General features: G+C 60.5%; 50 protein-coding genes (1 of these 50 running past the window's edge). 45 read left to right on the forward strand and 5 right to left on the reverse strand.

Annotated features, from left to right (window positions below):
- Nucleotides 1–201 precede the first annotated feature (201 nt).
- Nucleotides 202–924 carry a hypothetical protein gene (locus tag HMPREF2879_RS07685; RefSeq protein ID WP_070543577.1) on the reverse strand — a complete coding sequence of 241 codons (723 nt, stop codon included), beginning with the start codon at nt 922–924 and terminating at the stop codon, nt 202–204.
- Between the two features lie 323 nt (nt 925–1,247).
- On the opposite strand from HMPREF2879_RS07685, the gene pyrR reads away from it, so the two are divergent.
- From pyrR to rpsT, 19 genes are all read left to right on the forward strand, one after another.
- Nucleotides 1,248–1,916: a bifunctional pyr operon transcriptional regulator/uracil phosphoribosyltransferase PyrR gene (pyrR, locus tag HMPREF2879_RS07690; RefSeq protein ID WP_070635183.1), complete on the forward strand. Its 669-nt coding sequence runs from the start codon at nt 1,248–1,250 to the stop codon at nt 1,914–1,916.
- Nucleotides 1,913–2,914, forward strand: coding sequence for an aspartate carbamoyltransferase catalytic subunit (locus HMPREF2879_RS07695; protein ID WP_070635184.1), 1,002 nt, complete (start codon nt 1,913–1,915; stop codon nt 2,912–2,914). Before pyrR ends, HMPREF2879_RS07695 begins: the two co-directional genes overlap by 4 nt.
- Nucleotides 2,915–2,944: 30 nt before the next feature.
- Nucleotides 2,945–4,246, forward strand: a complete 1,302-nt coding sequence (locus HMPREF2879_RS07700; RefSeq protein ID WP_070635185.1) for a dihydroorotase — start codon at nt 2,945–2,947, stop codon at nt 4,244–4,246.
- A 144-nt stretch (nt 4,247–4,390) separates the two neighbouring features.
- The gene (locus HMPREF2879_RS07705; RefSeq protein WP_005508722.1) at nt 4,391–4,930 is read left to right on the forward strand and encodes a PH-like domain-containing protein; all 540 of its coding nucleotides are present in this window, start codon (nt 4,391–4,393) and stop codon (nt 4,928–4,930) included.
- 165 nt (nt 4,931–5,095) lie between these two features.
- Nucleotides 5,096–6,283: a glutamine-hydrolyzing carbamoyl-phosphate synthase small subunit gene (gene carA, locus HMPREF2879_RS07710; RefSeq protein ID WP_049327218.1), complete on the forward strand. Its 1,188-nt coding sequence runs from the start codon at nt 5,096–5,098 to the stop codon at nt 6,281–6,283.
- Nucleotides 6,284–9,604, forward strand: a complete 3,321-nt coding sequence (gene carB / locus HMPREF2879_RS07715) for a carbamoyl-phosphate synthase large subunit (protein WP_070635186.1) — start codon at nt 6,284–6,286, stop codon at nt 9,602–9,604.
- The gene (gene pyrF, locus HMPREF2879_RS07720; RefSeq protein ID WP_049350069.1) at nt 9,604–10,479 is read left to right on the forward strand and encodes an orotidine-5'-phosphate decarboxylase; all 876 of its coding nucleotides are present in this window, start codon (nt 9,604–9,606) and stop codon (nt 10,477–10,479) included. The genes carB and pyrF overlap by 1 nt, the downstream gene beginning before the upstream one ends.
- Before the next feature lie 409 nt (nt 10,480–10,888).
- The gene (gene mihF / locus HMPREF2879_RS07725; protein ID WP_005505949.1) at nt 10,889–11,269 is read left to right on the forward strand and encodes an integration host factor, actinobacterial type; all 381 of its coding nucleotides are present in this window, start codon (nt 10,889–10,891) and stop codon (nt 11,267–11,269) included.
- 41 nt (nt 11,270–11,310) lie between these two features.
- Nucleotides 11,311–11,868 carry a guanylate kinase gene (gene gmk, locus HMPREF2879_RS07730; RefSeq protein ID WP_005505951.1) on the forward strand — a complete coding sequence of 186 codons (558 nt, stop codon included), beginning with the start codon at nt 11,311–11,313 and terminating at the stop codon, nt 11,866–11,868.
- A 267-nt stretch (nt 11,869–12,135) separates the two neighbouring features.
- Nucleotides 12,136–12,594 carry a DNA-directed RNA polymerase subunit omega gene (gene rpoZ, locus HMPREF2879_RS07735; protein ID WP_005508713.1) on the forward strand — a complete coding sequence of 153 codons (459 nt, stop codon included), beginning with the start codon at nt 12,136–12,138 and terminating at the stop codon, nt 12,592–12,594.
- A gap of 31 nt (nt 12,595–12,625) precedes the next feature.
- Nucleotides 12,626–14,050, forward strand: a complete 1,425-nt coding sequence (locus HMPREF2879_RS07740; RefSeq protein WP_070635187.1) for a bifunctional phosphopantothenoylcysteine decarboxylase/phosphopantothenate synthase — start codon at nt 12,626–12,628, stop codon at nt 14,048–14,050.
- A 328-nt stretch (nt 14,051–14,378) separates the two neighbouring features.
- Complete coding sequence (gene rapZ, locus HMPREF2879_RS07745; RefSeq protein WP_049341906.1) at nt 14,379–15,293, forward strand: RNase adapter RapZ; 915 nt, start codon at nt 14,379–14,381, stop codon at nt 15,291–15,293.
- A 107-nt stretch (nt 15,294–15,400) separates the two neighbouring features.
- Nucleotides 15,401–16,453: a gluconeogenesis factor YvcK family protein gene (gene yvcK, locus HMPREF2879_RS07750; RefSeq protein ID WP_070635188.1), complete on the forward strand. Its 1,053-nt coding sequence runs from the start codon at nt 15,401–15,403 to the stop codon at nt 16,451–16,453.
- A 108-nt stretch (nt 16,454–16,561) separates the two neighbouring features.
- Nucleotides 16,562–17,527, forward strand: coding sequence for a DNA-binding protein WhiA (gene whiA / locus HMPREF2879_RS07755; protein ID WP_005505961.1), 966 nt, complete (start codon nt 16,562–16,564; stop codon nt 17,525–17,527).
- A gap of 221 nt (nt 17,528–17,748) precedes the next feature.
- Nucleotides 17,749–18,993, forward strand: coding sequence for a ComEA family DNA-binding protein (locus HMPREF2879_RS07760; RefSeq protein WP_070635189.1), 1,245 nt, complete (start codon nt 17,749–17,751; stop codon nt 18,991–18,993).
- A 77-nt stretch (nt 18,994–19,070) separates the two neighbouring features.
- Nucleotides 19,071–21,026, forward strand: a complete 1,956-nt coding sequence (locus HMPREF2879_RS07765) for a ComEC/Rec2 family competence protein (RefSeq protein WP_246822935.1) — start codon at nt 19,071–19,073, stop codon at nt 21,024–21,026.
- Between the two features lie 169 nt (nt 21,027–21,195).
- Nucleotides 21,196–22,230, forward strand: a complete 1,035-nt coding sequence (holA, locus tag HMPREF2879_RS07770) for a DNA polymerase III subunit delta (protein ID WP_070604306.1) — start codon at nt 21,196–21,198, stop codon at nt 22,228–22,230.
- Nucleotides 22,231–22,245: 15 nt separating this feature from the next.
- On the forward strand, nt 22,246–22,887 hold the full coding sequence (locus HMPREF2879_RS07775; protein WP_070635191.1) for a type II toxin-antitoxin system PemK/MazF family toxin: 642 nt from the start codon (nt 22,246–22,248) through the stop codon (nt 22,885–22,887).
- 256 nt (nt 22,888–23,143) lie between these two features.
- Nucleotides 23,144–23,407: a 30S ribosomal protein S20 gene (gene rpsT / locus HMPREF2879_RS07780; protein WP_049349792.1), complete on the forward strand. Its 264-nt coding sequence runs from the start codon at nt 23,144–23,146 to the stop codon at nt 23,405–23,407.
- A gap of 141 nt (nt 23,408–23,548) precedes the next feature.
- Here rpsT and HMPREF2879_RS07785 read toward each other — a convergent pair whose 3' ends face one another.
- Nucleotides 23,549–23,965, reverse strand: a complete 417-nt coding sequence (locus HMPREF2879_RS07785) for a site-specific integrase (RefSeq protein WP_141753033.1) — start codon at nt 23,963–23,965, stop codon at nt 23,549–23,551.
- A gap of 130 nt (nt 23,966–24,095) precedes the next feature.
- The gene (locus tag HMPREF2879_RS07790; RefSeq protein WP_070635193.1) at nt 24,096–24,662 is read right to left on the reverse strand and encodes a phage integrase central domain-containing protein; all 567 of its coding nucleotides are present in this window, start codon (nt 24,660–24,662) and stop codon (nt 24,096–24,098) included.
- A gap of 121 nt (nt 24,663–24,783) precedes the next feature.
- On the opposite strand from HMPREF2879_RS07790, the gene HMPREF2879_RS07795 reads away from it, so the two are divergent.
- The 7 genes from HMPREF2879_RS07795 (at nt 24,784) to hemW (ending at nt 32,308) form a co-directional block, all read left to right on the forward strand.
- Entirely contained in the window at nt 24,784–25,266 is a 483-nt protein-coding gene (locus tag HMPREF2879_RS07795) for a Panacea domain-containing protein (RefSeq protein WP_070635194.1), read from the forward strand.
- Between the two features lie 2 nt (nt 25,267–25,268).
- A complete protein-coding gene (locus tag HMPREF2879_RS07800) occupies nt 25,269–25,769 on the forward strand; it encodes a hypothetical protein (protein ID WP_070635195.1) in 501 nt (166 codons plus the stop codon).
- A gap of 1,150 nt (nt 25,770–26,919) precedes the next feature.
- Nucleotides 26,920–27,192: a hypothetical protein gene (locus HMPREF2879_RS07805; protein WP_070635196.1), complete on the forward strand. Its 273-nt coding sequence runs from the start codon at nt 26,920–26,922 to the stop codon at nt 27,190–27,192.
- Between the two features lie 114 nt (nt 27,193–27,306).
- A complete protein-coding gene (locus HMPREF2879_RS07810; protein ID WP_049353062.1) occupies nt 27,307–27,591 on the forward strand; it encodes a hypothetical protein in 285 nt (94 codons plus the stop codon).
- A 258-nt stretch (nt 27,592–27,849) separates the two neighbouring features.
- Nucleotides 27,850–28,872, forward strand: coding sequence for a PAC2 family protein (locus tag HMPREF2879_RS07815; protein WP_070635197.1), 1,023 nt, complete (start codon nt 27,850–27,852; stop codon nt 28,870–28,872).
- Nucleotides 28,873–28,968: 96 nt separating this feature from the next.
- Entirely contained in the window at nt 28,969–30,810 is a 1,842-nt protein-coding gene (gene lepA / locus HMPREF2879_RS07820; RefSeq protein ID WP_371260001.1) for a translation elongation factor 4, read from the forward strand.
- A 211-nt stretch (nt 30,811–31,021) separates the two neighbouring features.
- A complete protein-coding gene (gene hemW, locus HMPREF2879_RS07825) occupies nt 31,022–32,308 on the forward strand; it encodes a radical SAM family heme chaperone HemW (protein ID WP_070635198.1) in 1,287 nt (428 codons plus the stop codon).
- 786 nt (nt 32,309–33,094) lie between these two features.
- Here hemW and HMPREF2879_RS07830 read toward each other — a convergent pair.
- Nucleotides 33,095–33,514, reverse strand: a complete 420-nt coding sequence (locus HMPREF2879_RS07830; protein ID WP_005508694.1) for a DUF4870 domain-containing protein — start codon at nt 33,512–33,514, stop codon at nt 33,095–33,097.
- A 264-nt stretch (nt 33,515–33,778) separates the two neighbouring features.
- The gene (locus HMPREF2879_RS07835; RefSeq protein ID WP_070635199.1) at nt 33,779–34,648 is read right to left on the reverse strand and encodes a DUF3097 domain-containing protein; all 870 of its coding nucleotides are present in this window, start codon (nt 34,646–34,648) and stop codon (nt 33,779–33,781) included.
- Nucleotides 34,649–34,927: 279 nt separating this feature from the next.
- Here HMPREF2879_RS07835 and dnaJ point away from each other — a divergent pair, with 279 nt between their 5' ends.
- The 19 genes from dnaJ to HMPREF2879_RS07925 all read left to right on the forward strand — a co-directional run.
- Nucleotides 34,928–36,064 (forward strand): molecular chaperone DnaJ, encoded by a 1,137-nt coding sequence (gene dnaJ / locus HMPREF2879_RS07840; RefSeq protein ID WP_070635200.1) that lies wholly within the window; start codon nt 34,928–34,930, stop codon nt 36,062–36,064.
- 174 nt (nt 36,065–36,238) lie between these two features.
- Nucleotides 36,239–37,012 (forward strand): 16S rRNA (uracil(1498)-N(3))-methyltransferase, encoded by a 774-nt coding sequence (locus tag HMPREF2879_RS07845; protein ID WP_070635201.1) that lies wholly within the window; start codon nt 36,239–36,241, stop codon nt 37,010–37,012.
- A 138-nt stretch (nt 37,013–37,150) separates the two neighbouring features.
- Entirely contained in the window at nt 37,151–38,287 is a 1,137-nt protein-coding gene (locus tag HMPREF2879_RS07850) for a PhoH family protein (protein ID WP_070484447.1), read from the forward strand.
- A 3-nt stretch (nt 38,288–38,290) separates the two neighbouring features.
- A complete protein-coding gene (gene ybeY / locus HMPREF2879_RS07855; protein WP_049356917.1) occupies nt 38,291–38,812 on the forward strand; it encodes an rRNA maturation RNase YbeY in 522 nt (173 codons plus the stop codon).
- Nucleotides 38,813–38,821: 9 nt separating this feature from the next.
- Nucleotides 38,822–40,282, forward strand: a complete 1,461-nt coding sequence (locus tag HMPREF2879_RS07860) for a hemolysin family protein (protein ID WP_070635202.1) — start codon at nt 38,822–38,824, stop codon at nt 40,280–40,282.
- 126 nt (nt 40,283–40,408) lie between these two features.
- On the forward strand, nt 40,409–41,566 hold the full coding sequence (locus HMPREF2879_RS07865; RefSeq protein WP_210399486.1) for a GTPase Era: 1,158 nt from the start codon (nt 40,409–40,411) through the stop codon (nt 41,564–41,566).
- 82 nt (nt 41,567–41,648) lie between these two features.
- On the forward strand, nt 41,649–43,088 hold the full coding sequence (locus HMPREF2879_RS07870; protein ID WP_070543527.1) for an LCP family protein: 1,440 nt from the start codon (nt 41,649–41,651) through the stop codon (nt 43,086–43,088).
- 400 nt (nt 43,089–43,488) lie between these two features.
- A complete protein-coding gene (leuA, locus tag HMPREF2879_RS07875) occupies nt 43,489–45,237 on the forward strand; it encodes a 2-isopropylmalate synthase (protein WP_070635203.1) in 1,749 nt (582 codons plus the stop codon).
- A gap of 185 nt (nt 45,238–45,422) precedes the next feature.
- A complete protein-coding gene (locus HMPREF2879_RS07880; protein ID WP_070635204.1) occupies nt 45,423–46,325 on the forward strand; it encodes a hypothetical protein in 903 nt (300 codons plus the stop codon).
- A gap of 221 nt (nt 46,326–46,546) precedes the next feature.
- Nucleotides 46,547–47,395, forward strand: coding sequence for an undecaprenyl-diphosphate phosphatase (locus tag HMPREF2879_RS07885; RefSeq protein WP_044150432.1), 849 nt, complete (start codon nt 46,547–46,549; stop codon nt 47,393–47,395).
- Nucleotides 47,396–47,553: 158 nt separating this feature from the next.
- Nucleotides 47,554–48,870 (forward strand): cysteine--1-D-myo-inosityl 2-amino-2-deoxy-alpha-D-glucopyranoside ligase, encoded by a 1,317-nt coding sequence (gene mshC, locus HMPREF2879_RS07890; protein ID WP_070635205.1) that lies wholly within the window; start codon nt 47,554–47,556, stop codon nt 48,868–48,870.
- A gap of 1 nt (nt 48,871) precedes the next feature.
- A complete protein-coding gene (locus tag HMPREF2879_RS09605; RefSeq protein ID WP_256370828.1) occupies nt 48,872–48,994 on the forward strand; it encodes a hypothetical protein in 123 nt (40 codons plus the stop codon).
- Nucleotides 48,995–49,225: 231 nt separating this feature from the next.
- Nucleotides 49,226–50,323 carry a tRNA (adenine-N1)-methyltransferase gene (locus tag HMPREF2879_RS07895; protein WP_070635206.1) on the forward strand — a complete coding sequence of 366 codons (1,098 nt, stop codon included), beginning with the start codon at nt 49,226–49,228 and terminating at the stop codon, nt 50,321–50,323.
- A 134-nt stretch (nt 50,324–50,457) separates the two neighbouring features.
- Nucleotides 50,458–52,284 (forward strand): proteasome ATPase, encoded by a 1,827-nt coding sequence (arc, locus tag HMPREF2879_RS07900; RefSeq protein WP_070635207.1) that lies wholly within the window; start codon nt 50,458–50,460, stop codon nt 52,282–52,284.
- 116 nt (nt 52,285–52,400) lie between these two features.
- Nucleotides 52,401–54,212 carry a depupylase/deamidase Dop gene (dop, locus tag HMPREF2879_RS07905; protein WP_070635208.1) on the forward strand — a complete coding sequence of 604 codons (1,812 nt, stop codon included), beginning with the start codon at nt 52,401–52,403 and terminating at the stop codon, nt 54,210–54,212.
- 190 nt (nt 54,213–54,402) lie between these two features.
- Complete coding sequence (locus HMPREF2879_RS07910; protein WP_005506016.1) at nt 54,403–54,597, forward strand: ubiquitin-like protein Pup; 195 nt, start codon at nt 54,403–54,405, stop codon at nt 54,595–54,597.
- Nucleotides 54,598–54,626: 29 nt separating this feature from the next.
- Nucleotides 54,627–56,099, forward strand: a complete 1,473-nt coding sequence (gene pafA, locus HMPREF2879_RS07915) for a Pup--protein ligase (protein WP_012903530.1) — start codon at nt 54,627–54,629, stop codon at nt 56,097–56,099.
- Between the two features lie 204 nt (nt 56,100–56,303).
- Entirely contained in the window at nt 56,304–57,347 is a 1,044-nt protein-coding gene (locus HMPREF2879_RS07920; RefSeq protein ID WP_070635211.1) for an FKBP-type peptidyl-prolyl cis-trans isomerase, read from the forward strand.
- Between the two features lie 101 nt (nt 57,348–57,448).
- Nucleotides 57,449–57,671: the 5' portion of an FKBP-type peptidyl-prolyl cis-trans isomerase gene (locus HMPREF2879_RS07925; protein ID WP_005506021.1), read on the forward strand. Its footprint extends 173 nt past the window's final position; the window shows 223 of its 396 coding nt (coding positions 1–223); it begins with the start codon at nt 57,449–57,451; its stop codon lies off the right edge, out of view.

The raw sequence follows: 57,671 nt of genomic DNA on the forward strand, positions 1-57,671 counted from the left end.
CGCGGCAATAGAACTACGGTTAAACATCATTGTTAGTTCTTTTCTGGTGTGTGGTTGTGCCGATAAAGACGGCTATGGAAATGGTGACTGTTGGAAGCACACCGGACAACGCGGGCGGGGGAGTGCCCCCTCTGCGGCGCTGAGCGCCTTGAGGACGGAGCCCCCGCCCTGCGTGTCCGGTATGCGCCTCGTTTAGTATCACTACTCGCTTTGAGCGGATGCGGTCGCCTCGCTCGTAGCGTCTGCTTCGTCTCCGCAACCGTAATGAAGGGTCTCAGATTTGACAACAACAAACGCATTATCTTCAGAACGGCGAAGAACAAAGACCCGTCGCGTTAGTTGAGGGTCCTTAAATTTCTTACCCTCAGCAGAGCGAACGTTACTCCAGTCTTCACAGAACGTGATGGTTGCGCCGGTGTTGTATGAGACAGAACCATCGTCGTGCATGGTTCCATAGGTGACTGGATCGATGTTATTGAAGGCAATTTCGCCCTTGATAGGACCGTGGTTTTCTTCTGTGAACTTTTGAATATTCTCCACTTCCTCCTTTGTGTCTTCCAGGAAGGATTTATCCACGTATCGGAGCAGCTCTTCATCACTCGTGTGCTCCAGGCTCCCATGCATCCATGCATTCCAAACACGTCGGTACTGTTCCAACGCATCGTATGCAGCCTTGAGGGTCGCATCTGCTGCTTCCTTCGACGGGTTATCCAGATCAACGTTCGCACGAATCAGCACGGGCTCATAACCCGTCGGAGTGGGCGAAGGAGTGGGAGTTGCAGAAGCTTCCGCGCTTGCCGACTCAGCGCTCGCGGAGGTGGAAGCGCTCGATTCTGCGCTGACCTGCGCACCACCGGAACAAGCGGACAGGGTGAGCATCATTGCCGCAGAAAGCGCGGCAATAGAACTACGGTTAAACATCATTGTTGGTTCTTTTCTGGTGTGTGGTTGTGTAAACCGCCGAATTATCCACGCAACAACGTGTGGAATTCAGCGGAATGTTATCGGTTGATGCCATTACCCTAACATATATCCACAGAGCACACACCCCGGCTCACTATTTGTCCATATTGTCGAGATCCTGCTTGTTGCAGCGCAGATAAGGGATGCGGTACGTGCCTCATCGCTGTCTCCTCCTCACCGTGAGCGGTCTCTCGCCGAACCTGAACGTAGCCTGTGAACTGTGGTACCCTACTAGAAGCACAAAACCTTTAAATCCGTCCCGTGAGGCGGGGAAGGAGACGGCTATGCCTGGGTCAGCTGTACCCACATCCGGCGCGAATCAGGGGCGAAATCTAACCGCAGCCCCCCATTCGGCAACCCCTCAAAACGCCTCCGAGGACGCGACCACCGTCGGCCGCACCATCCTCAGCGAGGACGAAATCCGCCGCGCCCTCACCCGCATCGCCTACGAAATTATTGAAACCAATAAAGGCGTAGAAAACCTCGTACTCATCGGCATCCGCTCCCGCGGCGTGCCCCTCGCCGTACGACTCGCAGCCCGCATCCAAGCCATCGAGCCGAACTTCAACGCAGAAACACGAATCGGCGCCCTGGACATCACCGCCTACCGCGACGACCAGCGAACCGGCGGCACCACCTCCCCAGACACCGCAGGGGAAAGCATCATGCCCACCATCGGCATTGAAGGCAAAACCGTAGTCCTCGTTGACGACGTCCTCTACTCCGGCCGCACCGTACGCGCCGCCCTCGACGCACTCAACGCCCACGGACGACCCGCCCTCGTACGCCTGGCAGTCCTCGTAGACCGCGGACACCGGCAACTACCCATCCGCGCCGACCACGTGGGCAAAAACCTGCCCACCAGCGCCAGCGAAACCGTGCGCGTCGTACTGACTGAAACCGACAACGCAACAGACCGAGTTGACATTATCCAGCTGGGAGGGCTCTCATGAAGCATCTGCTCGACACCCGCGAACTAACCCGCGAAGAAGCCATCGAAATCCTTGACGTCGCCGACTACATGGCGCAGGTCAAAGCCGAAAACCGCACCCTCAACGTGCTCAACGGCAAGACCGTCGTCAACCTCTTCTTCGAGGACTCCACCCGAACCCGCCTCTCCTTCGAAGCCGCAGAGAAGCGCCTGGGCGCCGCCGTCACCAACTTCTCCGCATCTGGCTCCTCCGTGTCTAAGGGCGAGTCGCTCAAGGATACCGCGCAGACCCTCAAGGCCATCGGCGCGGACGCCTTCGTGATTCGCCACTCCGCATCCGGCGCACCGCAGCGCCTGGCCGAGGCCGGCTGGACCGACATTCCCGTGCTCAACGCGGGCGACGGCACCCACGCGCACCCCACCCAGGCCCTGCTCGACGCCGTGTCCCTGCGCCAGTACAAGGCGGAACGCGACGGCCTCGACAGCCCCCGCGGCACCGACCTGTCCGGCATGCGTGTGCTCATCGTCGGCGACATCCTGCACTCGCGTGTGGCACGCTCCAACCTCTGGTTGCTGACCACCCTCGGCGCGCAGGTCGTCTTCGTCGCACCGCCGACCCTGCTGCCGCTGAACACCGCCTCCTGGGTTGAAGAAGCCGGCCTGGAAATCTTCCACGACTTCGACGAAGCCATCGCCACCAACCCCGACGCCGTCATGCTGCTGCGCATCCAGAAGGAACGCATGAACGCCGCGTACTTCCCCTCCGCAGAGGAGTACACCGACCTGTGGGGCCTGACCGCCGAACGCTTCGCAACCCTGCAGACACAGCCGCAGCCGGTCGCAATCCTGCACCCGGGCCCCATGAACCGCGGCCTGGAAATCTGCACCGAAGCCGCCGACGCCACCAACTCCTGGGTCCTGCGCCAGGTCAGCAACGGCGTGGCGCTGCGCATGGCGGTGCTCTACCTGCTTCTGACCGACGGCTCCAGCGCCAAGCTCTACGCCGGCGACGAATCCTAAACGACCTTCCTAACGAGAGGAACCAACACCATGAGCAAGTACCTGATCAAGGGCGCAAGCCTCTACGGCGAAAAGGTCGCCGACATCCTCATCGAGGACGGCGTGATTAGCCGCATCGCCGAGAACATTGACGCCGCGGATGCACAGGTCGTCGAGGCGGCAGGCCAGGTAGCGCTGCCCGGCCTGGTGGACATCCACACCCACCTGCGTCAGCCCGGCTACGAGGCATCCGAAACCGTCGAGACCGGCACCCGCGCAGCAGCCCTGGGCGGCTACACCGCAGTGTTCGCCATGGCAAACTCCATGCCCGTGGCAGACACCGCCGCAGTGGTTGAGCAGGTTGACCGCCTCGGCAAGGAATCCGCATGGTGCCGCGTGCAGCCCATCGGCGCAGTAACCGTGGGTCTGAAGGGCGAGCGCCTCTCCGACATTGGCGGCATGGCGAACTCCACCGCGAACGTGCGCGTGTTCTCTGACGACGGCATGTGCGTGTACGACCCCGCCGTGATGCGCCGCGCCCTCGAATACGTCAAGACCTTCGACGGCGTTATTGCGCAGCACGCGCAGGAGCCGCGCCTGACCGAAGGCGCCCAGATGAACGAAGGTAAGGTGTCCGCTGACCTCGGCCTGGCCGGTTGGCCCGCCGTCGCTGAAGAGGCAATCATTGCCCGCGACGTGCTGCTGGCTGAGCACCTGGACTCCAAGCTGCACATCTGCCACCTGTCCACCAAGGGCTCCATTGAGGTTGTGCGCTGGGCTAAGTCCCGCGGCGTGAAGGTGACCGCGGAGGCAACCCCGCACCACCTGCTGCTCACCGACGAGACCGCACGCACCTACGACCCGATCTTCAAGGTGAACCCGCCGCTGCGCACCGAAGAGGACGTCATGGCGCTGCGTCAGGCTGTTGCTGACGGCATCATCGACGTGATCGGTACCGACCACGCACCGCACCCGGCAGAGACCAAGGAATGCGAGTGGGCGTGCGCCGCGAACGGTATGACCGGCCTGGAGCAGGCACTGTCCATCATCCAGATGACCCTGGTTGACACCGGCATGATTACCTGGCGCGATGTGGCACGCATCCTCTCCGAGGAGCCCGCGAAGATTGGTCGCCTGGACCACGAGCAGGGCCGCCCGCTTGCCGAAGGTGAACCGGCAAACATTGTGCTGGTCGACCCGAAGGCAACCCGCGTGATTAAGCCGGAGGAGCAGGCTACCAAGGGTAAGAACAACCCCTACCGCGACATGGAGGTGCCCGGCTCGATCCGTGCAACCTTCTACGCTGGCCACCCGACCGTGCTGAACGGCGAGCTGGCAACCCCGCGTCGCTAAACCCGCGAGGCGAATGTACGTGGTGACCGTGCCTGGCGGTGGTAGGTTCACGCCTGCCACCGCCTTGCCGGGAGCACCGCCCCCAACCTCACCAACCCAGGCCGAGATTATCGACCGAGACCCCAACCGAAAGAGAGAACCTTCGTGGGAAAGTTCCTGACCGCCGTCATCTGCATCGCCCTGGTCGCCCTGTGCATCTACGGCATGTGGCACGGATGGCGCTCGCGCCTGGCACGCCAGGCGAACATGTTCGGCTCCCTCAAGGAAGTTCCCGAACGCTACGAGGGCATGACCGCTGACGCCGCTTTCGAGGGCGAGTACGTCAGCACCACGATCTTCGGTAACTGGCTGGACCGCGTGGGTTTCGATTCGCTCGGCTTCAAGAGCAAGTCCACCCTGCTGATTTACCCGGACAGCATCATCTTCACCCGTAACGGCGCGAAGGACCTGTGGATTCCGGCGAAGAAGCTCGCAGTCATCACCACCGACCGTGGTATGGCGGGCAAGGTTGTGGAGAAGAACGGCCTGGTCGTGATTGGTTGGACCCTGGACGGTCACCGTGTGCAGACTGGCTTCCGCACCCGCTACGCCGAGGACAAGCAGGCGGTACTGCGGGAGCTGCGTCGCATCGCCCCGAACGCTGTGGATGCGCCCGAGAAGTGGGCGGCAGAACCGGAAGCCTAAAACCCGGCGCAATATCGCGGTGCAATATCACTGCGCACCCACACCCATAGATTTTGCCTGAGGTCAGGCGAACACCCGCCGAAGGCACCATAGACTACCCCGGAACCTGCACGGTAGAGGCCGTACAGGAAGCGGGGGAGAACACCAGAGAAAAGGAAGAAGAGCATGACTGACATGACACGATCCGGCGCCCTGCGTACGGACCGCGCGCTGCTCGTCCTGGAGGACGGCACCGTCTACCGCGGCTACGGCTACGGCGCAACCGGCGCGTCCCTGGGCGAGGCGGTTTTCTCGACCGGTATGACCGGCTACCAGGAAACCCTGACCGACCCCTCCTACGCGGGTCAGATTGTGGTTCAGACCGCTCCCCATATCGGCAACACCGGCGTGAACACCACCGACGCTGAGTCCCGCAAGATTTGGGTTGCCGGCTACGTGGTTCGCGACGCAGCACGTGTGGCATCCAACTGGCGTTCTGAGCGCACCCTCGACGAAGAGCTCATCGAGCAGGGCATCGTCGGTATTCAGGGCATTGACACTCGCGCCCTGACCCGCCGCCTGCGTTCGAGCGGTTCGATGCGTGCGGGCGTGTTCTCCGGTGAGCACGCAGAACGCCCCGAAGCTGAACTGCTGGAGGAGGTGCGCGCCTCCGAGCCGATGGCAGGCCGTAAGCTCGCTGACTCCGTTTCGGTTGACACCGCCTACACCGTTGAGCCGCACCAGTTCAACTGGTTCGCACCCCCGGTTGCAACCATTGTCGCCCTGGACCTGGGCATTAAGTCGATGACCCCGCAGCGTTTCGCTGAGCGTGGCGTGCGCGTGCACGTGCTACCCGCAAGCGCAACCCTCGAGGACATCTACTCCCACAACCCCGACGGCGTGTTCTTCTCCAACGGCCCCGGTGACCCGGCAACCGCTGACGAGCAGGTTGAGCTGCTGCAGGGCGTGCTGCGTAAGGGCACCCCGTTCTTCGGCATCTGCTTCGGTAACCAGCTGCTCGGCCGCGCCCTGGGCTTCGGCACCTACAAGCTGCCCTTCGGCCACCGCGGCATCAACCAGCCGGTCATGGACAAGACCACCGGCAAGGTTGAAATCACCGCACAGAACCACGGCTTCGCTGTGGACGCGCCGATTGGCGACTACGTGACTGCACCGAACGCCGAGTTCGGTCAGGTCATGGTCTCCCACGTGGGTCTGAACGACAACGTGGTTGAGGGCCTGACCTGTAAGGACATCCCCGCGTTCTCCGTGCAGTACCACCCCGAGGCTGCTGCGGGCCCGCACGATTCCGCCTACCTCTTTGACCGTTTCATCGACCTGATGGTCGCAACCAAGACTGCAAAGGAAGCATAAATGCCTCGTCGTACTGACCTTAATAGCGTCCTCGTCATCGGTTCCGGCCCCATCGTCATCGGTCAGGCAGCGGAATTTGACTACTCCGGCACTCAGGCGCTGCGCGTGCTGAAGGAGGAGGGCGTGCGCGTCATCCTCGTGAACTCGAACCCGGCAACCATCATGACCGACCCCGAGTTCGCGGACGCCACCTACATTGAACCCATCACCCCCGAGGTGATTGAGAAGATTATCGAGAAGGAAAAGCCGGACGCAATCCTGCCGACCCTGGGTGGTCAGACCGCGCTGAACGCGGCTATCTCCCTGGATGAGCGCGGCGTGCTCGCCAAGTACAATGTTGAGCTGATCGGCGCGAACATTGAGGCGATTAACCTCGGTGAGGACCGTGAGGCATTCAAGGGCGTGGTGGAGCGCGCCGGCGGCGAGTCGGCCCGCTCGGTGATTGTTCACTCCATGCCGGAGGCGCTGGAAGCCGCTAAGGAGCTGGGCTACCCGATGGTGGTCCGCCCCTCCTTCACCATGGGTGGTCTCGGCTCTGGTATGGCGTACAACGAGGAAGACCTCTACCGTATTGCCGGTGCCGGTATTCAGTACTCGCCGACCAGCGAGGTCCTGCTGGAGGAGTCCATCCTCGGCTGGAAGGAATACGAGCTGGAGATGATGCGTGACACCAACGACAACGTCGTGGTCGTCTGCTCCATCGAAAACTTCGACCCCGTGGGCGTGCACACCGGTGACTCCATCACCGTGGCACCCGCACTGACTCTGACCGACCGTGAGTTCCAGAAGCTGCGCGACATCGCGATCAACGTGATTCGTGAGGTTGGCGTGGACACCGGTGGTTGTAACATCCAGTTCGCGATTGACCCGAAGACCGGCCGCATCATCGTCATTGAGATGAACCCGCGCGTGTCTCGTTCCTCGGCGCTCGCGTCGAAGGCTACCGGCTTCCCGATTGCGAAGATTGCGACCAAGCTGTCCTTGGGTTACACCCTGGATGAGATTCCGAACGATATCACCCAGAAGACCCCGGCGTCCTTCGAACCGACCCTCGACTACGTGGTTGTGAAGGTTCCGCGCTTCGCGTTTGAGAAGTTCCCGGCTGCTGACCCGACCCTGACCACCACCATGAAGAGTGTTGGCGAGGCTATGGCTCTGGGCCGTAACTTCACTGAGGCTCTGCAGAAGGCGATGCGTTCGCTGGAGCAGAAGGGCGCGTCCTTCTCGTTCAAGCCGCTGTCCCTGTCTGAGGCTGAGCTGGCTGAGCTGATTGAGAAGACTAAGGTTCCGACCACTCAGCGTATTTACCAGGTTCAGCAGGCTCTGCTGGCCGGTGCTACCGTGGAGCAGCTGCACGAGGCTACCAAGATTGACCCGTGGTTCCTGGATCAGCTGGTGCTGCTGAATGAGGTTGCCGGCGTGGTTCACGCTAAGCGTGACAACCTTGACCCGGAGACTTTGAAGCTGGCTAAGCGTCACGGTTTCTCGGACGCTCAGATTGCTGAGATTATCGGCTCTTCTGAGGATGTTGTGCGCGGTGTTCGCCACGCTCTGGGTATCCGCCCGGTCTTCAAGACTGTTGACACCTGTGCAGCCGAGTTTGAGGCGTTCACTCCGTACCACTACTCCTCCTACGACCTGGAGGATGAGGTTGCGCACCACGAGAAGCCCTCGATTATGATTCTGGGTTCGGGCCCGAACCGTATCGGTCAGGGTATTGAGTTTGACTACTCCTGTGTGCACGCTTCGCTGGTGCTGCGCTCGCTCGGTTACGAGACCGTCATGGTCAACTGCAACCCTGAGACTGTTTCGACTGACTACGATATTTCGACTCGCCTGTACTTTGAGCCGCTGACCCTTGAGGACGTGCTCGAGATCGTTGAGTCGGAGCGTCGTACCGGCGGCCTGAAGGGCGTGTTCGTGCAGCTCGGTGGCCAGACCCCGCTGAAGCTGGCTCGTGCCCTGAAGGATGCGGGCGTGCCGATTCTGGGCACCACCCCCGAGGCCATCGACCTGGCCGAGGACCGCGGCGAGTTCTCCCGCGTGCTGGAGGAGGGCGGCCTGATTTCGCCCAAGAACGGCACCGCGTTCACCTTCGAGGGCGCTAAGCGCATCGCCGACGAAATCGGTTACCCGGTTCTGGTTCGCCCCTCGTACGTGCTGGGCGGCCGCGGCATGGAAATCGTCTACGATGAGGCGAACCTGGCCCGCTACCTGGAGAACGCTACCGAGGTTTCGCCTTCGCAGCCTGCTCTGATTGATAAGTTCCTTGAGGACGCTATCGAGATTGACGTTGACGCCCTGTTCGACGGCGAGGAGCTGTACTTGGGCGGCGTCATGGAGCACATTGAGGAAGCCGGTATTCACTCGGGTGACTCCTCCTGTACTCTGCCTCCGATTACTCTCGGCCCGGACATCATCGCGAAGGTGAAGGACGCTACCGAGAAGATTGCTCGCGGCACCGGTGTGCGCGGCCTGATTAACATTCAGTTCGCGTACGTGTCTGAGAACCTGTACGTGATTGAGGCGAACCCGCGTGCGTCCCGTACCGTTCCGTTCGTGTCGAAGGCTACCGGCGTGCAGATGGCTAAGGCTGCTGTGCTGATTGGTCTGGGCAAGAGCATTGCTGAGCTGAAGGCTGAGGGTTACCTGCCGTCGAACATGGATGGCGCATCTCTGCCGGAGGAGACCGCGATTGCTGTGAAGGCTGCGGTTCTGCCGTTCGCTCGTTTCCGCACCCCCGAGGGTGTTGTGGTGGATTCGCTGCTGAGCCCGGAGATGCGTTCGACCGGTGAGGTCATGGGTCTGGATAAGCACTATGACACCGCGTTCGCTAAGGCTCAGGCTGGCGCCGGTTCGCCGCTGCCGACCTCCGGTAAGGTGTTCATTTCGGTGGCTAACCACGATAAGCGTAACGTCATTATTTACGCGAAGATGCTGGAGTCGCTGGGCTTTGAGATTGTTTCGACCGGTGGTACCGCTGAGGTTCTGCGTCGTAACGGCCTGAACTCGGTGATTGTGGCTTCGAAGTTCGCTGAGGCGAATGGCGACCACTCGATTGTGGACATGGTCCGCAACGGTGACATTGACCTGATTCTGAACACCCCTGCCGGTGGTGCTGCTCGTAGCGATGGTTACGAGATTCGTGCTGCTGCTGTTTCGGTGGGCTGCCCGGTCATGACCACCATTTCTGAGTTCGCTGCGGCTGTTCAGGCGATTAATGCTCTGCGTGAGCACAGCTGGGACATCATGAGCCTGCAGGAGCACGGCGTTCAGCTGGCTGCCGCTGTGGATGCTCGTTCTGAGGGTGGCGAGGCGTAATGTCCGCTGCTTTTGGTGATCGTCTGGCGAAGGCGATGGCGGAGCGCGGCCCGCTGTGTGTGGGTATTGACCCGCATCCGAACCTGCTGGAGCAGTGGGGTCTTGAGGATTCTGCTGCCGGTCTGGCTGTTTTTACTGAGGCGGTCTATGAGGGTTGCGCCCCGTTTGCGGCGGCGTTGAAGCCTCAGGTGGCGTTGTTTGAGCGTCACGGTTCGGCTGGTCTTGCTGTGCTGGAGGCGCTGTTTGCCCGCGCTGCCGCTGATGGTGTGCTGATTGTTGCTGACGCTAAGCGCGGCGATATTGGTTCGACCATGAAGGCGTACGCGGATGCGTGGCTCGGCTCGTCTTCGCCGCTGGGTACCGATTCGGTGACTTTGAGCCCGTATCTGGGCTTTGAGTCGCTGCGTCCGGCGCTGGATTTGGCTGATGAGAATGACCGCGGCACGTTCGTGTTGGCGTTGACCTCGAACCCTGAGGGTAAGAGCGTTCAGCACGTGGGCGCGTCGGAGTCTGGTCATTCTGGCGAGTCTGGGGGCGCTGTGGCTAAGCGTATTATCGCTGCGGCTACCGCTGAGAATGCTTCCCGCCAGTGGGAGCAGATGGGCCCGTGCGGTCTGGTGGTTGGCGCGACTGTTGGTCAGGCGCTGGTTGATTTGGGTATTGACCTGAGCGTGTTCAACGGCCCGATTCTGTCGCCGGGTTATGGTGCGCAGGGCGCTTCGGCGGCTGATCTGTACCGCGTGTTTGCGGGCGTTGAGTCGCAGGTGTTGGTGAATTCCAGCCGTGGCGTACTGGCTGCTGGCCCGTCGGTTGAGGGTTTGGCTCAGGCTGCGCAGGCGGCTCGTGATGACCTGTTGGCGGCTCGCGGCGCATAGTTCGCGTGTTGTGTGAGAGGGGCGTGTGCTCCGGGTGGATTCTGTTGAGGATCTGCTCGGGGTGTGCGCCCCTTTTGCGTACCTCCTGTGTGCGCCTGTTTTATCGCAATTTTTGGGTACATCCGCATGCATAATTTTGCCACTGCCCGCTCGCGCCGATGCGAGTTTGCTCACCTCTGTAGTGGGGGAGTGCGCCTGCTCTTTGAGGTGCGTGCGTGGTTCCACTTTTGATAGGGCGAATACTCCGCTATGCTATAGGGGTACTCCCTGATATTTACGTGCTGACGTGCGTAGACGCATTGTTGGTGCGAGGGTGAGTGCCGCGGGTGGAACGAGGATTCTCGTGTCATCCGTGTTACATTAGTTGATAAGTAAAATTCTATAACTCGCAGAAATGGGGGACCCAACCATGCCGCTGACTCCGCTAACTGAGGATGCGCGCGCCTCCGCCCGCGAGAAGGCAGTACTTGCCCGAGCACACCGCCAGGAAATTAAGCGTGCACTGAGTGACCGTGAACTTTCCGTGCGTCAGGTGCTCGATATGGTCGATTCCGACCCTGCACTGGCTAAAATGCCGGTGGGGCAGATGCTGCGCGCACTTCCGGGCATTGGTGCCGTTCGAGCTGAACGCATCATTGAAGAACTTCATATTGCACCGACTCGCCGCCTTGGCGGCCTGGGTGTACACCAGCGTCGCAAGATGGTGGAGTACTTCAACCGTAATTCGCGGTATTTGAACCGTGCACGTCGCAGGACTAATACTCTGCCTCCTGAATCTTCTCAGTCCTAACACATCGTGCCTTCAGCCGATGAAGGCACAGTAAGGAAGCTATGTCTCAGCCGACTCTCACCGTACTGGCTGGCCCCACTGCTGTTGGCAAGGGTACGGTGTGCCAGTACATTCGTGAGAACTACCCGAACGTGTGGTTCTCTGTTTCCGCTACCACTCGTGATCCTCGCCCCGGTGAGGTTGACGGTACTCACTACTATTTCGTTTCGATGGAAGAGTTTGACCAGATGATTGCTGACGGTCAGATGCTTGAGTACGCTGTGGTGCACGGTAAGAACAAGTACGGTACTCCGCGCGCTAAGGTTCAGGAGGCTCTGGACGCTGGCCGCCCGGTGATTCTTGAGATTGACCTGCAGGGTGCTCGCCAGATTCGCGAGACCATGCCTGATGCTCGCCTGATTTTCTTGGCTCCTCCGAGCTGGGATGAGCTGGTGTCGCGTCTGGTGGGTCGAGGTACCGAGAGTGAGCAGGAGCAAGCTCGTCGCCTTGAAACCGCGAAGGTTGAGTTGGCTGCTGAGAAGGAATTTGACGTCACGGTCGTCAACGACTCTGTTGAGCGTGCAGCGAAGGAGATTGCTGAGCTGATTGGCGCCGCCTAATCTGCATGCTTTGCGTTTGCGGTGGGGCTAGAGTTTCTTCCGACCTGTAGTTCTGCCGTGAGGCGTTGTGAAAGGTGGGGGTTTCGAAGAGTTTTCTTCGGGCCCCCACCTTTTTATATAGGCTGGTACGTGCGTTTTAGCCGTTGAGAGGGTAGAATAGTTCTTTAGTTTTGACCGTGCCCTCAGTGTGCCCGGTTTGCGCCATAGCGCGAACGGTGTGCGGGGGCGTTCGGTACGTACATTCCATCAAGCTATTTGGAGTTTTTAGTGGCAAACGAAATCAAGGAACACGAGGACTACAACTTCGTTGACGGTGTCGCTCCCGAGGGCATCGTGAGCCCCAGCGCTGACGCGCTGATTGAGAAGGCGGAGTCCAAGTACGGCCTGGTGATTTTCGGTGCCCGCCGTGCACGCCAGATTAACGCGTACTACGCTAACCTGCAGGACAATACTGCTGCGCACGTTGGCCCGCTGGTTGACGCTGAGTCGAACGAGAAGTCCCTGTCGGTAGCAATGCGTGAAATCATTGCTGACCGTGTTGTGGCGGAGCACCGCCCGGACGCTAAGTTCGATGAGGACGGTTACCCGGTTCCCGAGGATCTGTCCGCTGTGATCGATTTCAGCGCGGCTGAGTTTTCTGGCGCTATCGAGGAGGAGTATATCCCCGCAGGTAGCGAAGAGGTTATTGCTATCGAAGAGGTTATCCTCGACGAGTCCGCTGAGTAATCTGCTTTTTACAAGGATTCTTTGACGTACCATGCGCATTATCGTTGGTATTGGAGGGGGCATTGCCGCGTATAAGGCGGCGATGCTCCTTCGTCTTTTTGCGAAGAACGGCGACGAGGTGATCGCCATGCCCACCCCGAACGCGACGAAGTTCGTGGGTGTTCCCACTCTGGAGGCGCTGAGCGGCAACCCCGTCTCAACGGACGTGTTTGACCGCGTGCCGGAGGTGAACCACGTGCGTCAGGCCGAGCAGGCTGACGCTGTGGTGATTGCACCGGCGACCGCTGATTTGCTGGCTCGTTTGGCGGCTGGTCGTGCGGATGATCTGCTGTCCTCTACGGTGTTGACGACGCATGCCCCGGTGATTTTGGCGCCGGCGATGCACACCCAGATGTGGGAGCATCCGGCGACTCAGGCGAATGTGCAGACGCTGCGTTCGTGGGGTTATCACGTGATTGAGCCTGCGATTGGGCGTTTGACGGGCCCGGATTCTGGTCCGGGTCGCATGCCTGAGCCGGAGGATATTTTCGCGGTGGCGCTGGATGTGATTGCCCGCTTCCCGAAGGGTCAGGTGCACCCGGTGTACACGCCCGGTTACGCGCCGACTGAGCCCCTGTACACGGGCACGGAGCAGGAGCGTATGGCGGCGGCGCGTGCGGCGACGCTGACTTCGGCGCTGCTGGGTCAGGGTGATTCGGGCCAGGATGAACCCAGCCAGGCAACTGGCGCATCCGAATCGCTGCGTGGTCCTCTGGCCGGTCGCCTCGTGGTCATTACCGCTGGCGGCACCCGTGAGGCGCTGGACCCGGTCCGATTCCTCGGCAACCGTTCGACCGGCAAGCAGGGTGTGGCGCTCGCGGAGGCGGCACGCGACCTGGGCGCGACCGTGCACCTGATCGGTGCGAACCTTGAGGTTCCCGCGCCGGAGGGTGTGCAGGTGACCCGCGTAGTGAGCGCCCTGGAGCTGCGTGAGGCAACCCTTGGGGTGAGCGCGGCGGCGGATGTGCTGATCATGTCTGCGGCGGTGGCTGATTTTAGGCCCGCCGAGTTTGCCGAGTTCAAGATTAAGAAGAGCGCCGATTCTGAGGATGCGCCGGTGATTCAGCTGGTACGCAACCCGGATATTCTGCGTGAGGTCGTGGTGCGCCGCCAGCAGGCTCGTGAGGCGGGGGAGAGCCCCCTCGGTCCGAAGCTTATTGTTGGTTTTGCGGCGGAGACCGGTTCGGCGGAGAAGACTCCGTTGGAGCTGGGTCGTGAGAAGCTGCAGCGTAAGGGCACGGATTTCTTGGCGGTCAATACGGTGGGTGTGAATCGTGGTTTCGGCACGGACGATAACACGATTACGTTGCTGTCGACCCTGAATGATGAGGCGCCGGTGTTCTCCGGTTCGAAGAAGGAGCTGTCGGTGCGTCTGCTGGAGCATGTGGCGGCTTTCCTGCCTGAACTTTCTGCCTGAGTTTTCTACATAAGGCAACCTGGCGTATCCGCGTAAAGTATTCGGAGCGTTTATAGTGTGGAGCCCGTGCGGTACTTCCTGTGGGAGGTATCGTGCGGGCTTTGCTGTACCCGCTGGGAGGCTGCCAGCGCCTCCATCTACTCATCCTTTGGAGAGCATTATGCGCAAGCACTTGTGATGCGGGTTTCTTTCTTCTGGGGTTCCGCCGGGGGGAGCGGCGTATATTTCTGTCATGCTGGTGAAATTTCTGACCGTACCCCCGAACCGTCAGATAAAGGTCTTGTATCATGGCATAGAGAGTATTTCGCGTTGAAGGGGAAGAAGCACCATGCCCGAGAACCAGAGCAAGCCCGCCACGGTACAGTCCGCCCAGAGTGAGGCGCGCCCTCAGATTCTGGTGATCACCGGTATTTCCGGTGCAGGCCGCAGCACTGTCGCAAATGTGTTGGAGGATGAGGGCTGGTACGTTATCGATAACATCCCGCCGCAGATGCTCGGTTCCCTGGCTGAGCTGGTGACCCGCGACGGTGCACGAGTTCCGAAGGTGGCGCTCGGCATTGACGTTCGCGCCCGCGCACTGTTCTCCGATCTTCCCGCTGCGATTGAGACTCTGCGCAAGTCCGATATTGACTTCTCCATGCTCTTCCTTGACGCCAAGGACGAAACCATTATTGCCCGCTACGAGGCTCAGCGCCGCCCGCACCCGCTGCAGGGTGAGGGCCGCGTCCTCGACGGTATCCGCGCTGAACGCACTCTCTTTGAAGGTCTGCGCCTCGCTTCTGACCGCACCATTGACACCACCGGCATGAATGTTCACGAGCTGGCTCGTACCGTGCGTGAAATGTTTGCTGAGGGTGCGGATAAGAAGCTGAACCTGACCGTGATGAGCTTCGGCTTCAAGTACGGTGCGCCTTCGGACGCTAACTACATGGCTGATATGCGTTTCATCCCGAACCCGCACTGGGTTCCGGAGCTGCGCCCCCTGACCGGTCAGGACGCCCCGGTGCGCGACTACGTGCTGGAGCACGCAGGCACCGAGGAGTTCATCAGCAACTATCTTGCGGCTCTTCGCCCCGTGCTTGAGGGCTACCGCCGTGAGGGCAAGTACTACGCCACCATCGCAATTGGCTGCACCGGTGGTAAGCACCGTTCCGTGGCTGTGACGGAGGAACTGGCTCGTCGTCTCTCTGCTTTCGGTGAGCTGAACGTGAATGTTCAGCACCGTGACAAGGGCCGCGAGTAAGTTCCACCCGGCGCGTCCCAACCACCGCGTCGTGTTTCATTAGCCGCCGTCCGGCCCCGCACCCGTGGGCCGGCATACCATTCCTTCCGGGTATGTGAGGTATTACTATGTCCACCCATTCGACCAGTTATGACACTCAGGGTATTCCGCGCCTGCCGGCTCTGCCGACTCAGGCGTTGCGCCTGTTGAAGACCACGCACCGTTCGCCGAAGGTCACGGCGATGGGCGGCGGTCACGGGCTGTATGGTTCCCTGTCTGCGTTGCGCCACGTCACGCCTGATTTGACGGCTGTTGTGACGGTTGCTGACGATGGCGGTTCGTCGGGTCGTTTACGTGAGGAGATGGGTATTCTCCCTCCGGGGGACTTGCGTATGGCGCTTTCTGCGCTGTGTGATGACACCGATTGGGGTCGCACGTGGCGTGATGTGATGCAGCATCGTTTTAGCGCGCCGGAGGGTTACGAGGGCGAGTTCCCGCTGGACTATCACGCGCTCGGTAACCTGCTGATTGCTACTCTCTGGCAGCTGCTGGATGATCCGGTTGCCGGTCTGGACTGGGCTGGTGCGCTGCTGAATGCGCGCGGCCGCGTGCTGCCGATGGCGCTGGACCCGATGGTCATTTACGGTACCGTGTTGCGTGAGCATAACGGCGGCGGTATTGAGCGCGTGAAGGTGACCGGTCAGGTGAACCTCTCTAAGGAGGAGCGCGTTCACGATATCGGTCTGACCCCTGAGAATGCTCGCCCCTGCCCGGAGGCGCTCTCCGCTATTGAGGAATCCGACTGGATTGTTTTGGGTCCGGGTTCGTGGCGTACTTCGGTTCTGCCGCATCTGCTGCTGGACGCTCAGCGTGAGGCGATTATTCGCACGGAGGCGCGCCGCTGCGTGGTCATGAACCTCTCCGACGATAAGGAGACGGTCGGCTTCACCCCGGCGACTCACCTGGATTTGCTGCGCCAGTACGCCCCGAAGCTGCACCTCGACGCAGTGATTGCTGACGCCGACATGCAGGCGGACCACCGTTCCGAGCTGGAGCGTGAGGCTTCTGCGATGGGTGCGAAGGTTGTGTGGGCGCATCTGCGTTCGAGCTCCCAGCCGAATGTGCACGACCCGCTGAAGCTTGCGGCTGCGTATAACGAAGCGTTTGAGCTGAGCTCCTAGGTTTACTGGCTTGGGTTTGCTGCTCAAGTGCGTTGCTTGAGCTGGCTGTTATGTGCGCCCTTTTTCCTGATTTTTAGACTTAAACACTACGCCTAGAAGGACCTGTTCATGGCATTAACCACGCTCGTCAAGGACGAACTCGCCAACTACGAGGCAACGAAAGTCTCTGCTCGTAAGGCAGAAATCTCTACGATTCTGCGTTTTACCGGAGGCCTGCACATTGTCTCGGGGCGAATCGTGGTGGAGTCTGAGGTCGACCACGAGGCAACCGCCCACCGCATGCGCCGCACCATCGCGGAGATTTACGGCCACGACTCTGAGCTGACCAGCGTCAGCGGTGGTGGCCTGCGTCGAGGCGGCCGCTACATTGTGCGTGTGGATCACGGCGGTGAGGCGCTGGCTCGCCAGACCGGTCTACTGGATCTGCGTGGCCGCCCGGTGCGTGGCCTGCCGCCGGCTGTGGTGAACGGCTCCCTGCAGGACGCCGAGGCGGTCATGCGCGGTGCGTTCCTGGCGCACGGTTCGCTGACTGAGCCGGGTCGTTCCTCCTCACTGGAGATTACCTGCCCCGGTCCGGAGGCTGCGCTTGCGCTGGTGGGTGCGGCTCGTCGCCTGGACATTATTGCGAAGGCACGCGAGGTGCGCGGCACCGACCGTGTGGTGGTGCGTGACGGCGAGACGATTTCGCAGCTGCTGGAGCGTATGGGCGCGACCGGCACCCTGACCACGTGGCGTGAGGCGCGCACCCGCAAGGAAGTTCGTGCGACTGCGAACCGTCTGGCGAATTTTGATGATGCGAACCTGCGCCGTAGCGCTCAGGCGGCTGTTGCGGCGAGCGCCCGCGTGGAGCGTGCCCTGCAGATTCTGGGCCATGAGGCGCCGGATCATCTGCGCTATGCCGGTGAGCTGCGTGTGCTGCATAAGCATGCGTCGTTGGATGAGCTGGGTCGTCTGGCTGATCCGCCGATGACGAAGGACGCGATTGCGGGCCGTATTCGTCGCCTGCTGGTGATGGCTGATAAGCGTGCTTCGGAGCTGGGTGTTCCGGGTACTGAGCTTCCGCGCGAGGACTAAGCGAGGGCTAGATTCTGCTCTTAAACGGTGCGGGAAGCTCGTGTGGCTGAGGTGTTTGTGACGGTTTTGTGACAAACCATAACCCGCTGTTTTTGAACAAAAACCGCATATTTTTCAAAAATGAGCCTGTGGATGGCCCCTTTCGCGTTGTGCGAGGGGAGTTATCCACAGGTTCTTTGCGTGCGCTCGTGCGTTCGCGCGCGTGAGCCTAGGGTAGGGGTATGACGAGCATGACCCCCAACCACGAGCAGAACCACCTGCAGAACCCGAACACTGCACAAGACAACGCGCCCCAGCAGGGCGGCGCGCAGCGTAGCGCCCGCTCCCTGATGAACAGCCTCTACCGTAGCCCGCGCGCCCGCAAGAACGGTGCGCCAGATGCCGAGGACACCGTGCCGCTGGCTATCGCCGCTGAGATAACGCCCGCGGAGGTAGCTGCCGAAGAAGCTGAGGCACCGCAGCCTGAATTTTCGCTGCCTAATTCTTCTCAGCCCGGCACCGCACAGCCCAGGGCGAGCCAGCCCGTACCTACCGGCGACCCTGTACCTACCAGCAAGCCCACGGCATCCCAGCCGGAGTCGAATGGTTGGGCTGACTGGGATCAGCAGCCCGATTGGAACGAGGTGGACGACTGGGCGGAGTGGGAGCAGGCCGATCAGCCCGGCACCACCCGCAGTGCCCGTTGGGGCTTGTCGCCGCGCGTGCTGCTTCTGGTGGCGGTGTTGGCGTTGGTTGCCGTGGTGTGGGGTGTGACCCAGTTTTCGGCGGCGCCGCGTGCCGAGCAGGTCGCCTCCCCGGGCGCTTCTGCCGAGTCGGTGCAGGCGGTGGGTGCCCAGCAGAGCCCCGGCGCCCAGTCCGCTGCTCAATCTACTGCCCAGCCGGGCGCTCATCCGAGTGAATCCGCGCAGGGTGGCGCCTCCGGTGAGGCTACCGTGCGGGTACACGTGGCGGGTGCCGTGAACAACCCCGGCGTGTACACGCTGCCCGCGCAGGGTCGTGCCGTGGATGCGATTGCCGCCGCCTCCGGTGCCGCAGCGGATGCTGACCTGGACCGCGTGAACCTTGCCGGTGCGCTCAGTGACGGGGTGCAGATTTATGTGCCGCATCGTGGTGAGACGGCTGCTCCGGCGCAGATTCAGCCCAACGGTGGCACGGCGAATGCGGGTCAGGGTAACGCGGCGAATGGTGCATCGCAGAACGGCGCTTCGCAGGGTGGCACTCAGCCTCATCCTGCACGCACGCTAACTCCTGCAGGCAGCGCGCAGAAGGGCTCAACCCCGGTGAACATTAACACCGCCACCGCTGAGGAGCTACAGACCCTGCCGCGTATTGGTCCGGCAATGGCTCAGCGCATTATTGCCTGGCGTGAGGCGCACGGCGGTTTCCATAGCGTGGATGAGTTGGATGCGGTGCCCGGCATTGGTCCGTCGATGCTGGAGAATCTGCGTCCGCTGGTGACGGTCTAATGCACCGGAAGAACCGCCGCCAGAACCGCAGGCCGAACCGCTTGCAGGCAGGGGAGCGGGAACTCTTTCCCGGTTCCTTGTGCCTCACCCGGCGCCTCACCCGGTCTGCGGCTACGGCGTATGACTGTGCCCGCTACCGCTGGAGCATCGGCGCTGAAAAATGGCGTACCCGCCGTGATGAGCAGGAGCTGCGCGCCCAGGGAAGCCTCATTCACCTGGACTTTCGCCTGAGTTTTACGGTGCTGGCGCTGTGGGCTTTTACCGCGGCGGCGCTGACTGTGGGAACGTGGCGGGTGGTGCATCCGCTGGCGTGTGTGCTCATTGCTCTGCTGGGGTGCCTGGCGATTCTGCTGTTCTTTCCGCCGCGTGCGGTGATGCCCTACAGCCTGCTCTTTCGCACGACCGGTCAGCTGGTTTTTCTGGCGTGTATTGTCACGGTTCAGGCGGTGCTTTTGTGCGCTACGGGGGTGGATGCATCCCGCGCCACGCTGCAGCAGGCGCAGGGTGCCTCGCTTCGTCTGAATGGCACGGTGGAGCAGGTTCGCCGCGTGGATCCGCGAACTACTCTGGTGGTTATTAAGCTGGAGGAAATTCAGGGGCGGAGCGTGCGTGCGCTGGTGAATGAGCGGGTGCGCGTGTATCGGCGTGACGGTTCAGCAAAGAGTACCGCGCAGCGTCTAGAGGCACGTTCGGCGGCGAGTTCGGCGACTCAACAACAGGGGAGCGGCACCGTGCGCTCGCAGGCGATTTATCCAGGCATGAAGGTGACCGCCCTCGGCACGGTGGAGTTCAACGGCGCCACGGCGAAGCTGAGCGGCGCGACTATTTTTCCCGCGCCCGCCTACGGTGCCGGATCGAACGCTACCAACCGGACGGCGGCGGAACCGTACCTGTCCACGCTCAAAGAGCAGCTACGCACCCGCGCCCTGGACACTCTCGGCACGGAGTCGGCGGCGCTAGTTTTGGGCACTGCCTACGGGGATGATTCGCTGATGAGTTCCACCGCGCGGGAGGAGTATAAGCTCAGCGGGCTCAGCCATATTACGGCGGTGTCCGGGGCGAATATTGCCATTGTGTTTTTGGGTGCGTACCGGCTGGTGTTGGCGGTTCGTCCGTACCGTTTCGCCAGCGCATACCTGCTGTTCTGTTCCTGGATGCAGCGGTTGCGGGGGAGAGGCGCGGCTCATTCTCGCCGCCCTGCCCACCCTCAACAACCTACCCCGCCAAACACCTACACCCTGCCGCCGCTCGTGCACCGGTTGAGCACCCTCGCCATTCCGCACCGCGTCATGGTGCTGTGCGGGGTTGCGGCGGTGCTCGCCTACGCCATGCTGCTGGACTCTGAAGGTTCGGTGATTCGTTCCCTCGCCATGGGTCTGCTCGGTGCGTACGCGATGCTGTGCGGTTCGGGTCGCCAGTCCCTAGCGGCTTTGCAGACTACGGTGCTGATGTGTCTGCTTGCCGCCCCGCACCTCGCCGTGGACATGGGGTTCGCCCTGTCGGTGACGGCAACCTCGGCGCTGATTCTGTTGGGTCCTCCGCTGATTCGTCTGCTCATGCGCCTCATGCCGGTGTTCTGCGCGGAAATGCTCGCCGCGCCGATCGTGGCGTCCCTGTGGTGCACCCCGCTGATTTTGGCAATGAGCGGTAAAGTGCCGCTCTACTCGGTTCCGGCGAATCTGCTTGCCGCTCCTTTGGCGCCGTTGAGTATGCTCGCTGGGCTGGCGGCGCTCGGATTTATGCTCCTGGGTCTGCCCACTGCAGCGGATATGTGCCTGCGTGCCGGTGGTCTTGCCGCGCAGGGCATCGAGTGGGCGGCGCACACTGCCGCACACGCGCCGGGTAACCCGTGGGAGCCCGGTTCGAGCGTGCCCGCGGTGGTGTGTAGTGCCCTCTGCGTGCTGGCGTTGAGCATTGCTCTGTGGTGGGTGGATGCGCGCCGCTACCGTGCGGTTACGCACCGGCAGTATTTGCGGGTGGTGCAGCCGACTGCGCCCTCCTATCAGCGCTCCCATCAGCCCGCCCGTTCCTAACCGACTAACTGCGGGCATCTAACCCTGACCGACTACCCCTAACCACCGCTAGGAGGCATCCGAGAAGAAAACGCTATGATGGATACTCGAGACTCTACCCGCGCAGCACCCCCGTGCGCATCGGGGTCGAGTTCAGCCCGTACCCTGCAGATAAAGGCGAGTGATAAGCGTGTCCGAGCGTAAGCGTTCAACCCAGCGTGGTGGTTCCCGAGGCTACGCCCGCCGAGGCGGCCCCGCCCTCGACACCGCGTGGCGTACCGTCACCCCGGCACCCGCCGTCATGCTCTACGGCCCGGAGGAGTACTTTGCTTCCCGCGCTGCGGCACGCCTGCGTGAGCTGTTCCGTAGCATCCACCCGGAGGTGGACCGCGTTCAGATTAACGCCGCCACCTACACGGCGGGGGAGCTGATCCTGCACGCTTCGCCCTCCCTGTTCGGTTCGGCAAAGATCATTGAGGTTGAGAACCTCGCCTCCATGAGCGACGAGTTTTTGACCGATACGCTCGCCTACCTGAACGCCCCCGAGCCCGACATCATGCTCATTCTGAACCACTCGGGCGGTAACCGCGGCAAGAAGCTCATCGACCTGGTGCGCTCCCAGTTCGTGCTCATTAACTGCAAGGCGCTCAAGACCGACCGGGAAAAGAGCGAGTTCTTGGCGGGGGAGTTCGCAGCAGCTCAGCGCCCCATTACCGGCGGCGCCCTGGCGTTGCTGACTGCCGCCGCCTCCGACACTGCTGAGCTTGCCGCCGCATGCCAGCAGCTGCTCTCAGACGTACCCGGCGAAATCACTGAGGAGGCGGTGAACCGCTACTACGGCGGCCGCACCGAAGTCACCGCGTTCCGTGTGAGTGACGCCGCGATTTCCGGTAACGCCCCGGAGGCTCTGCGTCTGCTCCGCCACTCCCTTGCCACCGGCACGGAGCCGATTCCGATGCTGGGCGCGCTCGCCATGCGTATCCGCAATATTGCGCGCGTACACCACGTGCGTATGAGCGCTAACGAACTGGCGCGTGAGGTGGGCATGTCACCGTGGCAGGTTGAGCAGGCTCAGCGTGACGGCCGCCGTTTTACCGGCGCCCAGTTGGCGCATATTGTGCAGCTTTTGGCTGATGCGGACGCCCAGCTGAAGGGCGAGTCGCAGGACGCGGTGTATGCGGTGGAGCAGGCTGTTTTGGCGATTGCTCTACCTCCGCGCCTGTAGTGCATAATAGAGCCCATGCTCGAAATTCTGAAGAAAATTTTCTTTGCCCTGCTGCCCTTCCTGCAGAAGGCGGCAGAGGATGCCCTCAACGACGCTACTGCGTCTAAGGGCGGCTCCGAGTCCTCCCAGAAGAGTGAATCCCGCAAGGATGAATCTCGTCAGCGTGAGGCTCGTACCTCCGGCTCTTCGGCGCCTAAGCCGAGCGCCCCGAAGCCTTCCGCTTCGACTCATTCGGCAAGCACCGCCTCCGCTTCTGCGGGTTCGGATTACCCGGGCGATTACCGCGACATGATTAACTTTGAGTACTCGCCCTCCCTGGATGGCGACGCTGACCCGGGTGAAATCGTGTGGACGTGGGTTCCCTTCGAGGAGGACCACTCGCAGGGTAAGGACCGCCCGGTGATCCTGGTGGGTCGTGACGGTGAGTACCTGCTGGCGCTGATGATGACCAGCAAGGACCACAATAACCGTGAGCACGCTGATTCGAACTACCTTGATATTGGTTCGGGTCAGTGGGATCCGCAGGGCCGCGCCTCTGAGGTGAAGCTGAACCGTGTGATTCGTGTTCGCCCGGATGCGATGCGCCGTGAGGGCGCGATTATGCCGGAGGATACGTTCCGCCTGATTGAGCGTGCGTGGGCTCGCCGTAACGGCTAGCATCCTGTGCTTTACGCCGGGAACCTGTTTGGGCGACCGGCGTTAGATGTGGAAGATGCGTGTAGCGGTTTTCACAGTATTTTTCTCTCCGCGAGGGTCTGTCGTGGAGGCTGTTCATCTGGTATTATGTGTGGTTGAGTGTCCGATGGTCATCGGGCACTGCTGGCCGGTTGCCATAGGCATCCCCACGCCGCTCAGTCGATGATCGGCCAGCGTCGCCCTCACCGACCAATAAGACAAAACAGAAAGTTTAATTGTGGCTAACATTAAGTCTCAGAAGAAGCGTATCCTCACCAACGAGAAGGCTCGCCTGCGCAACAACATTGTAAAGTCCGAGCTGAAGACCGCGACCCGCAAGGTCAAGGCTGCTGTTGAGGCACAGAACAAGGAAGCTGCTGTTGAGGCTCTGCGTTTTGTGAACCGTAAGCTGGACAAGGCTGTTTCCAAGGGTGTTCTGCACAAGAAGACCGCTGCAAACAAGAAGTCCGGTCTTGCTGCGCTGGTAAACAAGGCTTTCTAAAACTTGCGGGGTACCTAAGTACCTCTCTGGTTTAAGGGCAGAGACCCCCTGTGTTCCCCCTCCTCTAAGGGGAACGCAGGGGGTTTCTTTGTACCCAAAATAGGCGATGTGTCCACAATGAGGGTACCTTCAAACAAAACATTATGGACTGAGTACCTCCAAAATGGCAGTAGAATCAGGCGCCACAGGGTCATGAGCCACATAATGCTTCGCCAAAATAGCCTCCGTATTACCCAGCTGCGCAGCACCCGCACTCACACCACTCTCACGCACCAGCAACGTAGCAACCGTCTTCCGTAGCGCATGCGGGCGAACCCACTCAATACCGCTACCCTTCAAAGCCCTATCCCACTGTCCAGCAATATTCACGCGATCCCTATAACCTCCATGCGCAGGGTGGGGGAGCACGGGACCACTCAGAGACCCCCAATCACCTCCTGCGTGGCGACGCAGCGCCTCAATCAAGAACTCGGGGAGCCACACAGCCAGATCCTGTGCGTGCTTGAGGTGCTCCTGCCTGTACACCCGACCGGAATCACGGATAACTGTCCCAGTCACATGCCACACCACGCCGCTCCAAACCCTCCCAGCACATGCCCAGCGCCTCACCAATACGCGCGCCGGTAACTAGAAGAATCTCCACCAGTACATCCAACCCCATAGGTGCACCAGTAAAGCACGCACGCAGCTACTGCACCTGCTCCATGCTCAACACCTGCACAGGCTTCTTCACCGGGTTGATGCCCTTCGTAGCCTTTGCAGGATTCCGGGAGATAGCATCGTGACGGATAGCAGTATCGAAAACCTGCCCCAGAAGCGACCGCACCACCTTTAACGTGGGCGCACCGGTACTCTTGGCTGCCTCAGACAGGTGAGCCTGAATCAGCGAGGGGGTACACTCAAGCAGGCGCAGAGCCCCAAACCAGGGGAGTAGATGCTTATCGAGCAGAATCTGGTACCTGCTGATAGTGTCCGAGGGGTGTTCCCGCTCCGCATTCCACTCATCCCACCACACACGCACCGCATTAGCCACCGTGGAATGCGGGCTCAGCACCGTACCCGACGCAGTAAGAATCACCGCAGCATACTCACGCAGAGCAATCTCCGCATGAGTACGAGTCGAAGCAGTCCTGCGCAAACGGCGACGCACCCCGTCAAGCCCCCTATAGTAGGTAGACGCTTGCCACGTACCAGCCTTAGTGTTGGTGAGAGTGATGGTGCCGTGGGTGCCGAACGGAAGGCGCTCGCATGGCATGGTTTCTCCTCTCAGAAATGGTTGTGTATTTGCTCTCTTAGCACCGTGTCTGGGCACAGAGTGGGGGAAGATGAATATAAAATGTAGGTACACTGACCACAAGAACCCTAGAGGAGTGCACATGTCGTATCCAGCTTTCGCAGTGGCGAATACCCTTATCGAAAGGTCGAAGATGACCGGCAAGTCGCTTACCCCTTTGAAGTTGCAGAAGGTTATGTATTTCTTGACCTCTGAGTATGCAAAGGAGACCGGCGGTGAGAACCTCATGCTGGATAATTTCCAAGCGTGGGCGTATGGTCCTGTCGTTCCGGCAATTTACCAGGAGTTCAAGCCGTTTCGTGCTAACCCGATTACTGACTACGCGACTGATAGCCAGGGTTATATCCTCAAGGTGACGGTTGCAGAAAATCCTGCTTTTGAGCGAACTCTGAACCGCGTATGGGACGCAACGGTTGGGAAGACCCCGAGTCAGCTTGTGACTATCTCTCATGCAGAAGGCTCTGCATGGTCTCAAACTTGGAATGATGAAGCCGGGGAAGGTGACCCGATCCCGTTCGCAGCAATCAAGAACGATTCCACGTATAAGAAATACTTGGGACTGTAACCGTGGAAGAAGTCACCGAGAAGAAACAGCCAAAGAACCAGAAGGGCGCAGAGGGGGAGAACAACCACTCTGGTACATCAATACCTAAGACTGTACCCGTGGAAGAAGTCACCGAGGAGAAACAGCCAAAGAACCAGAAGGGCGCAGAGGGGGAGAACAACCACTCTGGTATATTCCAGACGAAAGGTGAACCGGCACCACAAGGGACGTTCGATAGCTTCCAAGCGCTCAAACTTATAGCTCCTTTCCTATGGCTCTGGGAACTATACGCCCAATCGAGATTCGTAGATGACAGGGATAGTACAAAGAATTATGCAATGATCTACGAGAAGAGAGAACGTGTTGTCTTCTGGCTTGATTTGGTATTACGTGCGTTTCTCGTGTGGGTAGTGCTGACAATCCTGCTGAAGACTCTTCACCTAGACCTGCCCGATCTATCCGGCGTGGTGCCGCATATCCGCATTCCGGGGGAGAACCCCTGGTTCGAGTGGCCGTCCAGGTGAAGCCGCCACGGAAAAAGTTCTGTGCGAACCTGGTACGATATGAACATCTCCTGTCGGAACGACACAGGGCACTCGGCATTACCTCTCTGAATGTTGAACAAATCGGTGAAGTTTGTAAACCCCCGATGCGCCAACCACTGCGCATCGGGGGTTTATTCTGTCTCCAGCACCTCGAGACCACCGCCCGGACAAGCCCATGACCACAGAAGAGGTCCTCGACCTACTCGATGAGAGCCTACGCAAAATCATCGTCAAAGAAGGGGTCATCGAAAAGAACAACACCGGCTGGGTGGTCTACCCGCCCAACACGGAAGCAGACTTCCCCCGGATTGAGCTTATTTGTATTCAGAGGCGAGGAGTCAAGGTTCAGAGTAAGGGAAAGCCGATTACGACTCACCCAGTGAGATCTTCCAACGCTCGCAACGTCAAGCGCCTGCGAGATTGTGCCGCACGTAGTTCTTCGTTTAGCAATTGGCTGAAACGGCTTGCAGGACCAGTTCCCCTGCGGTTTCCTCGCTTTGATTCATTCGAGGGTACGGAGCGCATTATGCACCCCAGCTTGAATCGTCAGTAAGGACATGGTCAGCAGGGTGGGCGACAAGACGGTAACCCGACTTGGTCGCTGATTTAGCCCTCGCGAGAATCTCAGCAGCCAATTGAGCATCGGTAAGAGGAGCGGCCACTTGTTCTCGCATTGCGTTGTCTGCCGCAGAGATAATGACCGTCATGTCCACGTTGAGTGCGTCACAGATGGTTTTGAGGTCACGGACGGGGAGTGATCCTTCTGACCGATATACAGGTCGGCTGAGTTTACTCTTGGAGATGCCAGTTTTTGCAGTCAGGGTTAGCAGGTCTTCACCTCGCCGAACCACCCATACCTTTGTTGAAGCGCCACGGTGAGAATAAGTCGGGACGTACATGGTTTAGGGGTCTTTCTCCTGATGAGATTGCAGATGTCCTTTTATATGCTGTGAAAAATACTGAGTTTATGAAGAGCCCGGATAACCGACACCAATATATTGCAGTTGTAGACGTTCCAGAGATAGGCCTTGTAAGAGTTGCCGCAAAGCTTGCAAAGGATCCAGAACATCTAGGTAAAATAGATGTGTTGTCAATTTTCCCTATAAAAACCTGGTAAAAAGGGTAAAGCATGGAAGAAGAAATCATCGCAAAGTATCTTCTAACTATGCCGATGCCTGATATTAGTCGTAAATGGGTGGGAGAATATGCCCGGACTGAGGAATGGGACCAAGCTATTATTGCTGCGGTCAGTTGCTTTTTAAAGCAGGGGGCACATTTCCCGAAGGTTGTTTTGAAGTATTTAGATTTTGAGTATTTCGATGATGAGGATTACGCGAGAATTCGGGAACTTGCTACTGAGGATTTTGATTACGAGGCTCATCTTGATTTGTTAGAGCGTTAGGATACTGCGAAAGCCCTGTGCACGGTGTGCGTGTGAGGGGCTTTTGTGTACCCATTTTTGAGTTTTCCACTGTACGGAGCTTTTATCCGATTGAGAATAAAGAAGCTGAAGACTATGTTGGATTGGGAAAAAGCTAAGATTCTATCCGCTGTTATGCGAACCCGTGCCCTGGAGGAGCGGACGCGACCTTTTGTCGAAGAATTTGATAATGCGGGTGAGTGGGAGTTGGCTCTTGCTAGCGTTATTGGTGATTTTGTGAAGCAAAAGGTTACTTTTCCGTATGATGTTGCGGTGCTGGCGGATCATGAATTTATGCCTGATGATTTGGTAGAGAGTATGTGGACTTACGCTACTGAAGAGTTCGACTATGAGGCTCATCTAGACCTCCTAGAGCGTTAGATTTATATAATTAGAAGCCCTGTGCACGGTGTGCGTGCACGGGGCTTTTGTGTACCCATTCCTATGGAGGCGCCCGCCCGGTGACGAAACCGCTTGCGGGTCGCGCGGGAGCCCGTATAGTGGGAACTATCGGCGGTACCGCACACCGCCCGCGCCTATCATGAGCGCTCTAAGCGGCGTTGCACGCAGCGCCGGGGAAAACGCGAGAGCACCGCCGATACACACCACACAACCACCGACCACGAGCTAAGGACAACGATGAGCCAGCCGAACTTCCCGCCCGCCCGACTCTTTGACGCTTTCGCCAAGCCCGCCTCCACAGAACAGCCCGCGAAGAAGGGCCTGCTTGGCAAACTGGGCCTGGGCGAATCCTCCGAGGAGGACAACTACACGACCGTCATGCTGGTCGGTTTCAACTCCGCGAAGGAACCCCCGGGCAACGGCGAGGATGCCCTCGACGTGATTCACCGCGCGTTCGACCCGTGCGATGAGAGCCCCGGCTTCGACATGGACGACTTCTACGACTATGCTTCCGTCGCCCCGCAGCTGCAGAACAGCGACGACTCCGAATCCACGGTTCTGGTGTGGCCCAAGATGTTCTACAACATGGTCACCATCCCGGAGCGCCGCCTGCGCTTGCTCGTGGTGACCGGCCCCGCCCCGAGCCTGTGCCTGCGGCGGTTCATGACCCGCTTCTTCAAGTACGTGAAGAAGCTCCACGTGGACCACGCAATCTTCGTTGAGACCTTTGAGGATCAGGTGGCGCACACCCGCCCGTACCCGTACACGCTGACCACTTACGACGAGAAGCTGGCGGCAATCCCCGGTATTCTGCACGAGTATTTCACCGGTTCTACCTCGGTGACGATGGCGATGTCTGCGCTCGCCGCCGAGCACGGCCTGTCCTCCTCGGTCATGTTGCGTATGAGCATCCCGGGGTATCTGAGCTTTGACCAGCAGAACCCGCGCGCGGTTGTGAGCCTGATCGAGGCGCTGGAAGTCATCCTCGGTATCAAGGTCGAGTCGGAGGAGTACGACCGCCTGCGCGTCCACGCTGATGAGTGGGAGGCGGAGCTCGCCGAAGAAATGGCGAAGGACTACGAGAAGGTTGAGCTGGTGCGTGAGATTGAGCAGAAGATGGATTCGACTCTGCGCACTGTCTCCGGCGAGGTGATTGCCGAGGATATTGAGGGCTACCTGGATTCCCTCAGCGGCGCCTCCGAGGGCGTAAATCCTGCCGATGATGGTGCGGGTTCCGCGGAGGATTCTTCGGAACGCTAGGTCCGTTCGCACATATGGCGCGGGTATGGGAAAATGATAGGTAACTATGCCCATACCCGCAGCCAGCATCTCGAAAGGATGATGTGATTGGCACCCATGTCGAAGAACCCGCCCGTTCCGGCGGCGACCGACCCCGCGATTATTCGCAACTTCTGCATTATCGCCCACATTGACCACGGTAAGTCCACCCTCGCAGACCGTATGCTGCAGGCCACCGGCGTGGTTGCCCCGCGCGATATGAAGGCGCAGTACCTGGACCGCATGGACATTGAACGTGAACGCGGTATCACCATTAAGTCCCAGGCTGTGCGCATGCCCTGGGATGTTGACGGCACCTCCTACGCGCTGAACATGATTGACACCCCCGGCCACGTGGACTTCACCTATGAGGTGTCCCGCTCCCTGGCTGCGTGTGAGGGTGCGCTTCTGCTTGTGGACGCCGCCCAGGGTATTGAGGCTCAGACCCTGGCGAACCTGTACCTGGCGATGGAGAACGATCTGACCATCATCCCGGTGCTGAACAAGATTGACCTTCCCGCGGCTCAGCCCGATAAGTACGCTGAGGAGCTGGCGAACCTGATTGGTTGCGAGCCGGACGAGGTTCTGCGCGTATCGGGTAAGACCGGTGAGGGTGTTGAGGCTCTGCTGGACCGTATTGTGGAGGCGATTCCCGCCCCGCAGGGTGACGCATCCGCCCCGGCGCGTGCCATGATTTTTGACTCGGTGTACGACTCGTACCGCGGCGTGGTCACCTATGTGCGTGTTGTGGACGGTAGCCTGCAGCCGCGCCAGAAGATTAAGATGATGTCTACCGGCGCTGAGCATGACCTGCTTGAAATCGGCGTGATTTCCCCTGAGCCTGTCCCGTCGAAGGGCCTGGGCGTGGGCGAGGTGGGTTACCTCATTACCGGTGTGAAGGATGTCCGTCAGTCCCGTGTGGGTGATACCGTCACCTCCGCCGCGAAGCCTGCGCAGGAGTCCCTGGGCGGTTACGAGGACCCCAAGCCGATGGTGTTCTCTGGCCTGTTCCCGATTGATGGTTCGGACTACCCGGCGCTGCGTGACGCGCTGGATAAGCTGAAGCTTAACGACGCTGCGCTGATTTATGAGCCGGAGACTTCTGCCGCTCTGGGCTTCGGTTTCCGCTGTGGCTTCCTGGGTCTGCTGCACCTGGAGATTGTGCGTGAGCGCCTGGAACGCGAGTTCAACCTGGACCTGATTTCGACCGCGCCGAACGTTATTTACGACGTGGTGGATGAGGCCGGTAACGCTAAGCGCGTGACCAATCCGAGCGAATTCCCCGAGGGTAAGGTCGCGACGATTCGCGAGCCCATGGTGGCGTGTACGATTATTGCCCCGAGCGAGTACATTGGCGCGATTATGGAGCTGTGCCAGGCTCGCCGCGGCCAGATCGGCGGCATGGATTACCTGTCCGAGGATCGTGTGGAGATGCGTTACCGCCTGCCCCTGGCAGAGATCGTGTTCGACTTCTTCGATCAGTTGAAGTCCCGTACCCGCGGTTATGCGTCACTGGACTGGAAGTTCGACGGTGAGGAAGAGGCTGACCTGGTGAAGGTCGACATCCTGCTGCAGGGCGAGAAGGTGGACGCGTTCAGCGCCATTACTCACCGCGATAAGGCGTACTCGTACGGCCTGATGATGACTTCTAAGCTGCGTGAGCTGATTCCTCGTCAGCAGTTTGAGGTGCCGATTCAGGCGGCTATCGGTTCGCGTATTATTGCCCGCGAGAATATTCGTGCGATGCGTAAGGACGTTCTTTCGAAGTGTTACGGTGGCGATATTTCGCGTAAGCGTAAGCTGCTGGAGAAGCAGAAGGAAGGCAAGAAGCGCATGAAGATGGTCGGTCGTGTGGAGGTTCCTCAGGAAGCCTTCATTGCGGCACTGTCTTCGAGCGAGGAGAAGGAAAAGAAGAAGTAGCCTTTCGCTGCTTTGTAGCTTTTCCGGCTGTGTGCTGACCTGTTGATTGTGGAGAACCCGGCTGGTGCCTCGTGTACCGCCGGGTTCTCTGCACGCTGTCTGTTGATACACTGCCCGTTGATACGTCGCCTGTTGATGCCACCCGCGTAGCCGCATGCGCGGTGCCCATATTTGATTCCCCCAACCGCCACACCTAGTTCCAGGAGGCAGAATGCCCGCCCAGCCCACCGGCGCCCCCGCACCCCGCGACGGGCGCATCCCCGCCACCAGCGCGGCAGGATGCGAAACCCGCGACTTCAGCCTCTACGTACACATCCCCTTCTGCTCCGTACGCTGCGGCTACTGCGACTTCAACACCTACGCCACCGAAGACTTCGGCGACGGCATCGGCCTCGGCACCTACGCCGACGATGCCATCGCAGAAATCCTCTTCGCCGCCCGCACCCTCGAGGCATCCGGCGTCGCAAAACGCCCCATGCACACCGTCTTCTTCGGAGGCGGCACCCCCACCAAACTACCCGCCCGCGACCTCGTACGCATCCTGCACGCAGCCATCGACGTATTCGGCCTCGTCGAGGGCGCAGAAGTCACCACCGAAGCGAACCCCGACTCCGTCACCCGCGAAGACCTGCAAACCCTCAAGGACGGTGGCTTCACCCGCGTATCCTTCGGCATGCAGTCCGTTGTCCCCGAGGTGCTACAGGTACTCGACCGCACCCACACGCCGTCGAACGTGCCGAAGGTCGTCGCCTGGGCTAAAGAGGTCGGCCTGCAGGTATCCGTGGACCTCATCTACGGTTCGCCGGGGGAGACCCTGCACCAGTGGGAGCGCAGCGTTCGCGCCGCAATCTCCTACGAACCGGACCATATTTCCGCGTACTCGTTGATCGTGGAGGACGGCACGAAGCTTGCCGCGCAGATCCGCCGAGGCGAATACACCATGCCCGACGAAGACCTCATGGCGGACATGTACCTGCTCGCCGAGGAGCTACTCACCGAAGCTGGCTACAACTGGTACGAGGTCTCCAACTACTCGCGCAGCGAGGACACCCGCAGCGACCACAACCTCGCCTACTGGCGCAACCAGGACTGGTGGGGCATCGGCCCCGGCGCGCACTCGCATGTGAACGGTACCCGCTGGTGGAACGTGAAGCACCCGGTGCCGTACGCGCAGAAGGTGCGTGCGGGGGAGTCCCCGGCGGCGGCACGTGAGGTGCTGGACACTGCCACTCGTGCTTTTGAGACGATTATGCTCATGATTCGTGTGCGTGAGGGCTTGGCGATGCACGAGCTACTCGCCGTGCACGATGAGGCGCAGCTGGGCGCCTCCCTGCGCTGGCTGGTTTCTCAAGCTCTGATTGAGCCTGACGCTTTGACCTCTCAGGCTGAACCTGACCCTGAAGCCCACGTGCGACTAACCCTCAAGGGCCGCCTGCTGGGCGATGCAGTTACCCGTGAGCTGCTTCCGGAAGTCTCTGAAGAGCGCGAGGAGCACTAAGAAATACCTGCGTGATAAGGGGCTTTTCAGTCTGAGCGACATGCTGGTGCAGGTCTGCTACAGCTCCACTTGGGCGCCACCCCTGCCGCCGCCTGCACGCGGCGTGCACCCCGGGATTGCCGTAATATTTCGGTGATTTCGTGGTGTTTTCGTGGGTCTCAAAAAACTTTTAAAAAAATTTTTCGGGGCTGTTTGGGGGAGCTTCAGGGGAGCGCCAAACCTTACACTAGCGTGCTAATTGTTCGCATTTGTGCTGGACTAGCCGAAAGAATTTTCCACTCTTTCATACCACTTTTAGGGTGCGTATTTTTCGAATACTTTCCTGAGAAAAAATTTTCCCAAAACACCCAATTTCAAGTTGTGGTTGAAGGTTACGCTGTGCCATAATAGGTCATGGCAGGACGGTATATGTCTAACAGCGTGTTCTCGTCTTTGCTGAAGTTGAGTGAATACGGTTGTGGGCTCCTGGTAACAGGGGCCCACGATCGTTTAACAACGATTATCTACAGCACCATTCGGTAGAGTTTGCAGCAATTCACGCGCACTAGGCAAGAAGCCCTAAAAGAAAAGCCCGGAAGAAAAGCCCGGAAGAAAAGTCGGGAAGAAAAGCCCCGACAGAAGAACCTGCAAGCCCTCCATGCGCAGAACTAGCAGGCACAATCCCACCGAAGGTAACGCCTCCGTCAGTAGCCTTTAGAACAGCAGTACTTAAACACGAAAACGCCCCACACAACGTGCGGGGCGTTCATCGTAAAAGCTATCAGCGCGGTTTAGGACCGGCAGTTCTTAGGATTCTGCGGATTCTGCGTTCTCGGTGGAGTAGAAGCGGTCCAGCAGGCGCGGGTTCATACGGTAGCTGTACGGCTCACCGCGATTCACCTCAATACCGGCACGCAGCGACGCAATAGCCATGAACAGCCACACGAGCGCACCTAGAACCATGGCAATGTTGCCCATGCCGGGCAGGAACGACACGACCCACAGCGCCACCAGAGCAATGGAGGGCAGGAGGGTGAAGTTCATTGCCTCGCGAGCCTCCTGCTCAGCGAAGGGCGCGTTATTGCGGCTGACGTAGAAAACCGCAGCGGAAGGGATGATGCCGAGAATGCCACCGAAATGCGCGAAAGTCGCACGGTTGCGGTCCTGAATCACGCTAATCTTACGGGTTTTCTGAGGCCCGGTTGCCGGGCGAACATCGTTAGTCACGAAAATCCTGGTTCGATAGAAGTTTCTTGTGGTGATCACCTAAGCCGGTGGACCTGCCCTCCGAGGAGGTGAATCGTTTGAGCGGTGGTGACCTAAGAGTGTAGTGATGGTGCAACATAAACCCACAGAGGCAATGCCACACGCTCAACTATTGTACCGCTTTAGGGAACAAAACCCACAGGATAATGCCCTCGAGGGAAAGGTTCTGAGCAAATTCACACCTGCGCCCGCAGACGGGGGCGCAATAGCGGGTTTCGCGTGCGGTTAGGCACCCGGCTCGGTGAGAAAATCGATGAGCGATTCGACCGGGCCGAGCAGTGTCGGATCCAGGTCAGCGTATGAGTCAACGCGGGAGAGAATATGCTTCCACGCCTGCGCCACATCCGCCTGCGTTTCGTGCGGCTGACCCAGACGACGCAGCGTGCCCTTCTTGAAGTCCTCACCGCGCGGCACCTGCGGCCACGCCTTCAAACCCAGCACCGAGGGCTTGACCGCCTGCCAAATATCGATGAACGGGTGACCCACAATCTTCACGTGCCCGACGGCACCGGGCACAGCCAGCGCCTCGGCAACAATACGCTGCTCCTTCGTGCCCTCAATCAGGTGGTCGACCAGAATACCCAGGCGGCGGCCCGGGCCCGGCGCGAACTCACGAATGGCACCGGCAAGATCATCCACGCCGTGCAGCGGCTCCACAACAATGCCCTCAACGCGCAGATCGTGGCCCCAGACCTTCTCCACGAGCTCGGCGTCGTGCAGACCTTCAACCCAGATGCGGGAGGCGCGCGCCACCTTAGCCGGGGCGTTCTTCACCGCAATTGAACCGGAGCGAGAAATCGTGCGCTTCGGCTCCTTCGCCGCCACCGGGGCGACAATCTCAACGGGCTCACCCTCAATCAGGTAGCCCGGACCCAGCGGGAAATTCTTTACGCGACCCTTCGCGTCCTCGAGTCCGAAGAACAGGGCACCGCCGATGCGTTCAGCCTTCACAACCTCACCCACCCAGCCGTTAATATCCTCAATCAGCAGGCCGCGGCGCAGCGGCACCTTACGCGGGGCCGGCGCCTGGCGGCTCATGCGGGCGGCGTTTAGATCCTGGGCACCCCAGCCGTAGGGGGAGTGGTGGGTACTCAACGTATTCTCCTTTGGGGCGGTAGGGGCAGCAGAGCCAGTCAGGGCGGTGATAGCGCCGGAACCATAAGACAGAACAATCAGACGGAGCCGTGAGACGGAACCGGCGGGGGAACTAAAACGGGGTTCGGGGCGCACCGCAGATTAAGCGGATAGCGGGAGCGACCTCCATTCAGCCTAGCCATTGTATCGGGTCGAGGGTAGTATCCCCTAGAATTGATACGACCATTGTTGGCGGTGCACTCATCGAGCACCGCCATCGTCTCGAGAGGAAGGAAACGCATGAGCCACTACGATACTCTCGGCGTATCGAACGACGCCAGCCCCGAAGAGATCAAGAAGGCGTACCGAAAGAAGGCGCGCCAGCTGCACCCCGACGTGAACCCCTCCGAGGACGCAGCCGAAGAGTTTAAGCGCGTCACCCTCGCCTACGAGGTGCTCTCCGACCCCGAAAAGCGCCGCAACTATGACACCACCGGCGACGAACAGGGCCGCGCAGGCTACCCCGGAGGCGGCGGCTACCCGGGCGGCGGATTCAGCGGCTTCGGCGGTTTTGAGGACCTGCTGAACATGTTCACCGGCGGCGCGGCAGGTGCCCGCGGCCCCGCATCCCGCATGCGTCAGGGCCAGGACGACCTGATTACCGTCTCCATCAGCCTGCAGGACGCCGTGTTCGGTGTTGAGAAGACCATTGAGCGTCGCTCCGCCGTGACCTGCAAATCCTGTAACGGTGAAGGTACCGCAGAGGGCACCCAGCCCGAAACTTGCACCACCTGCTCCGGTCACGGTTTCATGCAGCGCCGTGTGCAGTCCATCCTCGGTACCGTCATGCAGCAGGTCGAATGCCCCGACTGCCACGGCTACGGCACCGTCATCAAGACCCCCTGCCCTGAATGCCACGGTCAGGGCCGCGTACGTGAAGACGTGCCGCTGACCTTCAACGTTCCCGCCGGTGTGCACGACCAGGCGCGTATCCGCCTGCGCGGCAAGGGCGAGGCAGGCCTGTACGGTGGTCCCAACGGCGACCTGTACATTGACCTGAACGTCAAGCGTGACAAGTACTTCAGCCGCGAGGGCGACAACCTGGTCACCACCGTGAACATCCCCATGGTCGCGGCGGCACTGGGCACCACCATCCCGCTGAATACCTTCGACGGCGACCAGGAAGTTGCAATCCCCGCAGGCACTCAGAGCGGCGACGTGATCACCCTCAACGGCCTGGGCGCAACCGTGCTCGGCACCGAGCGTCGCGGCGACCTGCTGGTGCGTATCCAGGTGGTCACCCCCACCGACATGACCGAAGAACAGCGTGAACTGCTGCGCCAGTTCGCCGCCCTGCGCGGTGAATCCCTCACCGAAGGTTCGCAGGTCAAGCACCGCGGTGGCCTCTTCTCCCGCCTGAAGGACCAGTTCAAGTAGGATTCCTACACCAAGCTGAGGATGCGGCGGGTGCGGTACTCAACCCGCCCCCGCCGCATTCCTGTCAGCACTGCTGTCAGCATTGCGCTGTACGCGCCCGCGCTAAGCTACACACCTATTTCTCACGCCACCCGCACATTACCCACGCTTTCAAACCGCACCTCAAGGAGAACCATGAGCGCCCCCATCTTCTACATCAGCACGGAAGAATACGACGCACTCACCCCCGGCGCCACCTGCGCGCTCGGCGGCTCCGAAGGCAAGCATGCCCTCGTCAAGCGCCTTGAGCTCGGCGAACGCATCGACCTGGGTGACGGCACCGGCCGCCGCGCACTCGGTACGGTTGCCTCCATCAACGCGGACGGCGTGAGCGTTCAGGTGCAGGAGCTGTGCGAGGAACGCAGCGTGCCCTCCATCTACCTGGTGCAGGCGCTCGCGAAGGACGGCCGCGACCTGCTCGCCATCGAAACCGCGACCGAGCTGGGCGTGTACGGTGTGCTTCCGTGGAGTGCGGACCGCTCCATTGTGCGTTGGAAGGGGGAGCGCGCCTCCAAGGCACACATCAAGTGGCAGAACACCGTCACCGCTGCGGCTAAGCAGTCGCGCCGCGCACTCATTCCCGAAGTGTACGACCTGTACAGCACCGCCGACCTGGTGGAGCTCATTGAAGAAGTAGCCGGCTCTGAGCAGTCCGCCGCCGTGTTCATCCTGCATGAGCAGGCGACCGAACGCCTCAGCGCTCTGGCACGCAAGCTTGTCGAGGCAGAGAACCTGCCCGAAGAAATCTACCTGCTCGTCGGCCCCGAAGGCGGCATCAGCGACCGCGAAGTGCAGCTCTTCACCGATGCCGGTGCGCAGCTGGCACTACTCGGCGATGAGGTGCTGCGTTCCTCCACCGCCGGTTCTGCCGCCATGTGCACCCTGAACGTGGTGCTGGGCCGCTGGTAGAGCGCCGCCGCTAAAGTCCAACCGGTAAAACCGCCTGCTAGAGCCCAGCTGATAGAACCTAGCTGACAGGCATCCACCAGGGCGTGGTGCATCACGCACATCTATACTTGTAAATACATCACTAGCCAAGGAGCCCATATGACTACCTCCCGACCTCTATCGACCGCGCGCACCGTATCCTTCAAGAGCGCCGCAGAAATGATCGCCGTGCTCGGCCCGCAGGACGCGCACCTGGCAATTATCGAGGACTACTTCGAGCAGATTAGCCTGCGCCCCAAGGACCTGGACGTGCTCATCACCGGCCCCTCCGAGGCCGTCAACACCGCCGCAAAGCTGCTGAACGAGCTGCGCGTGCTCTCCAGCCACGACACGCAGATTACCGTGCAGGTCATTCACCGCCTCATGGGCATGCTCGGCGACGAACTGAGCAACCCGGCGCACTCGCTGTCCACCAGCATCCTCTCCACCCGCGGCACCACGATTCGCCCCAAGACCATTAACCAGAAGAAGTACGTGGACGCTATCGACGCGAACACCGTCATCTTCGGTATCGGCCCGGCGGGTACCGGTAAGACCTACCTCGCCATGGCGAAGGCTGTGCAGGCGCTGCAGAGCCACGAAGTGAACCGTATTATCCTCACCCGCCCCGCCGTGGAGGCTGGTGAGCGTCTGGGCTTCCTGCCCGGCACCCTCAACGAGAAGATTGACCCGTACCTGCGCCCGCTCTACGACGCGCTGCACGACATGCTCGAGCCCGAAACCATCCCCAAGCTCATGGAGGCGGGCACCATCGAGGTCGCACCGCTGGCGTACATGCGCGGCCGCACCCTCAACGACGCGTTCATCATCCTCGACGAGGCGCAGAACACCACCGCCGAGCAGATGAAAATGTTCCTGACCCGCCTGGGCTTCGGGTCGAAGATGGTCATCACCGGCGATATCACCCAGGTTGACCTGCCCGGTGGCGCCGCATCCGGCCTGAAGCAGGTGCGCAACATTCTGCAGGGTGTGGAGGATATTCACTTCAGCATCCTGGAATCCTCCGACGTGGTGCGCCACACCCTGGTCTCGAATATCGTCTCCGCCTACGACCAGTGGGGCGAGGACCAGAAGGCGATGGAACGCAAGCGTAACCGCAAGGTCAAGCGCGCCACCATCGAGGCTGCGGCCGAGAAGCTTCTGGACCGCGCGGGCATTAACGGCGGCTCCGAAAAGAACGCTGAAAAGGGCCAGGCCAACGCCGATAACGCACAGACCACCCCGGAAGGACGCTAAACGGTGGCAGAGATTGAATTCGACTGCGAAGAGCCCGCAACCGGTGCTGACCCGGCAACCGACGCGTTCGTCCGCGAATCCTTCGAGGCGGTAGACACCGAGGTGCTCACCCGCCTCGTCGAGCACGCTTTCAAGCGCATGCACCTTGCCGATGACACCTACCTGTCCATCGCCATCGTGAACGAAGACGAGATGGAGCGCGTGCACATCGAGTGGATGGACCTGCCCGGCCCCACCGACGTGATGAGCTTCCCCATGGACGAGCTGGAACCGGGAACCCCCGAAAACCCCTCCAGTGGCATGCTCGGTGACATCATCCTCTGCCCGCCCGTCGCCGCACGTCAGGGCGCAGACGCGGGCCACAGCACCCTGGACGAGCTGTGCTTGCTCACCACCCACGGCATTCTGCACTGCCTCGGCTACGACCACGGCACCGCCGAAGAGGAAGCTGAAATGTTCGGCATTCAGCGCTCCATCCTCGAAGAGTTCCTGGGCCGCCCGGCACCGGTCGAAACCCGACACTAGGGGAGCGGCGTGGACATTCTACTCACAGCCCTCCTCGCCGTTCTCGCGCTCTGCTTGACCGTGGTCGCGGCAATCGCCGAAACCGCGTTCACCTACCTGCCGCACAACGAGGCTGAGGAGGCAGTGGAGGCACACCCGGACACCCTCGGCGCCCGCGTCCTGCAGCGCACCCTCGACGGTGACTCCGAGGCGTACACGCACCCGCTGCGCCTGACCCGCCTCATTGCGGCAGCCGCCGCGGTGCTCGCCACCATGACCTGCCTGCTGAACCTGGTCGAGGTGCACGCGCTCGCCGTCGTACTGACCCTCGTGATCGTTGCGCTGGTGGGCTACCCGATTCTGCATGTGCTAGCGCGTGCTCTGGGACGTAACCGTCCGGTCGCCTCGATTCGTGTGCTGGCTCGCCCGGTGCACTACCTGTCGGTTCTGCTGAGCCCGGCGACCGGTCTGCTCGATAAGCTCAGTGTGCGCCTGGCGCCGGAACGTTCGGCTGAGGCCCCGGTGGGTGTGTTCGATGAGGAGGAGCTGCGCGAGTTCCTGGACCGCGCCTCCGACGCTGAAACCATCGAGGACGACGAGGCGCAGATGGTGCAGTCCGTCTTTGAGATGGACGATACCCGCATCCGTTCACTCATGGTTCCGCGCACCGACATGCTCACCGCTAGCCGCGACACCACGTTGCGTGAGGCGTTGAGCCTGTTCCTGCGTTCGGGTTATTCGCGTATGCCGGTGATTGGTGATTCGAGCGATGAGATTCTGGGCGTGCTCTACCTGAAGGACGCGATGCGCGCCTTCATCCTGCATTCGGAGTCTCCGGAGGGTACCGCCCTGCCGACCGTGGTTGAGCTGATGCGCCCGGCTCGTTTTGAGCCCGAGTCGAAGCGCGCCATGGACCTGCTGCGTGAGATGCAGCGTGAGTCCACGCACGTGGCAATCATTGTTGATGAGTACGGCGGCACCGCCGGTCTGATTACCCTTGAGGACCTGATTGAGGAGCTGGTCGGTGACATTTCTGATGAGTACGACCGTGAGCGCCCCGAGTACACGCTGAATGACGACGGCACGTTCCGTCTCTCTGCCCGTCTGGGTATTGATGAGCTGGGCGAAATTTTCGGTCGTGAACTCGACGATGAAGATGTTGATACGGTGGGCGGTCTGCTCGCTAAGCATCTGGGTATGGTGCCGATTGTCGGTTCTGAGATTGAGATTGACGGCATTCATATTCGTGCGATTGGTTCGTCGGGCCGCCGCCACCAGGTCGATATGTTGCAGGCGTGGTATGAGCCGCCTCGTGATGAGCAGCAGGGTGCTGAAGGTTCCCCGGCGTCTAATTCCCCGAAGTCTGAGGTTGCTGACATCCTCAGCGTGGATACCAATCCGCCCGCTGTGGCTGAGCCGCACGCGCATCCGGATCTTCCGGGAGATACTGCTGAGGCTGAACCTGCAACCGATCAGCACGGCAACCGCTAGACATCGAACATAGACGCCGCATCATCCCATACACACTTTGAGCCGGCCGCCCCGCCCCCGGAAGGCGCAGGCAGATGAGGCTGGCACCCCATACACCCCGCACGGGGTTTGACAAGGAGAAACACAATGGACCAGGAGTACACCCCGCTCGATTTGAGCACTCTGGACTTGAGCACCCCGCTACCGACCTACCCGGCGGATTTCCGTTCGGGTTTCGCGTCGCTGGTGGGCCGCCCGAATGCGGGTAAGTCTACTTTGACGAACGCTATGGTCGGTCAGAAGGTGGCTATCACCTCGAACCGTCCGCAGACGACCCGCCACACGATCCGCGGTATTGTGCACAAGGACGAGTACCAGCTGATTCTGGTGGACACCCCGGGTATTCACCGCCCCCGCACTCTGCTGGGTGAGCGTCTGAACGACCTGGTGGCGAGCACCCTTTCGCAGGTGGATGTGCTGGGCTTCTGCATTCCGGCGAATGAGAAGATTGGTCCGGGTGACCGTTACATTGCGTCGCAGCTGGTGGCGTCGAGCAATAAGCCGGTGGTTGCTATTGTGACGAAGGCTGACACTGTGAGCTCTGAGGAGCTGCGTGAGCAGCTGCTGGCTGTTGAGGCGCTCGGCGAGGAGGTCATGAGCGCTGAGCGTGCGGCTCGTGCTAAGCGTGCCGCGCATCGTGCGAAGCAGAAGGGTAAGGGCCCCAAGGGTAAGGGCGGCAAGAATGATGCTGTGCCTTTCGCGAAGGGTTCGGGTCCTGCGGCTAAGCGCCGTGCGGGTGAGGTGTCTGAGCCGATGCCGGTTGACGGTAAGGGCGGCTGGGCTGCGATTATCCCGGTGTCTGCTGTGAAGCATTTCCAGGTGGATGCGGTCGCTGACCTGCTGGCGCAGTACACTCCGCTGTCGCCGCCGCTGTACCCCGAGGGTGAGCTGACCGATGAGCCGGAGGCAACCCTCATTGCGGAGCTGGTGCGTGAGGCAGCTCTGGAGGGTGCCCGCGAGGAGCTGCCCCACTCGATTGCTGTGACGGTTGAGGAGATGCAGTTCCGTGAGGGCCGCCCGGCGGATAACCCGCTGCTGGATGTGCACGTGAACCTGTTTGTGGAGCGTGAGTCGCAGAAGTACATCATTATCGGTAAGGGCGGCTCGAATCTGCGCAAGATTGGTACGAAGGCTCGTGAGCAGATTGAGGCGATGCTCGGTACCCGCATTTACCTGAATATTCATGTGAAGGTTGCGAAGGAATGGCAGTCTGACGCGCGTGCGTTGAATCGCCTGGGATTCTAGTAGTTTTCCTACTCATTCGGCGCTCATAGGGAAGAGTGTTACTCTGAGAAAGCACTTGCTCACCGGCAGAAAGAGAAAAGGTATGCCCCAGGCACCTCGTTTACGAAGCACCGGTCGTCATATGCGCACGACGGTGATGACTTCAAATCGCAATAAGTGGATTGCTCTGCTTACTGCTTGCATGCTCGTCATTGTTGTTGGCTTTGGTGGCGTGTTGGCTCTGCGTATGCGCAATAATCTGCATACTCAGGAGCTGAACATCAGCAATTACAAGGACGGCCTGGAGAACGGCGCTTTGGACATTCTCGTGATTGGTTCCGATACCCGTAAGGGCAATAACGGCGCGTACGGTAATGAGGATGACCGCAATTCTGAGGCTCGCGCGGACGTGATGATGCTTCTGCAGATCAGCAAGGACCGCAAGAACGTGAGCGTGCTGTCGTTCCCGCGTGACTTGATGGTTGATGTGCCGCAGTGTACTGACCCTGAGAGCGGCACCGTGTACCCGGCTGAGGAGAACGTTCAGATTAACGAGTCTCTGTCTCGCGGTGGTGCCGGTTGTACTGTGGCGACCATTAGCAAGCTGACCGGCGTGAATATTGACCACTTTATGCTGGTGGACTTTAACGCTGTGAAGGAGCTGTCGAAGGTTGTTGGTGGCGTTCAGGTCTGTGTGGACGCTCCGATTGATGACGAGTACAGCGGTCTGAAGCTTCCTGCGGGTACTTCCACTGTTGAGGGTGAGCAGGCTCTTGCGTTTTTGCGTAGCCGCCACGGCTTCTCGGATGGTTCCGATATTGGTCGTATTCAGGCTCAGCAGGGCTTCTTGTCTTCGCTGCTACGTAAGGTGAAGAGCGAGGGTACTCTGTCGAATCCAGGCCGTCTGATTAATATTGCTGAGGCGATTACTCAGAACGTGACGGTGGATAAGAACCTGGGCAATATCAGCACTCTGGTGGGTGTTGGTGCGGCTCTCGGCGGCGTGGACCTGTCGAATGTTGTGTTTGCGACGGTGCCGACTGAGCCGTGGAGCCAGGATGAGAACCGCCTGCAGGTTTCTGCGGATGCTGCGAACGTGTTCCAGCGTCTGCGTGATGATAAGTCGCTGAAGGAAGAGAAGGCTCCGGAGGCACCGGCTACTTCTGCCGCTCCGGTTCAGCTGGATCGTACGGTTCCGGTGAACGTGTACAACGCGACCGGTCTGGATGGTCGCTCGGCTACGATCGCTTCGGTGATTGAGGGCCTAGGCTACACGAATGTTACTCCCGGTACTTCGGCTAACCCGACGAACTTCACCACGGTGTTCTACTCGACCGGTTACGAGGCGGAGGCGAAGGAAATCGCCGCGAAGCTGAACGTGACCCGCGTGGTGGCGACTGAAGAGGTTCTGGGCGTGTCTGTGACGATTGGTACTGACTTCCCGTCCGGTGAGGCGATGGAGAAGCAGGAGGCTGCGATTGCGGGTAACGCGACCGGTCAGACTGCTGATCAGCACAAGTGCCAGACTGCTTTCGCCTACTAGGTTGTAGCTAGGGCATAGCGCAGATACGTGAATTTTGAGTGAGGGGCGTAGCGCCAGAAATGGTGGCTACGCCCCTTTGCCGTTAACGCTTTCCAGATGATGGACGGCTTCCCGGGTGCCCTGCCACCGCCTCCGACGCCTGTGATAGCGTGGAGGCATGACTATTGACGGTGAGAGCATGCGCGGGGTTACCCGCCAGGCAGTGAACCTGCTGCTTATTCGCCGGAACGGGGCACACTAGAATCTGCCGCAACCGTTCCGGCTTTTTGACGCGGCATCTCACCTTTGCATCCTTTCTGATGCACCGCCTTGACCACGGCTGCCGGGGACCGATACCCGGCACGGTACGAGCCCCACAATTGGGGTAGAGCGAGACGGACCAACCAACAGGAAATTCATCATGAAAAACCACCAGAAGCCCAGCCCCATGCCGGTACACAAGTACCGCCCTTTCCACGAGCAGATTGTCGTTGACCTGCCGGACCGCACCTGGCCGGATAAGGTCATTGAGAAGGCTCCGCGCTGGTGCGCAGTGGATCTGCGTGACGGCAACCAGGCGCTGATTGACCCCATGGACACCGACCGTAAGCTTGCGATGTTCAAGCTGCTGGTGAAGATGGGTTACAAGGAAATTGAGGTTGGTTTCCCTTCGGCGTCGCAGACTGACTTTGATTTTGTGCGCACTCTCGTTGAGGACGGCCACATTCCTTCGGACGTGACCATTCAGGTTCTGGTGCAGGCGCGTGAGCACCTGATTGCCCGCACTTTTGAGGCGATTGAGGGCGCACCGCAGGCGATTGTGCACTTCTACAACTCGACCTCCGTTCTGCAGCGTCGCGTGGTGTTCAACCAGGATCAGGAGGGCGTGCTGGATATCGCCCTGCAGGGTGCGCGCCTGTGCCGCAAGTACGAAGAGCAGATGATCTCTGACACTAAGGTCATCTACGAGTACTCGCCCGAGTCTTTCACCGGCACTGAGCTGGAGTACGCGGCTCGCGTGGTGAACGCTGTGGCTGAGGAGCTGGAGGTCGGTCAGAACGGCCGCGAGCTGATTGTGAACCTGCCCGCTACCGTTGAGATGGCTACCCCGAACGTGTACGCCGACTCTGTCGAGTGGATGCACCGCAACCTGAACCACCGCGAGCACATTGTGCTGTCGCTGCACCCGCATAATGACCGCGGTACCGGCGTGGCTGCTGCTGAGCTGGGTTACCTGGCGGGCGCTGACCGTATTGAGGGTTGCCTTTTCGGTAATGGCGAGCGCACCGGTAACGTTGACCTGGTGACTTTGGGTCTGAACATGTACACCCAGGGTATTGATCCGCAGATTGATTTCTCTGATATTGACGGTATCCGTAAGACTGTTGAGTACTGCAACCAGTTGAAGGTGCACGAGCGTTCGCCGTATGGTGGCGATCTGGTGTTCACTGCGTTCTCTGGTTCTCACCAGGACGCTATTAAGAAGGGCTTTGAGGCTCTGGAGCGTACCGCTGCTGAGGCGGGTAAGACCGTGGACGAGGTGTACTGGGAGGTTCCGTACCTGCCGATTGATCCTCGCGATCTGGGTCGTACCTATGAGGCGATTATTCGTGTGAACTCGCAGTCCGGTAAGGGCGGTATGGCGTACCTGCTGAAGCAGGATCACGGCCTGGATCTGCCGCGTCGTGCTCAGGTTGAGTTCTCGAAGATTGTTCAGGCTCGTACTGACGCTGAGGGCGGCGAGATGACCAGCCAGAAGCTGTGGAACATCTTCGCGGATGAGTACCTGCCGGCTCCGGATCCGCAGAACCGTTGGGGTAAGTACCGTATTGAGTCGATTAATATTGATTCGGCTGATACCGGTGCGACTACTCTGCGTGTTGGTCTGAACATTGATGGTCACACGTACACTCGTACTGCTTCGGGTACCGGTCCGGTGGATGCTCTGCAGAACATCCTTTCGGGCGAGGGCGTGGATATTCGCGTGATGGATTATTCGGAGCACACCATGTCGTCTTCGTCGACTGCTAACGCTGCCTGCTACGTTGAGGCTGCTGTTGGTTCTCGCGTGCTGTGGGGTATTGGCGTGGACAGCTCGACGACTCGTGCGGCTTTGAAGGCGATGATTTCGGCTGTGAACCGTGCGCTGCGTGATGAGCGTCAGGCGTAGGCGATAGCCGTACATGCTTTGTGCAAGGTTTGCGGGTGACCGCTGGCTGGTGACCGTTGACCGTGCATGATGTGGGGGCGGGATGCATACTGGGAGTATGTATCCCGCCCTTATGCGTTTAATGTGCGCAGGTGTTGTGTGCATCGGCGTGCTCTGAGGCGAATAATCTGCAGAGAGGAACTCTCATGAAAAGCTACGCGATGGTGTTTAGCCCCGTTGATGCGGCGGACACCGATTCTTCTGTCCGTGCCTGGAATTATGAGCTGTGCGGTGGTGATGATACTGCTCTGCCTGCAGGTTCCACCGAGGTGTGGGAGGCTGGCTGGGTGGGTTCGACCGGTCCCGGTATTGAGCAGGATCAGTGGCCGCGCAGTACGTTTACTGGTTTGCCGATGCAGCATATTTTTACGGTGAGGTTGCCGGGGGAGTACCTGCCGGATGCGCAGAAGTATCCGGACGTTGTGGCGTTCTCTTTCTTCGCCGGTGATGGCCAGTTCGCTGAGGATGAGGCGACTGAGGGTGTTGCTAATGCTGCTAGTGATGACCCGTTTGAGGTGCAGTATGCGCAGGCGCGGGTGCATCCGTATCAGTTGTTGTTGCGCGATATTTTGGATGCTGAGTTTGCGGTGCTGTACCTGAGTGAGGAGGAGTTCTCGTCCCGCACGCCGCCGCCGCAGGATGTGCGCCGGCCCGGTGAGCATCGTGGTGAGGAGGAGAGCTTCAGCGCCTGGGCTTTGGCGGATCGTCAGCAGCCGCTGGACCGTAAGCCTGCTCTTGTGGGGTGGGTTCCGACGGATGATCCGAATGCCGGTAAGGTCCCCAGTGATGTGTTTGAGAATGTTGACCCGCAGACTGGTTATCTGAGTCCTTTCGATTGGGATGCTGAGGATTCGGCGTGGTTTGAGTGGGCGAAGCCGCTGATTGCGGTGGGTACTCACCTGGGTGGCACTCATTTTTATGCGCAGGCTCTGCCGGAGGGTCTGACGGCTCGTTATATTGAGTTCGATGAGTTTGATGTGCTGAATTTTGGGTGCGGTAGCGCTGTTTTTGATTTTGAGACCGGTGTTTTTGACTGGTCGTGCGGCTAGTACGCTTGCGCCGGAGAGCGCGCATTTGAGGTGTTTGCGCGGCCTCCTTGAACCGTGGAGGAGCCGTTGATGAGCCGTGGATAAGCCCCGGATGCACCGCGGTGTACCTCCTGAAACGGCACCCTGAGCGTTTCACAGTGTGGACGGGGCGGTTTGCGGAAGTTCCACATCACCTTCGGCGAACCGCCCCGGGCGGGTGCACCTCCTGTATCCTTGAATGCGTGGAATGGATTCAAGCAATTATTTTGGGCTTTGTTCAGGGCCTGACCGAATTTCTGCCGATTTCGTCATCGGCGCATCTGAACATTGTTGGCCAGATTCTGCCGGAGAAGGCTGACCCGGGCGCCGCGTTTACCGCAATCACCCAGCTGGGTACTGAGACCGCGGTCTTGATTTTTTTCTGGCGCGATATTGTGCGCATTGTGAAGGCGTGGTTTGGCGCTCTTACCGGTCGTGTACCGCGCAATGACCCGGATGCCCGCATGGGTTGGCTGATTATTATTGGCTCCCTGCCCATCGGCGTTCTGGGCCTGCTGCTGGAAGACTACATTGACACCCAGTTCCGTAGCCTGTGGATTGTGGCGACTATGCTGATTGTCTTCGCTGTGTTCCTGGGTCTTGCGGACCGTTTTGGCCGCGAGCAGCGTGAGCTGAAGGACCTGACGTTCCGTCACGGCCTGCTGTACGGTTGCGCACAGGCGCTGGCACTGATCCCGGGTGTTTCCCGTTCGGGCGGTACGATTACTGCGGGTCTGTTCATGGGTTACACCCGTGAGGCTGCGGCACGTTACTCGTTCCTGCTGGCCATGCCCGCCGTGTTCATGTCTGGCCTGTACAAGACCTTCAAGGTGGTCACCGGCGAGGAAGCTACCGGCTTCTACGGTATTCCCTCGACTATCGTGGCTACTCTGGTTGCGTTTGTGGTGGGTTACCTGATGATTGGCTGGTTCCTGAAGTACGTGTCGTCGAAGTCCTACGGCATTTTCATCTGGTACCGTATTGCGCTCGGTATCCTGATTTTCGTTGGTCTGGGCACTGGCGTTCTGAACGCTACTTCTTCGGCGTTCTAAGGCTTTAGCCCTCAGCGTGATATGACATACCCGTCCGTGAGTTTCTCACGGGCGGGTATTCTTATTGGAGTAGATTTTTTGGCACCCGCATGCCTTGAGGTTGGGCGGCGGGTGTGGCGCGTCCACCGGTTGTGGGCGTTTTTACGGAAAGGAAACCCATGCGAGCTTGGGATGCCCCCGCCTCTGTGACTCTGCCCGGTCAGGCTGCGCTGCCGCGTATTTTTGATACCGCGGCTGGTGAGATTGTTCAGGTTCAGGAGGATAAGGCGGCGAGCCTGTACGTTTGCGGTATCACCCCGTACGACGCGACGCATATGGGTCACGCCTCCACCTATGTTGCTTTTGACTTGCTGCACCGCGCCTGGCTGGATGCGGGCGTGCCGGTCACCTACGTGCAGAACGTGACCGATGTGGACGACCCGCTGCTGGAGCGTGCGACCGCGACGAATGTTGGTTGGCGTGAGCTGGCTGAGGATCAGACGGAGCTGTTCCGCACCGATATGAAGGCGCTGAACGTGATTCCGCCGGCGCACTATGTGGGTGTGGTGGAGTCCATTGAGTGGCTGTTCCCGCTGATTGAGGACCTGTTCCGCCGCGGCCTGGCGTACCGCGTGCCCGGTTTCACGGACGAGCAGGGTGTGGTGCATCCTGACGGTGACGTGTACCTGGATCTGAAGGCTGTGCGTGAGCTGCCCGCGAACGCTGAGGGCTACTCGTGGGCACCGGGCGAGGTCTGCCACTTGACCCGTGATGAGATGCTGGAGATTTTCGCTGAGCGCGGCGGCGACCCGAACCGTGCCGGTAAGCGTGATGCACTGGATCCGCTGCTGTGGCGTGTTGAGCGTGAGGGCGAGCCGAGCTGGGATGCCGGCGAGCTGGGCGCGGGCCGCCCCGGCTGGCACATCGAGTGCACGATGATTGCCCGCCGTTTTGTGGATGGTTCGCTGACCGTTCAGGCTGGCGGTAACGACTTAACGTTCCCGCACCATGATTTGGGTGCGGGCCATTCGTGGGCTGTGTCTGCACGCCCGCACGCTAAGCATTACGCGCACACCGGCATGGTCGGTTTGGATGGCCACAAGATGAGCAAGTCCCGCGGTAACCTGGTGCTGGTTTCGCGTCTGCGTGCAGCCGGTGAGGATGCGAACGCGGTGCGTCTGGCGATTATGGGTCAGCATTACCGTTCGGATTGGTTCTGGACTGATGAGCTCCTGGAACACGCGAAGGCTCGCCTGGACACCTACCGTCATGCGGTGTCGGTGGCTGAGGGCCGTGAGGGTTCCGAAGGTGTCACCGATGAGGCGGCTGTTGAGCTGCTGACCACTGTGCGTGAGGCACTTGGCGAGGACCTGAACGCTCCGGCGGCGTTGGCGGCTGTGGATGCGTGGGCTGTGAAGGCTCTGGCGGACACCACCGTCGGCGGTGGCGCGCTGGTGCGTGACATCCTGGTGGCACGCCTGGGCGTGGTCCTCTAAGATGGCTTCGTCGGTCATGGAGGAGCTGTACGCTTTCCGCCCGTATGACCGTGAGACGGTCGATGCGCTTGCCGCAGAGATGTTAGCTGAGGTTCGCGCGTACGAGGCGCAGGAGGAAGCGTAGGGCTTCTGAGAACAACGAAAGGGGTGGGTGACTCTGGAATAACTCCAGGGTCACCCACCCCTTATGCGTTTAACCGGTTGTAGAACCTGATGACTGGTTATCACGCCCGCGGGGTAATGCGCCACAGCCGATTTGCAGACTCCGCTAAAATAGAAAAGGACTTTTTCCGTCCACAGTTCGCCGCACAGCGCGAACAGCACAGACTGACCCAAACCCGAGGAGAATCACCCCGTGAGCAGCGGCACCCACACCCCCACCGGCGCAATCAACCGCCGCGGCCCCTTCCGCCCCGGCGAGCGCGTCCAAATCACTGACGAACGCGGCCGCATCACCACCATTACCCTCGCCGAAGGCGGCGAATACCACTCCCACAAGGGCTTCCTCAAGCACGATGACCTCATCGGCGCACCCGAAGGCACCGTCATCGCCAACACTCACGGCATCCTCTACCAGGCGCTGCGCCCCCTCTACAAGGACTTCGTGCTCTCCATGCCGCGCGGCGCAGCCGTCGTCTACCCCAAGGACGCCGCCCAGATTATCGTCAAGGCAGACATCTTCCCCGGCGCACGCGTCGTCGAGGCCGGCGTCGGCTCCGGTGCACTGTCCATCGCGCTGCTGCGTGCAGTCGGCGACTACGGTTGCGTGCACTCCTTCGAACGTCGTGAAGAGTTCGCAGACGTCGCCCGCGGCAACATTGAAACCATGTTCGGTGGCCCCCACCCGGCGTGGAAGCTGAGCATCGGCGACCTGCAGGACACCCTGCCGCAGGTTGAGGAGCCCGGCAGCGTCGACCGCGTCGTACTCGACATGCTCGCACCCTGGGAATGCCTGGACGCTGTTGCGGAGGCGCTCGCACCCGGCGGCGTGCTCATCTGCTACGTTGCGACCGTGACCCAGATGTCCCGCCTGGTTGAGGGCATGCGCCTGGACGGCCGCTTCACCGAACCCGAATGCGACGAAACCATTGTGCGTGGCTGGCACGTGGAGGGCCTGGCGGTCCGCCCCGACCACCGCATGGTTGCACACACCGCGTTCCTGGTCGTGGCTCGTCGCCTGGCTGACGGTGCGGTGCGTCTGGCACCGAAGCGTCGCGCGTCCAAGACTGATTTCTCTGAAGAGGATATGAACGCGTGGATTCCCATGAACGTGGGTGAGCGTGAGGTGACCGATAAGAAGATTCGCCGCGCAGCCCGCGATGCGAAGAACCTTGCCGCTCACGCCGCACGCGCGAACGAGATTGCGCTCGAACAGAACGGTACCGCGCAAAACGCCATGGAGTCTGAGCAGAACAACGGCGCAGCAGCTGAGGCGACTGAATCCGCCGAATAATTTGAACCACCTTTGACCTGCGGGGGCACGGGCGTTGCCTGGAGCCCCCGCAGTGCACTCACCAGGCTACTCACTGTGCCCAACCACCCGCACCGAGTAGCCGCCGACAAGGACGAACAGCTAAAGGAGCTACCGTGTCCACCCACGAATCTGCAGATCAGGCAGGAACCCCCCAGTACGGCACCGCCCACAGTGCAGCCAGCGCGGCACCGCACTACTCGGCTGCTTTCGGGTCGACCTCCCTGCCCGGCAGTCAGCCCGTCAGCGCGCAGGAGTATGACGCCGTGCTGCGTCGACTTTCCGCGGCGGAGGCAACCCGCGACAATATGAGCCGACAGATTCGTGGTGCGGGGGAGAAGAACCGCAAGCTCGTTGAGGCAATCACCAGCATGCGCTACCAGGTGGAGCGTCTGCGCGCGTCCCTGTCGCAGAATGTTATGCCGCCGCTGAATTCGGCGATTGTGCTGGCGGTGCATGAGGGTCAGACCATGACCTACGAGCAGGTCGCTGATGATAAGACCCCCGCCGAGATTGATACGTACCTGGATGTTCAGGTGAGCGGCCGCATGATGCGTATTCCCGTGTCCCCGCTCATTGACCTGTCCACGCTGACCCCCGGCATGACCGTGCTGCTCAACGACAAGACCGAGGCGGTTGTTGCCCTGGATACCGAACCCTTCGGTGACGTGGTGACCGTGCGCGAGGTGCTGGATGAGCAGCGCGTGCTGGTTGATACCTCTTCGGGTGCTCAACAAGTGGCGCGCGTGGCTGGTTCCCTCGACATTGAGCAGTTGCGCACCGGTGACGCGGTCACCCTCGACACCCGCACCCGCATGCTGACTTCGCAGGTTCCCGCTTCTCGTTCGCAGGAGCTGGTTCTGGAAGAGATTCCGGACGTCACCTACGAGCAGATTGGTGGCCTGGGCGCGCAGATTGAGCAGATCCGCGACGCGGTGGAGCTGCCGTACCTGCACCCCGAGATTTTTGAGCGCTACCACCTAGCGCCGCCCAAGGGCATTCTGCTGTACGGTCCTCCCGGTAACGGTAAGACCATGATTGCTAAGGCTGTGGCGAACTCCCTGGCGGCTCGTGCGGCTGCGCTGAACCCGGGTTCGGCTACTCGCGGCTACTTCTTGAACATTAAGGGCCCCGAGCTGCTCGATAAGTTCGTCGGTGAGACCGAGCGTCAGATCCGCGATATTTTTGTTGCCGCCCGTGAAAAGGCGGAGGCAGGCCACCCGGTCGTCGTGTTCTTCGACGAGATGGAGTCCCTGTTCCGTATGCGCGGTTCGGGTCGTTCCTCCGATATTGAAACGACCATCGTGCCGCAGCTGCTTGCCGAAATTGACGGTGTGGAGTCGCTGCAGAACGTCATCGTTATTGGTGCGACCAACCGTGAAGACTTGATTGACGCCGCGGTGATGCGCCCGGGCCGACTCGACCTGAAGATTCGCATTAACCGCCCGGATGCCGCCGGTGCGGCAGAGATTTTCGGTCTGTACCTGACCGAGGACCTGCCCCTGGACACTGAGGAGGTCGCAGCCGCCGGTTCGACCCGCGCCGCCCTGACCGCGATGATTGCGGCGGCGGCAGGTCAGCTGTACGCGCGCACCCCCTCCACCGCGTACGCTGTGGCGACCGTGGATTCTTCCATGGTCGTTGGTTCTGGTGCGAGCGCGAACCTGTCCACTCACACGCTGTACCGCGGCGATTTCGCTTCGGGCGCGGTGATTCGCAACATTGTGGACCGCGCAAAGAAGGCCGCGATTAAGGAGCAGCTGCAGGCGCTGACCGCCGGTGCGGACGCCTCGAGCGTTGGTATTGGTACCCGCCACCTGCTGGAGGCGGTACGCGCCGAGTTTGAGGATCAGGTGGACTTGCCGCCGCTGCCCGATATTGAGGATGCGCTCACCGTTGCCGGTGTGCGTGGCCGCCTGGTGTCGGTGGAGCCGCCGCGCTAAACCGCGCGCCCACTCAACTGCGCGATCAGCCCACACCCCGCGCTTATCCCGCATCAACCCAGCATTACCGCAGGTCCAAAGCCTTTAGATGGTATAGAACTTTTCAGGAGAACCCCATGAACTCCACCCCCAGCTACGGCGTGCACCGCATTATGGGTGCCGAAACCGAGTACGGCGTCATCGCCCCCTCCGCGCCGGGCACCAACCCGACCGTGCTGTCCGCACTGGTGGTCAACACCTACGCCAAGCTCGCCTTCCGCCGCGGCGCCGCCTTCCGCGAGGAGCTGCAGCGCCGCGCCCTGGCGGATGAGCTGACCGCCGAGCAGGCACGCCAGGCAGAGAACTACTCGACCACCACCCCCGAGGGTCAGTGGCTGGGTGAGTCCGAGTCGCCGCTGCGTGATGCCTTCGGTCAAGTGCAGGACGCCTCCACCGCCCACTCAAGCCAGATGACGCACACCCGCACCGAGCTGACCAGCGAAGACATCGCCCTGGAGATTATGCGTGAGGCGGGCGTTCAGGCACCGGGTGAGCCCGCCGAGCCGCGCAGCGCCCTGGATGCGCTCGCCGGCGTACACGGCCGCGGTGGTTTCCCGGAGCGTCTGGATTGGGACCGCGTGACCATGAACGCGATCCTGCCCAACGGTGCGCGCCTGTACGTGGACCACGCGCATCCGGAGTATTCTTCGCCCGAGGTGCTGAGCCCCGCCGACGCGGTGCTCTATGACGCTGCCGGTGACGCGCTGGCGTACGAGTCGCTGGTGGAGCTGGGCAATCACGCGCAGGATTTGCCGCAGGTGAAGCTGTATAAGAACAACACCGATTCGAAGGGCCAGTCGTACGGCGCCCACGAAAACTACCTGATTAGCCGTGACGTTCCGTTTGAGCAGGTTGCGGATGCGCTCCTGCCGTTCTTTGCGACCCGCGCTATTTTTACGGGTGCGGGCCGTGTGGGTATTGGTACGCACGGTGAGGTTCCGGGTTTTCAGATTAGTTCGCGTGCTGATTTCTTTGAGCGCACGATTGGTCTGGAGACCACGATTCGCCGTCCGATTGTGAATACGCGCGATGAGCCGCATGCGGATGAGTCGAAGTACCGCCGCCTGCACGTGATTCCGGCGGATGCGAACATGTCGCACTATTCGAACCTGTTGAAGTTTGGTACGGCGGCGCTGGTGATGAACCTGATTGAGTCGCACAGCGAGCAGCACCCCGTGTTGCCGGGTGTGCGTCTGTCTGATCCGGTGGCGGCGATGCACGCGGTCAGCCACGATTTGTCGCTGTCGGTTCAGCTGCCGCTGGCGCCGTCTTCGGCGACCCTGCCGAACCCGGTGTCCACGAGTGGTTCGGCGAGCGCCCTGCAGATTCAGCGCGCCTACTATGAGGCCTCCCGTGCGCACGAGGAGTCGAACCCGGCGGGTGTGGATGCTGCGACCGCGCAGATCCTCAACCTGTGGGGTGAGGTTCTGGATGCCCTGGAAACCAACCCGCTCTCGCTGGCGGATCGTCTGGATTGGGTGGCGAAGTATGCGCTGGTGCGCGGTTATGTCGCTCAGGGCGTAGATTATGCGAATCCGAAGTTGAAGGCTTTGGATTTGCAGTACGCTGATATTGACCCGTCGAAGAGCCTGTATCACCGTCTGGTGGCGCGTGGCCGTATGCGCACGCTGTTCTCTGCGGAGCAGATTGAGCGTGCGACGACCGAGCCGCCGCGTGAGACGCGCGCGTTTTTACGTGGCACGCTGATGTCCCGCTGGCCGGAGGAGATTCTGGGTATTAACTGGGATACGGTCTCGTGCCGCGGCAGGTATTCGAAGGATCTGACTCGTTTTACGATGATGGAGCCGACCCGCTACGGTGCCGCCCAGGTGGAGCCGCTGCTGGATGAGGTAAACCATTCGGATGCGTTGCTGAACCGCCTGCGCTAGCAGCACACCCCCTAAACCCACATAAACTCACATTCTTCCCCGGGGCGAATACCCCCATTCAGAAGAGTAAAAACCACATAACCCACAGGCGGGGTGCAGTAAGGTCCGGGTACCAAAACCCTTATACCCCGCACCCAACCCCACTAAAAACTTATTTGTCCACAACCGAAAACCCCTTGAGGAGAGAACCATGAGCCGCGAACGCATCAGCGCACAGCAGACCGAAACCACCGCAGCCGAGCAGGAGCAGGAACTGACCCTCGCCGCCTCCCACGTTGTCTCTGACGTGAGCGAGGTCGACGACCTGCTCGACGAAATTGACGGCCTGCTCGCTGAGAACGCTGAAGATTTCGTCACCGGCTTCGTCCAGAAGGGCGGCGAGTAACCGGCGCACCTGCGCGCCGGGTCAGCATCATGGAACACCGTATTTTCGGCATTGAAAGCGAATTCGGGCTCAGCTACGTCCCGCACGGGCTCGGTCGGCTGAGCATCGAAGAGTCCGCCGCCGCCCTTTTCAAGCCCGTCCTGGATCAGTGGCGTTCAACGAACGTCTTCCTGCCCAACGGCGGTAGGCTCTACCTTGACGTGGGTTCGCACCCCGAGTACGCCTCCGCCGAATGCGGCAGCATTGACGAACTGCTCGCGCAGGAACGCGCCGGTGAGCTGCTTTTCGCTGATCTGGCGCGTACCGCCCGCAAGCGCCTGCTCGCAGGCTCGGAGGGCCGCCCTCTCGACGGTGAACTGTACCTGTTCAAGAACAATGTGGATTCGGCGGGCAACTCCTACGGCAGCCACGAGAACTACCTGATCAGCCGCAAACTGCAGTTCAACGACCTGATTGCCCAGCTCGTGCCGTTCCTGGTGACCCGCCAGATTCTGGTCGGTGCCGGTAAGACCCACCCGAACGGCGGCCCGGTGCCCGGTTCGACCGACCCGGCGTCCAGCACGGGTGTGCCTTCGTATTCGTTCTCGCAGCGTGCCGACCATATTTGGGAGGCGGCGTCCACCTCAACTTCGCGCGCTCGCCCGCTCATTAACACCCGCGATGAGCCGCACGCGGACGCTTCGAAGTTCCGTCGCATGCACGTCATTAATGGCGATTCGAACATGGCGGAGCCGACGACCCTGCTGAAGATTGCCAGCACCGACCTGGTGCTACGCATGCTGGAAGACCGCTTCCCGGTCACCAGCCTGGATATTGTGTCTGTTCCGGCGGCTCTGCGCGCTATCAGCCACGACCTGACCGGCACCGCAACCTTCGAAACCACCGACGGTAAGCACTACACGGCGTTGAGCGTTCAGCGTCACTACCTGGATGCGGCACGCCAGTACGTGCAGCAGTACGGCGCGCATCACCACCACGTGGAATACGCCCTGGACTTGTGGCAGCGCACCCTGGACGCTATCGAGTCCGGCGACTACAGCAGCATTGACTCTGAGATTGACTGGGCGATTAAGAAGAAGCTTCTGGATGCGTATATTGCCCGCGCCCGCGCGGCTGGTCAGCCTGCCGATTATGCGAGTGCCCGCATCCGTCAGCTGGATTTGGCGTACCACGACATCGACCCGGAGCGTAGCGTCTTCCACGCGCTGGTTCGTCGCGGTGCGGTCAAGCGCATCCTGCCTGAGGGTGCTGCGGAGGCGGCGAAGACTCAGCCGCCGAACACTCGCGCTCTGCAGCGTTCGCGTTTCATTAATGCGGCGGTTGCGGCGGGGGAGCAGTTCACCGTGGATTGGGTGCATTTGAAGCTCAACGCCTACCCGCAGCACACGCTGGTGTGTAAGGACCCGTTCGCAACTGACAGTGAAGGCTTGGAGGAAGTGCTGACCCTGCTGGAGGGCAAGGCGCGTCAGCATCAGGAGGCGGCATTCCCGCCGCCCTGCTAAACAGCATTGCTAGAAACTCTCTGATGAGGGGAAACCCGCCGGCGGTCAGGGTTGTCAACCTTCGGGAACGCCTCGGCCGCGACACAGCCTGAACACAGCTACATGCCGTAGCATAAAACAGCTAAACCTATACCTGTAAACTGTTCTGTGGCACACGGGCACTCACACGCCCCACTCTCACAGAAAACCCCAGAGGATAACACTATGACCAAACGCTCTAAGCTCACTATTTTCGGTGCCAGCGCGGCAGCTCTCGCGCTCGCACTGTCCGCATGTGGCGCACAGTCCAGCAATGGCGATTTGTCCAAGGTGCAGTACACCTTGAAGAACGCGACCGCTGCGCCTGAGGCGTCCTTCGCGACTCCCTTCGCCGCTTCTAGCCCCTCCGCATACGTGATTGAGGAAGGTAACGGCGACTCCATCAACGATGGTGACTACGTGCTCGTTGAGGCTGCCGTGTTCAACGGCACCGACGGCAAGCTTAACGGTTCCACTTACTCCAGCGAGCCGATTCTGCTGCCGATTAACGATCAGCTGAAGCAGGCTGCACCGCAGGTATACGAAACCCTGAAGAAGATTAAGGTTGGCGGTTCTTTCTCGTACACCACCAACGTTCTGCAGCAGCGTAGCACCGCGGGCGTGACCACTACGACCGCTTCGCCCGGTGCCGCAACTAACGTTGAGGTGTACACCGTGAAGACGAAGCTGCCCAAGTACGCAACCGGTAAGGCTGTTGAGGCTGACCCGTCGCTGCCGTCCTTCACTCTGGATGAGTCCACCGGCAAGGCTGAAATCAAGCTGCCCGATAACAAGCCGGAGGTCACCGAGCTGACCGCTAAGACCCTCATTGAGGGCGAGGGCGCCGAGGTCAAGGAAACCGATACCGTGTACGTGCGTTACATTGGTGTGCAGTACTCCGACGGTAAGGTCGTCGACGGCAACTATGACGCCGCCACCCCGATGGGCATCTCCCTGCAGGGCGTTATCAAGGGCTGGACTCAGGGTCTGAAGGGCAAGAAGGTCGGCTCCCGTGTTGAGCTGGTCATCCCGGCGGACCTGGCGTACGGTAACGACACCGGCGGTTCCAAGCCTTCGGGCACTCTGGTGTTCGTGGTTGATATTCTGGGCGCGGAGGAGAACCCGCAGACCCTGCAGCGTGCTCAGGCGGCTTCTAGCGCAGCTGCTGCGGAGGCGTCCGCTTCGGCAACCGCAACCCCGGCAGCTACCGCTTCGGCTACCGCACAGTAGCCCGGCACCCACATTTTTATACCGCGCTCGCCGCCTATCGACTTAGGCGGCGAGCGCACCCACTATTTCGATGTATGTCGAACCAATCAAAGGAGACACCCATGTCTTTCGGTCAGCGTAACCTCGACCGCGAAAAGCCCGAAATCGATTTCCCCGAGGGCGACGCCCCCACCGAGCTGGTCATCACCGACCTGATTGAGGGCGCAGGCGCTGAGGTTGTTCCCGGCTCCCGCGTGCTCACCCACTACGTTGGTGTGGCATTCTCCACCGGTGAAGAGTTTGACGCTTCTTGGAACCGTGGCGAGCCGCTGCCGTTCCAGGTGG

The sequence above is a fragment of the Rothia sp. HMSC069C04 genome (genome assembly GCF_001812895.1).
GTDB lineage: Bacteria > Actinomycetota > Actinomycetes > Actinomycetales > Micrococcaceae > Rothia.

Coding starts and splice junctions, on each gene's coding strand:
- leuA (WP_070635203.1), top strand. CDS start 43,489: ATGAAAAACCACCAGAAGCCCAGCCCCATGCCGGTACACAAGTACCGC.
- carA (WP_049327218.1), top strand. CDS start 5,096: ATGACTGACATGACACGATCCGGCGCCCTGCGTACGGACCGCGCGCTG.
- HMPREF2879_RS07845 (WP_070635201.1), top strand. CDS start 36,239: ATGAGCGCCCCCATCTTCTACATCAGCACGGAAGAATACGACGCACTC.
- whiA (WP_005505961.1), top strand. CDS start 16,562: ATGGCATTAACCACGCTCGTCAAGGACGAACTCGCCAACTACGAGGCA.
- HMPREF2879_RS07815 (WP_070635197.1), top strand. CDS start 27,850: ATGAGCCAGCCGAACTTCCCGCCCGCCCGACTCTTTGACGCTTTCGCC.
- rapZ (WP_049341906.1), top strand. CDS start 14,379: ATGCCCGAGAACCAGAGCAAGCCCGCCACGGTACAGTCCGCCCAGAGT.
- pyrR (WP_070635183.1), top strand. CDS start 1,248: ATGCCTGGGTCAGCTGTACCCACATCCGGCGCGAATCAGGGGCGAAAT.
- yvcK (WP_070635188.1), top strand. CDS start 15,401: ATGTCCACCCATTCGACCAGTTATGACACTCAGGGTATTCCGCGCCTG.
- HMPREF2879_RS07700 (WP_070635185.1), top strand. CDS start 2,945: ATGAGCAAGTACCTGATCAAGGGCGCAAGCCTCTACGGCGAAAAGGTC.
- pafA (WP_012903530.1), top strand. CDS start 54,627: ATGGAACACCGTATTTTCGGCATTGAAAGCGAATTCGGGCTCAGCTAC.
- HMPREF2879_RS07775 (WP_070635191.1), top strand. CDS start 22,246: ATGCTCGAAATTCTGAAGAAAATTTTCTTTGCCCTGCTGCCCTTCCTG.
- HMPREF2879_RS07685 (WP_070543577.1), bottom strand. CDS start 924: ATGATGTTTAACCGTAGTTCTATTGCCGCGCTTTCTGCGGCAATGATG.
- dop (WP_070635208.1), top strand. CDS start 52,401: ATGAACTCCACCCCCAGCTACGGCGTGCACCGCATTATGGGTGCCGAA.
- HMPREF2879_RS07865 (WP_210399486.1), top strand. CDS start 40,409: ATGGACCAGGAGTACACCCCGCTCGATTTGAGCACTCTGGACTTGAGC.
- lepA (WP_371260001.1), top strand. CDS start 28,969: ATGTCGAAGAACCCGCCCGTTCCGGCGGCGACCGACCCCGCGATTATT.
- carB (WP_070635186.1), top strand. CDS start 6,284: ATGCCTCGTCGTACTGACCTTAATAGCGTCCTCGTCATCGGTTCCGGC.
- HMPREF2879_RS07910 (WP_005506016.1), top strand. CDS start 54,403: ATGAGCCGCGAACGCATCAGCGCACAGCAGACCGAAACCACCGCAGCC.
- HMPREF2879_RS07760 (WP_070635189.1), top strand. CDS start 17,749: ATGACGAGCATGACCCCCAACCACGAGCAGAACCACCTGCAGAACCCG.
- hemW (WP_070635198.1), top strand. CDS start 31,022: ATGCCCGCCCAGCCCACCGGCGCCCCCGCACCCCGCGACGGGCGCATC.
- HMPREF2879_RS07790 (WP_070635193.1), bottom strand. CDS start 24,662: ATGCCATGCGAGCGCCTTCCGTTCGGCACCCACGGCACCATCACTCTC.
- HMPREF2879_RS07805 (WP_070635196.1), top strand. CDS start 26,920: ATGGAAGAAGAAATCATCGCAAAGTATCTTCTAACTATGCCGATGCCT.
- HMPREF2879_RS09605 (WP_256370828.1), top strand. CDS start 48,872: ATGGCTTCGTCGGTCATGGAGGAGCTGTACGCTTTCCGCCCGTATGAC.
- dnaJ (WP_070635200.1), top strand. CDS start 34,928: ATGAGCCACTACGATACTCTCGGCGTATCGAACGACGCCAGCCCCGAA.
- HMPREF2879_RS07740 (WP_070635187.1), top strand. CDS start 12,626: ATGCGCATTATCGTTGGTATTGGAGGGGGCATTGCCGCGTATAAGGCG.
- HMPREF2879_RS07795 (WP_070635194.1), top strand. CDS start 24,784: ATGTCGTATCCAGCTTTCGCAGTGGCGAATACCCTTATCGAAAGGTCG.
- HMPREF2879_RS07920 (WP_070635211.1), top strand. CDS start 56,304: ATGACCAAACGCTCTAAGCTCACTATTTTCGGTGCCAGCGCGGCAGCT.
- pyrF (WP_049350069.1), top strand. CDS start 9,604: ATGTCCGCTGCTTTTGGTGATCGTCTGGCGAAGGCGATGGCGGAGCGC.
- HMPREF2879_RS07880 (WP_070635204.1), top strand. CDS start 45,423: ATGAAAAGCTACGCGATGGTGTTTAGCCCCGTTGATGCGGCGGACACC.
- gmk (WP_005505951.1), top strand. CDS start 11,311: ATGTCTCAGCCGACTCTCACCGTACTGGCTGGCCCCACTGCTGTTGGC.
- mshC (WP_070635205.1), top strand. CDS start 47,554: ATGCGAGCTTGGGATGCCCCCGCCTCTGTGACTCTGCCCGGTCAGGCT.
- HMPREF2879_RS07695 (WP_070635184.1), top strand. CDS start 1,913: ATGAAGCATCTGCTCGACACCCGCGAACTAACCCGCGAAGAAGCCATC.
- HMPREF2879_RS07810 (WP_049353062.1), top strand. CDS start 27,307: ATGTTGGATTGGGAAAAAGCTAAGATTCTATCCGCTGTTATGCGAACC.
- HMPREF2879_RS07850 (WP_070484447.1), top strand. CDS start 37,151: ATGACTACCTCCCGACCTCTATCGACCGCGCGCACCGTATCCTTCAAG.
- HMPREF2879_RS07870 (WP_070543527.1), top strand. CDS start 41,649: ATGCCCCAGGCACCTCGTTTACGAAGCACCGGTCGTCATATGCGCACG.
- mihF (WP_005505949.1), top strand. CDS start 10,889: ATGCCGCTGACTCCGCTAACTGAGGATGCGCGCGCCTCCGCCCGCGAG.